Source organism: Shewanella sp. CAL98-MNA-CIBAN-0140 (assembly GCF_040309905.1).
GTDB lineage: Bacteria > Pseudomonadota > Gammaproteobacteria > Enterobacterales > Shewanellaceae > Shewanella > Shewanella psychromarinicola.
The window spans coordinates 1-52,064 of record NZ_JBEOPI010000029.1 but is presented as its reverse complement, the minus strand read 5'-3'; the positions used below and the strand labels follow the sequence as shown (position 1 = coordinate 52,064).

General features: G+C 43.9%; 43 protein-coding genes. 25 read left to right on the top strand and 18 right to left on the bottom strand.

Annotated features, from left to right (window positions below; all coding sequences use genetic code 11):
- Positions 1–387 precede the first annotated feature (387 nt).
- On the bottom strand, positions 388–1,446 hold the full coding sequence (gene ansB, locus AAEY93_RS15065; RefSeq protein ID WP_101033199.1) for an L-asparaginase 2: 1,059 nt from the start codon (positions 1,444–1,446) through the stop codon (positions 388–390).
- A gap of 1,124 nt (positions 1,447–2,570) precedes the next feature.
- Here ansB and aspA point away from each other — a divergent pair.
- From aspA to AAEY93_RS15035, 6 genes are all read left to right on the top strand, one after another.
- Entirely contained in the window at positions 2,571–4,013 is a 1,443-nt protein-coding gene (gene aspA / locus AAEY93_RS15060) for an aspartate ammonia-lyase (protein WP_124012748.1), read from the top strand.
- A gap of 115 nt (positions 4,014–4,128) precedes the next feature.
- Complete coding sequence (locus AAEY93_RS15055; RefSeq protein WP_124012749.1) at positions 4,129–5,430, top strand: anaerobic C4-dicarboxylate transporter; 1,302 nt, start codon at positions 4,129–4,131, stop codon at positions 5,428–5,430.
- Positions 5,431–5,569: 139 nt separating this feature from the next.
- The gene (locus AAEY93_RS15050; protein ID WP_351077971.1) at positions 5,570–6,295 is read left to right on the top strand and encodes a fumarate reductase cytochrome b subunit; all 726 of its coding nucleotides are present in this window, start codon (positions 5,570–5,572) and stop codon (positions 6,293–6,295) included.
- Positions 6,296–6,498: 203 nt separating this feature from the next.
- Positions 6,499–8,508 carry a fumarate reductase flavoprotein subunit gene (locus tag AAEY93_RS15045; protein WP_124012751.1) on the top strand — a complete coding sequence of 670 codons (2,010 nt, stop codon included), beginning with the start codon at positions 6,499–6,501 and terminating at the stop codon, positions 8,506–8,508.
- Positions 8,505–9,230 (top strand): fumarate reductase iron-sulfur subunit, encoded by a 726-nt coding sequence (locus tag AAEY93_RS15040; RefSeq protein ID WP_351077967.1) that lies wholly within the window; start codon positions 8,505–8,507, stop codon positions 9,228–9,230. The genes AAEY93_RS15045 and AAEY93_RS15040 overlap by 4 nt, the downstream gene beginning before the upstream one ends.
- A gap of 244 nt (positions 9,231–9,474) precedes the next feature.
- Entirely contained in the window at positions 9,475–10,527 is a 1,053-nt protein-coding gene (locus AAEY93_RS15035; protein WP_124012753.1) for a porin, read from the top strand.
- A 184-nt stretch (positions 10,528–10,711) separates the two neighbouring features.
- Here AAEY93_RS15035 and AAEY93_RS15030 read toward each other — a convergent pair whose 3' ends face one another.
- From AAEY93_RS15030 to AAEY93_RS15020, 3 genes are all read right to left on the bottom strand, one after another.
- Positions 10,712–10,825 carry a nitronate monooxygenase gene (locus AAEY93_RS15030; protein ID WP_232772100.1) on the bottom strand — a complete coding sequence of 38 codons (114 nt, stop codon included), beginning with the start codon at positions 10,823–10,825 and terminating at the stop codon, positions 10,712–10,714.
- A gap of 87 nt (positions 10,826–10,912) precedes the next feature.
- On the bottom strand, positions 10,913–11,182 hold the full coding sequence (locus tag AAEY93_RS15025) for a hypothetical protein (RefSeq protein WP_124012754.1): 270 nt from the start codon (positions 11,180–11,182) through the stop codon (positions 10,913–10,915).
- A 77-nt stretch (positions 11,183–11,259) separates the two neighbouring features.
- Positions 11,260–11,895, bottom strand: coding sequence for a hypothetical protein (locus tag AAEY93_RS15020; protein ID WP_101033206.1), 636 nt, complete (start codon positions 11,893–11,895; stop codon positions 11,260–11,262).
- Positions 11,896–12,541: 646 nt separating this feature from the next.
- On the opposite strand from AAEY93_RS15020, the gene AAEY93_RS15015 reads away from it, so the two are divergent.
- From AAEY93_RS15015 to AAEY93_RS14970, 10 genes are all read left to right on the top strand, one after another.
- Positions 12,542–12,874 (top strand): hypothetical protein, encoded by a 333-nt coding sequence (locus AAEY93_RS15015; RefSeq protein WP_101033207.1) that lies wholly within the window; start codon positions 12,542–12,544, stop codon positions 12,872–12,874.
- 175 nt (positions 12,875–13,049) lie between these two features.
- A complete protein-coding gene (gene cyoA / locus AAEY93_RS15010) occupies positions 13,050–14,081 on the top strand; it encodes a ubiquinol oxidase subunit II (RefSeq protein WP_124012755.1) in 1,032 nt (343 codons plus the stop codon).
- A gap of 2 nt (positions 14,082–14,083) precedes the next feature.
- Positions 14,084–16,063, top strand: coding sequence for a cytochrome o ubiquinol oxidase subunit I (cyoB, locus tag AAEY93_RS15005; protein WP_101033209.1), 1,980 nt, complete (start codon positions 14,084–14,086; stop codon positions 16,061–16,063).
- A gap of 2 nt (positions 16,064–16,065) precedes the next feature.
- Positions 16,066–16,701 carry a cytochrome o ubiquinol oxidase subunit III gene (cyoC, locus tag AAEY93_RS15000; RefSeq protein WP_351077959.1) on the top strand — a complete coding sequence of 212 codons (636 nt, stop codon included), beginning with the start codon at positions 16,066–16,068 and terminating at the stop codon, positions 16,699–16,701.
- Positions 16,701–17,030, top strand: coding sequence for a cytochrome o ubiquinol oxidase subunit IV (gene cyoD, locus AAEY93_RS14995; protein WP_101033211.1), 330 nt, complete (start codon positions 16,701–16,703; stop codon positions 17,028–17,030). The genes cyoC and cyoD overlap by 1 nt, the downstream gene beginning before the upstream one ends.
- 72 nt (positions 17,031–17,102) lie before the next feature.
- The gene (cyoE, locus tag AAEY93_RS14990) at positions 17,103–18,014 is read left to right on the top strand and encodes a heme o synthase (protein WP_351077955.1); all 912 of its coding nucleotides are present in this window, start codon (positions 17,103–17,105) and stop codon (positions 18,012–18,014) included.
- 197 nt (positions 18,015–18,211) lie between these two features.
- Entirely contained in the window at positions 18,212–19,021 is an 810-nt protein-coding gene (locus AAEY93_RS14985) for a hypothetical protein (protein WP_351077952.1), read from the top strand.
- Between the two features lie 117 nt (positions 19,022–19,138).
- Positions 19,139–19,864 carry an osmolarity response regulator transcription factor OmpR gene (gene ompR / locus AAEY93_RS14980; RefSeq protein ID WP_101033213.1) on the top strand — a complete coding sequence of 242 codons (726 nt, stop codon included), beginning with the start codon at positions 19,139–19,141 and terminating at the stop codon, positions 19,862–19,864.
- A 9-nt stretch (positions 19,865–19,873) separates the two neighbouring features.
- Positions 19,874–21,208 (top strand): two-component system sensor histidine kinase EnvZ, encoded by a 1,335-nt coding sequence (gene envZ, locus AAEY93_RS14975; protein WP_101034768.1) that lies wholly within the window; start codon positions 19,874–19,876, stop codon positions 21,206–21,208.
- 275 nt (positions 21,209–21,483) lie between these two features.
- The gene (locus AAEY93_RS14970) at positions 21,484–23,439 is read left to right on the top strand and encodes a methyl-accepting chemotaxis protein (RefSeq protein ID WP_351077948.1); all 1,956 of its coding nucleotides are present in this window, start codon (positions 21,484–21,486) and stop codon (positions 23,437–23,439) included.
- An 80-nt stretch (positions 23,440–23,519) separates the two neighbouring features.
- Here AAEY93_RS14970 and AAEY93_RS14965 read toward each other — a convergent pair whose 3' ends face one another.
- The 3 genes from AAEY93_RS14965 to AAEY93_RS14955 all read right to left on the bottom strand — a co-directional run bounded on the left by AAEY93_RS14965 (position 23,520) and on the right by AAEY93_RS14955 (position 25,663).
- Positions 23,520–23,993: a peroxiredoxin gene (locus AAEY93_RS14965; RefSeq protein ID WP_101033215.1), complete on the bottom strand. Its 474-nt coding sequence runs from the start codon at positions 23,991–23,993 to the stop codon at positions 23,520–23,522.
- A 34-nt stretch (positions 23,994–24,027) separates the two neighbouring features.
- Positions 24,028–24,540, bottom strand: a complete 513-nt coding sequence (locus AAEY93_RS14960) for a DUF2937 family protein (RefSeq protein WP_101033216.1) — start codon at positions 24,538–24,540, stop codon at positions 24,028–24,030.
- Between the two features lie 226 nt (positions 24,541–24,766).
- Positions 24,767–25,663, bottom strand: coding sequence for a LysR family transcriptional regulator (locus AAEY93_RS14955; protein WP_124012759.1), 897 nt, complete (start codon positions 25,661–25,663; stop codon positions 24,767–24,769).
- A gap of 146 nt (positions 25,664–25,809) precedes the next feature.
- Here AAEY93_RS14955 and AAEY93_RS14950 point away from each other — a divergent pair, with 146 nt between their 5' ends.
- Positions 25,810–26,253: a DoxX family protein gene (locus AAEY93_RS14950; RefSeq protein ID WP_101033218.1), complete on the top strand. Its 444-nt coding sequence runs from the start codon at positions 25,810–25,812 to the stop codon at positions 26,251–26,253.
- A 45-nt stretch (positions 26,254–26,298) separates the two neighbouring features.
- Positions 26,299–26,994 carry a pirin family protein gene (locus tag AAEY93_RS14945; protein WP_124012760.1) on the top strand — a complete coding sequence of 232 codons (696 nt, stop codon included), beginning with the start codon at positions 26,299–26,301 and terminating at the stop codon, positions 26,992–26,994.
- Positions 26,995–27,063: 69 nt separating this feature from the next.
- On the opposite strand, the gene AAEY93_RS14940 is transcribed toward AAEY93_RS14945, so the two are convergent.
- The 3 genes from AAEY93_RS14940 to AAEY93_RS14930 are packed head-to-tail and all read right to left on the bottom strand — an operon-like array spanning position 27,064 to position 29,249.
- Entirely contained in the window at positions 27,064–28,656 is a 1,593-nt protein-coding gene (locus tag AAEY93_RS14940) for a PepSY-associated TM helix domain-containing protein (protein WP_164839414.1), read from the bottom strand.
- Between the two features lie 15 nt (positions 28,657–28,671).
- Entirely contained in the window at positions 28,672–28,929 is a 258-nt protein-coding gene (locus AAEY93_RS14935; protein ID WP_124012762.1) for a hypothetical protein, read from the bottom strand.
- 2 nt (positions 28,930–28,931) lie between these two features.
- Positions 28,932–29,249, bottom strand: coding sequence for a hypothetical protein (locus tag AAEY93_RS14930; RefSeq protein WP_124012763.1), 318 nt, complete (start codon positions 29,247–29,249; stop codon positions 28,932–28,934).
- 731 nt (positions 29,250–29,980) lie between these two features.
- Here AAEY93_RS14930 and AAEY93_RS14925 point away from each other — a divergent pair.
- The 3 genes from AAEY93_RS14925 to AAEY93_RS14915 are packed head-to-tail and all read left to right on the top strand — an operon-like array spanning position 29,981 to position 34,064.
- Positions 29,981–31,279 (top strand): cytochrome c, encoded by a 1,299-nt coding sequence (locus AAEY93_RS14925; RefSeq protein WP_124012764.1) that lies wholly within the window; start codon positions 29,981–29,983, stop codon positions 31,277–31,279.
- Positions 31,280–31,297: 18 nt separating this feature from the next.
- Entirely contained in the window at positions 31,298–31,777 is a 480-nt protein-coding gene (locus AAEY93_RS14920; RefSeq protein ID WP_124012765.1) for a (2Fe-2S)-binding protein, read from the top strand.
- A complete protein-coding gene (locus tag AAEY93_RS14915) occupies positions 31,761–34,064 on the top strand; it encodes a xanthine dehydrogenase family protein molybdopterin-binding subunit (RefSeq protein ID WP_351077937.1) in 2,304 nt (767 codons plus the stop codon). Before AAEY93_RS14920 ends, AAEY93_RS14915 begins: the two co-directional genes overlap by 17 nt.
- 286 nt (positions 34,065–34,350) lie before the next feature.
- Here the strand turns inward: AAEY93_RS14915 and AAEY93_RS14910 are convergent, their stop codons facing one another.
- From AAEY93_RS14910 to argC, 7 genes are all read right to left on the bottom strand, one after another.
- On the bottom strand, positions 34,351–35,496 hold the full coding sequence (locus tag AAEY93_RS14910; RefSeq protein ID WP_101033227.1) for an HlyD family secretion protein: 1,146 nt from the start codon (positions 35,494–35,496) through the stop codon (positions 34,351–34,353).
- Positions 35,497–35,498: 2 nt separating this feature from the next.
- The gene (locus tag AAEY93_RS14905; RefSeq protein ID WP_124012768.1) at positions 35,499–35,882 is read right to left on the bottom strand and encodes a DUF3302 domain-containing protein; all 384 of its coding nucleotides are present in this window, start codon (positions 35,880–35,882) and stop codon (positions 35,499–35,501) included.
- A 741-nt stretch (positions 35,883–36,623) separates the two neighbouring features.
- On the bottom strand, positions 36,624–37,988 hold the full coding sequence (argH, locus tag AAEY93_RS14900; RefSeq protein WP_124012769.1) for an argininosuccinate lyase: 1,365 nt from the start codon (positions 37,986–37,988) through the stop codon (positions 36,624–36,626).
- 142 nt (positions 37,989–38,130) lie between these two features.
- A complete protein-coding gene (locus tag AAEY93_RS14895; RefSeq protein WP_101033230.1) occupies positions 38,131–39,354 on the bottom strand; it encodes an argininosuccinate synthase in 1,224 nt (407 codons plus the stop codon).
- A 75-nt stretch (positions 39,355–39,429) separates the two neighbouring features.
- On the bottom strand, positions 39,430–40,335 hold the full coding sequence (locus AAEY93_RS14890) for an ornithine carbamoyltransferase (protein WP_101033231.1): 906 nt from the start codon (positions 40,333–40,335) through the stop codon (positions 39,430–39,432).
- A 14-nt stretch (positions 40,336–40,349) separates the two neighbouring features.
- Positions 40,350–41,129 (bottom strand): acetylglutamate kinase, encoded by a 780-nt coding sequence (gene argB / locus AAEY93_RS14885; RefSeq protein ID WP_124012770.1) that lies wholly within the window; start codon positions 41,127–41,129, stop codon positions 40,350–40,352.
- Positions 41,130–41,159: 30 nt separating this feature from the next.
- Positions 41,160–42,140, bottom strand: coding sequence for an N-acetyl-gamma-glutamyl-phosphate reductase (gene argC, locus AAEY93_RS14880; protein ID WP_124012771.1), 981 nt, complete (start codon positions 42,138–42,140; stop codon positions 41,160–41,162).
- A gap of 261 nt (positions 42,141–42,401) precedes the next feature.
- Here argC and argE point away from each other — a divergent pair, with 261 nt between their 5' ends.
- From argE to AAEY93_RS14860, 4 genes are all read left to right on the top strand, one after another.
- Positions 42,402–43,553 (top strand): acetylornithine deacetylase, encoded by a 1,152-nt coding sequence (argE, locus tag AAEY93_RS14875; RefSeq protein WP_124012772.1) that lies wholly within the window; start codon positions 42,402–42,404, stop codon positions 43,551–43,553.
- A 152-nt stretch (positions 43,554–43,705) separates the two neighbouring features.
- Complete coding sequence (ppc, locus tag AAEY93_RS14870; RefSeq protein WP_124012773.1) at positions 43,706–46,354, top strand: phosphoenolpyruvate carboxylase; 2,649 nt, start codon at positions 43,706–43,708, stop codon at positions 46,352–46,354.
- Complete coding sequence (locus tag AAEY93_RS14865; RefSeq protein WP_124012774.1) at positions 46,351–46,890, top strand: YceB family lipoprotein; 540 nt, start codon at positions 46,351–46,353, stop codon at positions 46,888–46,890. Before ppc ends, AAEY93_RS14865 begins: the two co-directional genes overlap by 4 nt.
- Before the next feature lie 185 nt (positions 46,891–47,075).
- Positions 47,076–50,135 carry a DUF2339 domain-containing protein gene (locus tag AAEY93_RS14860; RefSeq protein WP_351077978.1) on the top strand — a complete coding sequence of 1,020 codons (3,060 nt, stop codon included), beginning with the start codon at positions 47,076–47,078 and terminating at the stop codon, positions 50,133–50,135.
- A 56-nt stretch (positions 50,136–50,191) separates the two neighbouring features.
- On the opposite strand, the gene AAEY93_RS14855 is transcribed toward AAEY93_RS14860, so the two are convergent.
- Positions 50,192–51,466 (bottom strand): CinA family nicotinamide mononucleotide deamidase-related protein, encoded by a 1,275-nt coding sequence (locus tag AAEY93_RS14855; RefSeq protein WP_124013003.1) that lies wholly within the window; start codon positions 51,464–51,466, stop codon positions 50,192–50,194.
- Positions 51,467–52,064 lie beyond the last annotated feature (598 nt).

The following is a 52,064-nucleotide window of genomic DNA, read 5'->3' as shown; positions in this document are numbered from 1 at the left end:
AGTGTAATTTGTTTCATGGGGCTATGATGATCCCATTTGGGACAAAATCAAGCATTTTCAATGATCACGGGTATATATGCAATACAATTCGATTACATTATCAAGTACAAGCCAAAATCAATATGGTTTTAGACAGCAATATGATTTTAGACAGCAATGAGCCAGAACATGTTCTCTAACCCAAAGCGTTTAGATAGTACAGATCTTTGCCGGTATCCACTCTAGAATGCCCCAAGATAAACTAAACTGCACGGATGTTCTTTGTTCGGCGCCACGACTGTGATGTTGATAAAAATCAAAATGTAGCACATAAAAAAGCCAGTCGGAGTGGCCGCTGGCTTGATAACATAGTCGATGAAATTTAGTGCTAATCACATAAATTAGCGCCTAAAACGTCTGGAACCAACGCTGAATTTGTTGAGGATCTTTGCTTTGGGTTAAAGATAGCATCAACAGAATACGGGCTTTTTGTGGATTAAGATTGCCTGCAGCGATAAAGCCATATTTGTCATCATCTATCTCGGCATCAAGAGTCGTAGCACCCGTTGGTACGCGGCTAGAGCGAACAACTAAAATCCCTTTTTTACTCGCCTGAGCTAACGTGTCGAATATAGAGTGGTACATGTTACCGTTACCCACACCAGCACTCACTATGCCATCAAATCCCGCTTCAACCATAACTTTGGCGGGTAAATCACTGGCATTAGCGTAGTTATAAACGATGCCTACCTTTGGTAGCTTGTCGAGTTTACTGATATCAAAAGGCGTTTGAGTCGTATGTTTACGCTCAGTGTTGCCCATGTATTCAACCTTACTGTTATGAAGGACGCCAAGTGGACCAAAATTAGGCGCGGCAAAGGTGTGCACTCCGGTAGTATTAGTCTTAGTCACATCGCGGGCGTTAAGTACGGTATCGTTCATTACGACTAAAACACCTCGGCCTTTAGATTCAGGGTTAGCAGCGATGGCAACCGCGTTATAAAGATTCATCGGACCATCGGCACTCATCGCGGTTGATGGACGCATTGCACCAACGAGTACGACAGGCTTATCGCTCTTAACAGTTAGATTCAAAAAATAGGCGGTTTCTTCTAAGGTGTCGGTACCGTGGGTAATGACGATGCCGTCGACACTTTTATCGGCCAGTAAAATATTAATCCGCTTGGCTAAAGCTAGCCAAACTTTATCGTTCATGTCCTGTGAACCGATTTTAACCAGTTGCTCACCTTGGATATCGGCAAGTTGTTTCATCTCTGGCACAGCCGCAATTAAACTATTAACCCCCACCTCTCCAGACTGATAAGTAGACTCAGTGGCCGACTGGCCCACCCCAGCAATAGTCCCACCAGTGGCAATAATGTGTACCTGTGGAAGTGCCTGCGCCGCAGAGGAGATAAATAACCCCAAGGTGACTGAAAGCAAGAGCTTACGCATAGAAAATTTCATCTTTGTATCCTTTTATTCATTATAAACGCCCCACAGTTTGCACTATTATTTAAGTATCACTGTGACAGTTCTCACTAAAATAGAATAACAATATTGGAGCAAAAAATTTAATTTATTAATAATTAAATACAAATTAACTTATCTGTTCTTTACTAAAAATTACTAATAACATTCAATATTAACGCTAAGGTAACATAGTAGGATGATTAACCTTATAATACCAATTTAATTAATATTTTCTTTATTAAAAAAATCTAATAGACCGGCATTAAATAACAACATCCGAGTAACACCGTTGATTGGTTAATACTAAAAAATATATATTGATGAATCTATTATTTATTAAACAAACCTAATAGACCTTCATTAAATAACAACATATGAGTAACACCGCTGATTGGTTAATACAAATAAAATATATACTTGTTCATCTATCCTTTATTAAGCAAGCCTAATAAGTTTGTATTAAACAACAACATTCGAGTAACACCGCTGATTATTTATTACTAAAAAATATATTTCGATTAACCTATTATTTATTAAGCAAACCTGATAGGTCAGCATTAAATAACAACGTTTGATAGATTAACACTAAAATATATATATATTGATTAATCTACCCTTTATTATGCAAACCTAATAGACTTGCATTAAATATCAACATTTGAATAACACGATCTATTTATTAAACCTCAAATACATCTTGATTAACCTACTCTTTATTAAAAATATCTAATGGATTAAAATAAAATTCGTTAATTAATAGAGTGTAACTTTATACGGCTATTTATTTAATAAAACTTTGGATAACTATTTCACAAGTTAATAAATAAAATAACAAAATATTATCTAATTTATATCAAGACGTAATAGCTCACACAAACTTATCTAGTTGAGATATTTATCTAACAACTAAAAAAAACCTTCCATTTCTGGCGTTTAAGTGATCTTCATCGATATTGAGCTACCTCTAAAAGAGTAATCTTCAATTCAATAGTTAAGGAGACGATTCTCCTTTATGTTTTCGAAGAGTAATTTTCATGTGTAACTTAAATTTATATACACATCCCCAACTCTAAGGTCGAAAATATATCTTACTATTAACTAGATTTAATAGGACCGAAATGAAAGATACTAATAACGTACGGATCGAAGAAGACTTATTGGGTAATAAAGAAGTTTCCAATGAATTCTATTACGGAATACACACATTACGTGCCATCGAAAACTTTAAACTAAGTAATCAAAAAATTTCCGATGTCCCTGAATTAGTTCGAGGCATGATGCTGACAAAAAAAGCGGCTGCCATGGCTAATAGCGAATTGGGTGTCGTTAACCCCGAAATCGCCGATAAGATTATTGAAGCCTGCGATCTGATCCTCACAACAGGGCGATTCGTCGATCAATTCCCAGTCGATGTTTATCAGGGTGGCGCTGGAACTTCGGTGAACATGAATACCAATGAGGTATTAGCCAACGTAGCATTAGAACTCATGGGGCTAGAAAAAGGCCGTTATGATGTCATCAATCCTAATGACCATGTTAATAAGTGCCAATCCACTAATGATGCTTATCCAACGGGTTTTAGAATTGCAGTGATCAACAGCACTGATACCCTACTAGACGCATTAACCGATCTCATCAGTGCTTTTGATACTAAAACCAAAGAATTTGAGACCGTCTTAAAAATGGGCCGCACTCAGTTACAAGACGCAGTGCCTATGACATTAGGCCAAGAGTTTCATGCCTTTGCTGTCACGCTGCGAGAAGAGATTAAATCCATCAAGCGTTGCCAAGAATTATTACTCGAAGTGAATTTAGGCGCAACGGCCATTGGTACGGGTCTTAATACCCCAGAAGGTTACTCCTCACTGGCCATTAAACGTCTGGCGGAAATAACTGGACGCAACTATGTGCCAGCGGAAGATTTGATTGAAGCGACATCGGATTGTGGCGCCTACGTCATGCTACACAGTGCTATTAAGCGTATGGCTATTAAAATGTCCAAAATCTGTAATGATTTGCGCTTGCTTTCGTCGGGTCCACGTACCGGTCTCAAAGAGATCAATTTACCTGAGTTGCAAGCGGGTTCATCTATCATGCCCGCCAAGGTCAACCCTGTAATCCCAGAGGTCGTTAATCAGGTCGCCTTTAAGGTTGTCGGTAACGATATCACTATTACTATGGCCGCCGAAGCGGGCCAATTACAACTTAACGTAATGGAACCTGTCATTGGTCAGGCGATGTTTGAGTCACTCAGTCTTATGGGGAATGCCTGTGTCACGCTGCGCGAGAAGTGTGTTGAAGGGATCACTGCCAACCCAGAAATCTGTATGAACCATGTGATGAACTCCATCGGTATCGTGACTTACCTTAACCCAATTATCGGCCACCATGAAGGTGACATTATCGGCAAAATTTGCGCCCAAACGGGTAAAAATGTTCGCGAAGTGGTGTTAGAGCGCGGTTTATTAACCGTTGAAGAACTAGATGAAATTCTCTCGGTTGAAAATCTGATGCATCCTAAGTTTCAGGCTAAACGAAATACGAGCAAAACCAAAGTGTAACTCAGTGGGGCTGGGGGATCCTCCTCAGCCCAAACTCGATTATTCAACAATAAGCCTGTGTATAACTGACACTTAGAGATACATTGGCAATTAACAACAAAACAGAGTTAACGCTATGATTATATTAGAAATAATTATTGTACTTGGGTCGATTTACCTAGGTGCAAGAATGGGTAGCATGGGGATCGGCTTTGCTGGCGGTCTCGGGGTACTGATACTGACAATGGGACTTGGACTGACACCGGGGACTATACCGATTGATGTGATCCTAATCATTATGTCGGTAATCACCGCCATTGCAGCCATGCAAGAATCGGGTGGGATGGACTATCTCGTCTCACTAGCAGAGAAGTTATTACGTAAACATCCAAAACAAATCACCTTTCTGGCACCTGTCGTCACTTACTTTATGACACTCTTTGCGGGAACGGGTCACACAGCATTTTCAACCTTACCTGTTATTGCCGAAGTGGCAAAAGAGCAAGGTATACGTCCATCTCGCCCTCTCTCTATTGCAGTTGTAGCATCTCAAGTCGCCATTACCGCCTCACCTATTTCGGCGGCAGTTGTGTTCTTCTCGGGCATCCTAGAACCCTTTGGAGTGGATTATTTAGTACTCCTAGCCATATGTATCCCTTCAACTTTTATCGCCTGTATGGTCGGGGCCGTCATAGCCAATGTAATGGGTAAACCACTCGCGGAAGATCCTGTCTACCAAGATCGTTTGGCCAAAGGATTAATCAAAAAACGCGGTAAAACCCAAATTAATATTAAAGACGGTGCTAAACGTTCAGTAGTGATTTTTTTGACAGCGATTGCGACCGTGATGATTTATGCCACTGCAATTTCGGAAAAAGTGGGATTAATTGTTGATCCTGTTTTGCCTCGCAACTCAGCCATCATGGTGATAATGCTAACTGCAGCTGCAGCTATTACGATTATTTGTAAATTAGACGCAAGCAAAATATCGAATGCTGCCACCTTTAAATCAGGTATGTCTGCCTGTGTCTGTGTGTTGGGCGTTGCGTGGTTAGGCGATACTTTTGTTTCTAATCATATTGATGAAATCAAAGGTTTTGCCGGTACTTTATTGCAAAATCAGCCTTGGTTATTGTCGGTAACCCTATTCTTCGCTTCTATGCTGCTCTATTCACAAGGGGCCACAACTAAAGCGCTGATGCCTGCAGCCTTAGCTATTGGTGTAAGTCCTTTGACTGCTATTGCCTCTTTCGCTGCGGTAAGTGCGTTGTTTGTATTACCTACCTATCCAACACTACTGGCTGCTGTCGAGATGGATGACACCGGTTCGACTCGAATTGGTAAAGCTGTATTTAACCACCCATTCCTGATCCCAGGAGTGGTGACCATTGCTACCAGTGTCGCGTTAGCTTTCTTGTTTGGCGGCATGGTTTTATAGCTCAATTTAAAGCAAAATAATTGACGGGCTAATGCCAACAACTGGATTAACCCGCTTATTTTAATCTGTATCTATAGACTTTGTTTTGGCGTAATGCTTGCGCAATTACATCATGACAAACCTTTTAAGTGGTGAATTAATGTCAACAAAAACGCGTGTTCCAACCGCCATAAATGGCGGACCATTTGGGCAAGCTTGGTCGGCGAGAGCCGACTGTTTACAAAGTTTGACCGGTATTTTACTGGGCGCTTTCTTATTAGTGCATATGCATTTTGAGGCAAGCATTTTATTAGGCAAAGAAACCTTCTTTCATGTCGTGCAGTTACTGGAAGGTAGCATGTTTAGTTCTACGGGGCATGGCTTCCAGATAGTGACACAAATCTTTTCGGTCTTTATTTTAGTGTTAGTTGTCGTTCACGCAGCACTGGCATTACGTCGTTTTCCGGTGCAAATAGGTCAATGGCGGGCACTGCGTGGCTTTATGTCCAATATAAAACATAAAGATACTCGAGCATGGTACTGGCAGATGATCACTGGGTTCGTGTTATTTTTCTTAGTATCCGCGCACCTTGGGACTATGATTTTGAATCCTGAAATTGGTCCACACCTCTCGGCCGAACGAGTCTATGATGGCCACGCTTGGCTCTTATATATCGTCTTCCTTCCGGTCGTATTAGTACATGGCATCATTGGGTTATACCGCGTGATATTAAAATGGGGAATAAGCAGTAACCGTCCCCTCATCCGCAAAATAGCTCAGATTTTGATCATCTATTTACTCTGTTTAGGCTCATTAAGTCTAATTACTTACATCTCTATTGGCAGTGAATTATTACATCCAGTACAGCCATTTATGCCTAAGTAATAGACATGCTAAGGGTGACGCTAAGTGTGATTGCATGGCAACAAACAGCCATAACAAATAACGATATGGGCGCACCCATTCCTTTTCGCAAGGCGAAACTAACACACAGATCATCCTCTAACGGTAGGTGCATCACATCTATCGTAGGGGAGTGCAATGATAAATCCATACATATTATCTAAATTATTAGATAAGGAGCTGATTTGAAACTTATTTATACAGACTCATTAGTTATTGGTGCAGGACTAGCGGGCCTTAGAGTCGCAATTGCCACCAAAGAGCAAGGCCTAGATACACTGGTATTATCGCTCATTCCCGCAAAGCGTTCACATTCAGCGGCAGCTCAAGGCGGAATGCAAGCGAGCCTTGGCAACACAGTTAAAGGTATGGGTGACAACGAAGACATACACTTTCAGGACACGGTAAAAGGTTCTGACTGGAGCTGTGACCAGGATGTGGCACGTATGTTTGCCCACTGCGCACCCAAAGCTATACGTGAAATGACTAACTGGGGAGTGCCTTGGTCTAGAGTTTCTGCTGGTCCGCGCGATGTGATCATGAACGCGAAAAAGGTGACCCTACATGAAGCCAAGGAGGCCCATGGCCTCATCAATGCCCGTGATTTTGGCGGCACCGAAAAATGGCGAACCTGTTATACCGCCGATGGTACAGGTCACTCATTACTGTATGCGGTAGATAACCAAGCGATATCTATGGGTATTCCGGTACACGAACGGATTGAAGCCCTGTCATTGATCCATGACGGTAAGCGTTGCCAAGGAGTAATAGCACGTTGTTTAGTGACGGGTGAGCTGCGCGCCTATGTGGCCAAATCAACCACGATTGCCACTGGCGGTTACGGCAAAATTTATGAAATTTCAACCAATGCCACCATTTGCGAAGGTATCGGTCAAGCGTTAGCACTCGACACAGGTGTCGCGACCTTAGGCAATATGGAAGCGGTACAGTTTCATCCCACGGCAATCGTCCCCGCGGGGATCCTTACCACTGAAGGTTGTCGTGGTGACGGCGGCATATTACGCGATAAAGACGGTCATCGCTTTATGCCAGACTACGAGCCTGAAAAAAAAGAACTCGCCTCCCGAGATGTGGTATCACGCCGCATGACGGAACATATGCGCAAAGGTAAGGGTGACGACAGTCCTTACGGTCCACACCTCTGGCTAGATATTACCATTCTAGGGCGTGAGCATATTGAAACCAATTTGCGCGAAGTAAAAGAAATTTGTGAATATTTTCTCGGAATTGATCCCTGTAAAGAGTGGATCCCTGTTAGACCAACCCAGCATTATTCCATGGGCGGAGTCCGTACCAATGCCACAGGTGAAAGCCCACAACTTAAGGGACTATTCAGTGTCGGAGAAGCCGCATGTTGGGATATGCATGGTTTCAATCGTTTAGGTGGTAATTCTGTTGCAGAAACCGTAGTGGGTGGCATGATCATCGGCCAATATGTAGCGGATTTTTGTCAACAAAATTCCTTAGAAATTGATACTGCTCTCACCCAACAATTTATCGATAAATTACAAAACGAGATCGATAATTTAGTCGATGGTAACGGCACAGAGAATCCCTTCCAATTAAAGAAAGAAATGCAGCGGGTCATGATGGACTATGTCGGTATTTTCCGAAATGGTCCCGAGCTAGAAAAGGCCATCAAAGAGCTTAAAGCATTACTTGTTCGCACAAAAAATCTTGGCCTTAAGTGTAAAAAACGTCATTCAAATCCCGAATTGGTTGAAGCTCTGCGCGTCACCAGAATGTTGCGAGTAGCCTTAACGGTCGCCTGTGGAGCCGCAGCCCGCACAGAAAGCCGAGGAGCCCATTCGAGGGAAGATTACCCACAACGTAATGATAAAGATTGGCTCAACCGAACACTGGCCACTTGGCCAGATGCCGAGTCACTGGAACCCGTATTGCATTACGAAAACCTAGATGTGATGAAAATGGAGTTACCACCGGGATACCGTGGTTACGGCAACGATAACACTATCGCCCATCCGGATACTGAAAAACGGAACCAAGAGATAAGCAAGGTAATCGCAGAGCTAGGCGGCAACCCAGATAGAGAGACGCTGCAACAAGCCCTGATGCCATATACGCTACCTAGCCATCTACAGCCATCCAATGAGCGTCTTAGCGATACTTTAGCGGTCACGCCATCTCAACCAGTAGGAAATAAACCATTATGAGCCGTCAAATCAGCTTTAATATCTTCCGTTTCGATCCGCAAGATGACCAAGACAAGCCAAAGATGGAACGTTATCAGTTGACAGAAACAGATGGTATGACAGTGTTTATCGCATTGAATCAACTGCGCGAACAACAAGATAGCTCGTTACAGTTCGACTTTGTCTGCCGAGCGGGTATTTGTGGTAGTTGCGCCATGGTGATTAATGGCTTGCCAACGCTTGCCTGTCGAACCTTAACGGCGAATTATCCTGACGGTGAAATCACCTTAATGCCCCTGCCCGGCTTCGAACTGATTGGCGACTTGTCCGTAAACACGGGTAAATTTATGCGTGAATTAGCCGAAAGATTAAAGCTATGGCTGCATCCTAAATCCGATGACCAAGACATTCACCGCCTTGAAAATCCAATGGCGCCCGAAGAAGCTGCGCGGATTTATGAGCTGGAGCGCTGTGTCGAATGTGGTGTCTGCGTCTCCGCATGTGCCACAAAACAAATGCGTGAAACCTTTGTAGGCGCGGTAGGTCTGATGAAAATTGCCCGTTTCGAAATGGATAGCAGAGACAACCGCAGCGCGGATGATTTCTACCATGTTATAGGAAATCAAGATGGCGTATTCGGTTGTATGACACTGTTAGGCTGCCAAGATAACTGCCCTAAAGATCTACCTCATATGAAGCAAATTGCCTATTTACGCCGAAAAATGGCCTCGACAATACTCTAACCTTAAGCCCCCTTTAATCAATATCCCGTTGTGGTTTGGCTGGATTGATAAGGGTGACACAACGCCAAAATTGCTGACAGGCCTCCCCATCTGCCAGCAGCCGACATGAGGGGCCTTGGCATTTTAGCTAGGCTCCCCTACTCAAGCACTATCACAAGTGCACATCCTTACTACTTGCAGTGCTGTTGCATCGGCAATAAAACTGATTAACAGAGTGCTCGTAGTTGTTATGTAAGGAACACAAATGAAACAGTTCAAACTAACATCAGCAGTGCTGATGTTAAGCTTTGCCGCGCCGACTTTCGCAGTCCAATCCAATAACAACACAGAGACTAACGACGAGTTACGAACTGAATTACAACAAATTCAACACAGACTCGCCATGCTCGAAGCGCAAGAAAGTCAGGCATCTACTCCCTCAAATACTCAGTTTACTGTTTATGGTACTTTACGTCCCACGTTCGGTCTTACCCACACCAATTCAGACGATGTGTGGGATGTTAACGATGCCAGCTCACGGATTGGTTTTGCGACAGAGCAACAATTAGGCGACGGCCTAACGGCCTTTGCTAAAGGTGAGTTTAAGGTCGATATAAAGAATGACGGCGACTTTGGCGATGCACGAAAAGCCTATGTAGGAATAAAGGGATCTTTGGGCCGAGTTGCTATTGGTAAGCAAGCTGTCACACAGGAAATTATTTCCAACCCCGTTGATATTTTTAATCGTTCAGGCACACCCATCGCCTATGACAGTGCGGGTCCATTTAGACTGAATAATCTAGTGACCTATCGCAAACAATTCGGCGATATATTATTTTCAGCTGATGCCCAATTCGATGGTAACAAAGGCAGTGGCGGAAGTGATTTTGTCAACGCCGGTGTCCGTTACAAAAGCGACCTAATCTATATTGCCGCGGCGTTTTACAACAAGGAATTAGAAGACGATAAAGATGAAAACACGCTAGGTGTAACCATCGCAAAAAGCTTCGAATCTCTTTACCTAGCGGCAGCTTATCAAAACATAGAAAAAGACAACGTCGATGGTTCAACGCTGGATGTAGTCGCAAGCTACTTCATCAATGAAACCTATAAAATTAAACTGGGAGTGTCGAAATTCGATGATGGTGGCAACGATATCAGCTCTGGGAACTATAATGCATATAACACGACACTCGAATGGCATAAAACACCGAAATTTAGAACCTTTATCGAGTATCAAGTAAAAGATTATGAATACCGTGAAACCAATGACCAGATAATGGTCGGTATGCGCTACAACTTCGATTACACGTTTTAAGCAGCGCTAAACCAACAACAATTAATGTCATTACACACTCATGCCTGAATCATTGTTGTTGGTTTATCTCTTGAACAAATAAAATACCGACCGTTATCGGTACAGTAATCAGTCCTTTAAACGTACGCTGATTTTTTGTCTCATTGGTATATCTTGAATATAATTAAGTGTCAATAAACCCCATCTACTGAATATACTGTGCTTTTTGTAAATGGGTTGCTGTGGCGATGGTATAAATACCGGCTTGCTTTAGGGCGCTAATTTTTTCACATGATGGCAAGCCAAAATGAAAACTCATCACCGCAGGACGTTCATTAAGCTACATCTTGAACATGGCTTCATCGTCGACAAAACTGTTATCAATTTCGTCAATTTGGGTTGGCGTTTATGCACTGCACACTACAAATAAGTCAGCAAGATGATGTAACCAAGCATGTTCTTTTATTGCATCACGCTGCGCCGGTGCATGACAAAATACATTCACATTAAACGGCGCATTGGTAAGCAAGCGTGTTTCACTAATCGACTGTTGAGCTTGCGCTACTGAACTCGCACCAATCCCCAATGATCCAAGGCCGCGGCATTCGATACAGCGGCGGCCAATTGCGCCGTGGATACACCCGCCATTGGCGCTTGGATAATAGGGTAATATCAAAGCGTGCAGTGAAAGAATTAAGTCTACTCACAATAACGCCTCAAATTTTAAACATAACATTAAGCCTAAGGTAAGTATTACTGCTCTGTTTGATCCATAGATTTGGGGTTCGGGATTAAACCAATGAACCTCGCTAAACTTAGAAGCGTCATAAAAAGCCCAATCATTGCCTGGCCAATAACAAGAGTGTAAGCCAGTACGCCAAGAGGAGTGACGTTATAAAACCCAAAACTAGTCATAACAACAAAGCTAGTATATATCGCCCCTAAAATGCTTTCTTGAGATCCTGCAACGGTAAAACCAAACATATCCTGAAAAAATATGTATTGAGCTGCAAACCAGAATATAATTTCAAAGTAATTCTGAATAAGAAGAATTATCATACGACGATAACCGTGTAATGCGTATGAACCTCCCGATTTGATCGCTCGATACTCGTCAAATAACAGCACATTTATTTGATAAATAACCACTTCGAACACTCGCAATAGCGCATAAATCGCGATACAAAAACTAATTATATCGTTTTTAATATATAGGACGGCTGGAACTGACGCGATTGAAAGAAACACATGAGAAAGAGCCCAAACCTCTGAGAAAAAGCCCGTTTTCGCTTTAGGAAACATCCATCGAACAAAATTAAAGAACGATATTTTGCCCAAATATCGAAATACCACTTCCCAAAAGTTAACAATAAATGAACTTTGCATCATTACCCTAACGTCCCTAATTTATAATATTTGTATAGTCCCCATGGGCATTTACTTCAATAGAACAGAAAAAACGCGCATGGCTAATCATCTGATTTAGTGAATATTATCAGATTTTTTCCCACTACACTCTAAACCTAATCACCCACAGTTCAGATAAGTATTGGCCAGAATCGCATACAGAATAAATACGCCAATATTAAGCCGCCATTCAACGCTATTATCCTTGTTGATCTGAATAGATAATGCACAGATAAACTAGCTTACTAACATCAAATAGAGCGCTTTGGTGGTGAAAGTAATCACAAAACAATACCGCTATCATCACACTAACCCGCCCAAGTTAGGTGCGGCCGGTCACACTTTTGTGGTTATTGCGACCTCAAATCATGACCGCTTGGTTAATTTTGTAAACGAATAGTGTAAACATTGTTCTAGTTAAGATTTATTTAATAATCCCACGGCTCCCCTACCGTAATTTACTTTCAATTAATAGTCCCTTGTTGTTACTCTGCAGCTAATGAAATTGCCAGTTGGATCTGTTGATTTAACTACCCACTCCTTTGAGCTCGGTTGAAAACGTTTCTTGAAACTAACCCTTTGCCAATTCCTTGTTAAACCGCTTAATCGCATCGCAAGGTTGTCCAAATTGAGTAAAACACATTTAACCTTGTGTTTCGGATTACTGTTGCTGCAACCTTTAGCTGATTCTTTTTCTCTGTCGATGGGGCACTTCATCGATATTACTGAATTTATTGCCATTGCGGATACCGTATTAGCTGAAGTCCTGGGCGTAAGTTTACTGGGCTTATTAATATTTAATCCATTGGTGATCGAGCAATTTTGGCGTTTATTTCATCTCAACTCTACATTTTGTCATCTTCTTGCACTTAGCAATGGGTTAAGTGCCTTGTCGGTTATTGTCCCAAAACCCCTTGAATATACGGCTCACGGTTGCCGCGCTCCTCCTCTATCAGCTTAAGTTTTCACTCAACATACATCATTCGCTCAATACCGCCTTAAAACGCAAGCCAAATCACTCGCTACTGATTTAGTTAAGCTTTTTGACGCCGCTATTGGCGTGTGACGATTATTCTGCAACTGCCGATCCCCCCATTGGTAGCGTAGTAAGCTTTTAAGGTTAGAGGAATCTTCCTTTGTTAATTCGACATTTAAGTAAACCAGCACTGGCAGCATTAGCTTTTATGCTAGCCGGTTGTGAAGGCGGCGTACTGGATCCCAAAGGTCAAGTAGGCATGGATGAGAAACATCTCATTATTGTGGCGACTTTACTGATGCTGATTGTGGTTATTCCGGTAATTTTCATGACGTTATATTTTGCATGGAAATACCGCGATGGCCGCGACCAAGAAATCTATGCGCCCAAATGGGCACACTCAACCACCATTGAAATCGTGGTGTGGGTCATACCGATTATTATCGTGGTCATTCTTGGTGTTATCACTTGGAATTCGACTCACGATTTAGACCCTTATAAGCCTCTCGATCATCCCGCTAAGCCGGTGACGGTTGAAGTGGTGTCACTAGACTGGAAATGGTTGTTTATCTATCCAGAATATGGCATTGCATCAGTTAATGAATTGGCCTTTCCTGCCAATGTGCCAGTTAATTTCAACATCACTTCAGACACGGCAATGAACTCATTTTTCATTCCGCAGTTGGGCAGCCAAATTTACTCAATGGCCGGTATGGCGACCAAGCTACATCTTATCGCGAATGAACCTGGCACTTTCAATGGTATTTCAGCTAACTACAGTGGTGCAGGGTTTTCTGGGATGAAGTTTAAGGCCATTGCGACGCCAACCATTGGCGATTTTGATGCCTGGGTGGCTAAGGTAAAACAGCAAGGTAGCAGCTTGAATGTTGAGCAGTACAAGCTACTGGCTAAAAAGAGCGAAAATAATCCCGTTCAATATTATGGCTCTGTGCAACATGGCATATTTAACCACATCGTTATGCAGTACATGCACCCAGATTCGAATATGAAACCAATGGACACCATGGAAGAAATGAACGACATGGAATCGATGTCGAGTAGGGATCATGCCAAGCATATGCAAGACATGGAACACATTACTGACACGGACGTTGAACATCATTCTGGACATTCATCCTCTACACACTCAACCACAGAGCATTCATCGACTGCTTCTGGGGAGGCGGAATAATCATGCCATTTTTTGGAAAATTAACACTCGAGTCAATTCCATATCACGAACCGATTATTATGGTGACCCTTGCGGCTGTCGCCATTATTGGAATCGTTATTGCGGCCTTAATCACTAAGCATCAAAAATGGGGCGTGCTTTGGCACGACTGGTTAACCTCGGTTGACCATAAGCGCCTTGGTATTATGTATATCGTGCTAGCGATGGTGATGCTGGTCCGGGGTTTCTCTGACGCACTTATGATGCGAACCCAGCAAGCACTGGCTACCAATGGCGCGGCGGGTTATTTGCCTCCTGAGCATTATGACCAAATCTTCACCGCCCATGGCGTGATCATGATTATCTTTATGGCGATGCCATTTATGATTGGTCTGATGAACTTGGTCGTGCCGTTGCAAATTGGTGCTCGCGATGTGGCGTTCCCTTTCTTAAATAACCTAAGCTTTTGGCTCACCGCATCTGGGGCGATATTAATCAATATCTCACTTGGATTAGGTGAGTTTGCCAAAACCGGTTGGGTAGCCTATCCCCCCTTGTCAGAGCTGGCGTACAGTCCGGGGGTGGGGGTCGATTATTATATCTGGGCCTTGCAAATATCCGGGATAGGGACAACCTTAACCGGGGTGAACTTTATCGCCACCGTGTTAAAAATGCGTGCGCCTGGCATGAAGCTAATGCAGATGCCCATTTTTACTTGGGCCTGTACTTGGGCGAACGTGCTAATTGTTGCGTCGTTCCCAATTTTAACCGCTGTTTTAGGTTTATTAACCTTAGACCGTTATTTAGATTTCCACTTCTTTACCAATGATGGTGGCGGTAACGCCATGATGTACATCAACCTGTTTTGGGCTTGGGGTCATCCTGAAGTATACATTTTGGTATTACCGGCCTTCGGTATTTTCTCTGAAGTGCTTTCAACCTTCACCTCGAAGCGCTTATTTGGTTACACCTCAATGGTGTGGGCAACGGGTGCGATTTCTGTGCTTGGCTTTATCGTGTGGTTACACCATTTCTTTACCATGGGGTCGAGCGCTAACGTTAATGCCTTCTTTGGGGTGATGACCATGGTGATTGCGGTGCCGACGGGGGTAAAACTGTTTAACTGGTTATTTACCATTTATCGCGGCCGTTTACGCTTTACCGTCCCAGTATTGTGGTCTTTAGGCTTTATGGTGACCTTCACCATAGGCGGCATGACCGGAGTACTGTTAGCATTACCTGGCGCAGATTATGTATTGCATAACAGCTTATTTTTAATCGCTCATTTCCATAACACCATTATTGGTGGCGCGGTATTTGGTTACATGGCTGGTTTTGCCTATTGGTTTCCTAAAGCCATGGGCTTCCACCTCAATGAACGTTTAGGCAGGGCATCATTCTGGTGCTGGCAAATTGGTTTCTATGTCGCATTTATGCCGCTATATGTGCTTGGTTTTATGGGTATGACTCGTCGTATCAATCACACTGATAACCCGGCATGGAACTTGTGGATTTACTTTGCGGTAGTAGGCGCGTTTATCATCCTCGCGGGCATCATTTTACAGTTTGTACAATTGTATGTCAGCTTCCGAGACCGTGAGCAAAACTTAGATACTACTGGCGATCCATGGAATGGCCATACGCTTGAGTGGTCAACTTCTTCACCACCGCAGTTCTATAACTTTGCCCAGTTACCCCAAGTAACTGACATTGATGCATTCACCGATATGAAAGAAAAAGGTGAAGCGTATCAACGCCAGAAAACATACCAACCTATTCATATGCCCAGAAACACTGCCAGCGGCATCTTGATGGCGGCGGCCATTACCTCGGTGGGGTTTGCCGCAATTTGGCATATTTGGTGGTTAGCTATGGTTGGGTTTGCGGGTACCTTTGTGCTGTTCTTGATCCGTGCTTACAACAACGACATTGACTACTACGTGCAACCAGACCAAGTCGCGCAGATTGAAAATGCACACTTAGATAACGTAGCAAGGGGCTGATAATGAGTATTGCTATCCAAGCAGATTTACACCTGGCTCACTCTGCTGAGCACCATGTTGAACATCATGACGAACATCATGATACAAGCGGCAACACCTTATTCGGTTTTTGGATTTATCTGATGACCGACTGTATTTTGTTCGCATCCGTTTTTGCAACTTATGCTGTTTTGTACATGAACACCGATGGTGGTGTGTCCGGTAAAGATATTTTCGAATTAGATTTCGTGCTTATGGAAACCGCCGCCCTGTTGATCAGTAGTATTACTTATGGCTTTGCCATGATTTGCGCTAAACACCAAAAGAAAGTCGCCACATTAGTGTGGTTGCTGATCACCTTCGCCCTAGGGTGTGCGTTTATTGCTATGGAAGTGTCCGAATTCAGTCACCTGATTGAACACGGTAATGGCCCAGATCGCAGCGCCTTTTTATCGGCATTTTTTGCGTTAGTGGGCATGCATGGTTTGCATGTCACTGCTGGTTTAATTTGGATGCTGATCATGATGGTCGAAGTGCTAACAACAGGTTTAGGTCATCGCAGTATTACCCGCCTAAGCTGCTTAAGCTTATTTTGGCACTTTTTAGACATCGTTTGGGTGTGTGTGTTTACCGTCGTTTATTTGTTAGGAGTCTTGTGATGAGTCATGCACATTCAAGCCACACCGAAGGTGATTTTGCCGCTAGCGTTAAGTCTTATATCGTCGGCTTTGTGTTATCGGTGATTTTAACTGCTATTCCATTTTGGTCAGTGATGACCCAACACTTTAACCATGCAACCACCTTATGGATTGTGGTTGTCATGGCCATAGTGCAAATCGTGGTGCATTTAAAATACTTCCTCCATTTAGATTTTTCTAAAGAAGGTAAGCTTAATACATTTTCGTTCTTATTCACTGCGTTGATTATTATCATGGTGGTGGGTTTATCTGTGTGGATTATCACCGCAGCTAACGAATTGATGATGTAAACAGCGCAATGTCAAAGCACTGCAACCAAAGTATGCAACCAGACAGCTATCATCAATAATCAAGGTCCATCTATGTCAGCACAATTAACCTCACGCTTACGAGGATATGTTCAGGTTACTAAGCCTGGCATCATCATGGGCAATTTAATTTCTGTCGCCGGCGGGTTTTTACTCGCCGCTCAAGGTAGCGTTGATTGGACCTTGATGCTTGCCACTATGATAGGACTGTCATTGGTGGTGGCGTCGGGTTGCGCTATCAATAACTGTATTGATCGTGATATCGACGCCAAAATGCAGCGAACGCGCAACCGAGTCACCGTCACAGGTGAAATATCGGTGCAAGCGGTATTGAGCTTTGGCATTGGTCTGGGGATCATTGGCTTTACCATGCTGGCAATATTCACCAACAGCTTAGCGGTATTGTTTGCCGCTATCGGCTATGTGGTTTATGTCGGCGTATACAGCCTATACATGAAGCGCAACTCGGTTTACGGCACTTTAGTGGGCAGTTTCTCCGGTGCGGTGCCACCGGTTGTCGGTTATTGTGCGGTCACCGGACAAATGGACACAGGCGCCATTATTTTGCTGCTAATGTTCAGCTTATGGCAAATGCCGCATTCATACGCGATTGCAATTTTTCGTTTTGACGACTATGCCGCAGCCAATATTCCGGTGTTACCTGTGGCTGAGGGCATGGCTAAAGCAAAATTACATATTGTGCTCTACATTGCCGTGTTTGCAGTAGTGAGTGCGCTGTTACCTTTGGCAGGTTACACAGGTATCGCCTTTATGGCTGTCACTTGCGCCACGAGTTTATGGTGGTTAACTATGGCGTTAAAAGGCTATCGTCGCAACATCAACCTACAGTCTTGGGCTAGGCAGGTATTTGGCTTTTCCATTATCACCATTACCGCGTTAAGCGTGACCATGGCATTGGACTTTCAAGTGGTTGCTCAACCTACACTACTAATATTGGCGCCTTAATAAGGCAGCATTATCAAACAAGCCCATGGCCTCTTGGTCAGTGGGCTTTTTTTATTTGATTAATCAGCATTTTTTACTACGATTGAGTACTAGAATTGAGCACTACAATTGAGCACTACAATTGAGTACGACTCAAAAATACCGCCCGCGGTTCTAAAAATAATACTGAACTGCACAGGCAAACATAAAGGGATCTTATGTTTATCATGTCGCGCACCAGCCAGCGCAAAACACTTGCACTTAACACCATAAAAAACATTGTCCTGCTGTTAGCATTCGGGTGCAGTGTACTCACGGTCAACTCACTGCAGGCGACCCCATCACCTCGGCCTACAGCCACAGACAGCATTTTTGGTAATTGGATAATCGATACTCCAGAACAAATAACACTATTACAGTTAAATCGCGACCACAGTTACTTATACATGGAATTTAACTTAACTAAACCGCAAAACAGCGTCGCAGAATGGGGGCAAATAGACATCCAGCCACTAGGAGTGCGCTTTATCCCAAGCTATAGCAATAATCAGCAACAAGGCCTCGTTGCTTATCAAATTAACCATCTAAAACTGCAAATAATGCTCACGCCACAACGGCAACAGTTAGCATTCACTATCGACACTAATGCCGACAGTGTTGCCGATGAACAATATCAATATCATATCTACCCGAGTCAATCCGTTTATGGCGTATGGCATGAGCTGTCAAGGTTTATGCTGAGTAGCTTAGTGCTACTCGATAATGGTTACTACGCTGTGGTGCAAATCAACTTACACCAAGACCCGCAAATTAATCCTCATTACACACATTTACAATGGGGACGCTTTGAACGTCAACAAAACCAACTGTTCATCGAGCCTATTTTTGATAACCCTCCACAACAAAGCGTTAGCCAATTCGACACCATGACAAGCGTTTTTTATCACCTTACTCGTCAACAATTGGCGCTATCGTTTGCGGTTGAAGATGACAATGTAAATGCCCATCAACGCCGATTTAGACGATAAACCGTCATTTACAGCTATTTAGTTACAATTTCTGCCACAATCAGCTATTCAAATTCAAGCGATTACACTTCATACTGGACCATAGCTGGTATCAATTTAGTGTTAAAAGGATATTTCATGGGCCAAGAAACCTCGAAGATTCTCGTCGTCGATGACGATATGAGATTACGTTCATTATTAGAGCGTTACTTGATAGAGCAAGGCTTCCAAGTTCGTAGTGCAGCCAATGCCGAACAAATGGATAGATTACTTGAGCGCGAAAACTTTCATCTTTTAGTACTCGATCTGATGCTACCCGGTGAAGACGGTTTATCAATTTGTCGCCGTTTACGCCAGCAAGAGAACCCTATTCCGATTGTGATGCTGACCGCAAAAGGCGATGAAGTCGACCGTATTATCGGCCTCGAGCTCGGCGCAGACGATTACTTACCTAAGCCGTTTAACCCGCGCGAACTACTCGCGCGTATTAGAGCCGTAATGCGGCGTCAAATTGCCGAAGTCCCTGGTGCGCCAGCGCAGCAAGAAGAAGTGATTGCCTTTGGTGAATTTTCACTAAACCTTGCCACCCGCGAAATGTTTCATGGCGATGAGAGTATTGCCCTCACCAGTGGTGAATTTGCGGTATTAAAAGTGCTGGTTAACCATCCTCGTGAACCCTTGTCTCGTGACAAGTTAATGAACCTTGCCAGAGGTCGTGATTATTCCGCTCTTGAGCGTTCAATTGATGTTCAGGTATCACGCCTACGTCGTTTAATTGAAAAAGATGCCGCCAACCCTCGCTATATTCAAACTGTGTGGGGCCTTGGCTACGTATTTGTACCCGACGGCACCACGCGTAAGTAAGCCATGAAACTGAAGTTAAAATGGTGGCAACGCTTTTTACCCCGAAGCGCTTTTAGTCAGACGGTATTGTTGATTGGCAGCTTATTGCTGATTAATCAATTAGTGTCTTACTGGTCTGTCGCCGTTTACTTTATCAAACCCAGTTACGAGCAAATCAACCAACTGATTGCCCGCCAAATCAATATTTTATTTGTTGATGGTGTCGATGTTGGCCGTGAACACCTCACCATGGTTGATGCCTTAAATGCCAAAGTTCGTGACGATGGCATGACGGTTTACAACCTCAAACAAGCTCAAGACGCTGGACTAAATCAAGCCACTTATTACAGTTTTCTATCTGAGCAAATGTCGGTGTATTTGGGCGGCGAAGCCGAAGTGCGTTTTTCGCAGGGTGACAAACTCGATGTATGGATTAAGCCACCGCAAGCACCTTCTTTGTGGATAAAAGTGCCGCTGACCAGCATTAACGAATCTGATCTATCGCCGTTGACCTTATATTTATTAGTGATTGGCGCGCTCAGTGTCGCCGGTGGCTGGTTGTTTGCCCGCCGGCAAAACCGGCCGTTAAAAAGACTTCAAAAAGCGGCATTTGCCGTATCAAAGGGCGATTTCCCGCCGATGCTGCCGTTAAGTGGTTCAACCGAAATTGTTGAAGTAACCCATGCTTTTAACCAAATGGCCAACAGCATGAAGCAACTTGAACAAGACCGTGCCTTATTGATGGCTGGTATTTCACACGACTTGCGTACACCCTTAACTCGTATTCGGTTAGCGTCTGAAATGATGGTCGACGATGACCAGTATTTAAAAGAAGGCATCGTCACCGACATTGAAGACATGGATGCAATTATTAACCAATTTATTGCTTACATTCGTAACGACCAGGAAGGCGTGCGCGAGCCAGATCAAATTAACCGCCTAATACAAGAAATTAGCCAACAAGAATCGCACCGTGAAGAGACGATAGAATTGTCGTTAGCAGACTGTCCCGACATCGCGATGGATAGTGTGGCCATTAAACGGGTGTTGAGTAATTTAGTTGAGAATGCCTTTCGATATGGTAATGGCTGGATAAAAATAAGCTCGTACCATCAAGGTAATGCAGTCTGTTTTAGCGTTGAAGATAATGGCCCAGGCATTGATGAAACTAAAGTTGAGGCACTGTTTCAACCCTTTACCCAAGGCGATTCAGCCCGTGGCAGTGTTGGCTCTGGTTTAGGCTTAGCCATTATTAAACGCATTATTGACCGTCATCATGGCAAGGTAAAACTGTCTAACCGTCCCCAAGGTGGATTAAAAGCACAAGTATGGCTGCCGTTAATCAGCAAACGCCGATACAGCTAAACTTACATAATTCAGCTATCACGACGCTGCTATTTCAATGTCTTGATGAAGACGCAGCTATTCCAATGTCTTGATGAAGGTGTCGTGCTGAAAATGTCGCGCTGAAAATGTCGCGATCAATGTGCGTGAACTCAAAAATAAATCACAAAACAATGTAGTGACTCAATTTAAACGGTTTTACGGCTCCCTCGAAATCAATAATCATCCCACACGATAAACGGTAACATTAGTGCCATAAAATACTCATAATGGTCTTTATCTGAAGTCTGGGTAGCATGAAAATATTAACATTATCACTTAGTGCATCAGCGTTATTATTACTCCTTGCAGCCTTATTAGCCGCAACCGTGTTGTGGAGTAACCAACAACGCCAAGTGAGCGAGCAGCTCAATCAAAACTTACAGCGGATCCAACATACGTTTCAGTACGATGTGCGCAATAACATCAACAATTACCTACGAACAGGACAAAGCAACTACCTAGAACAGGCGCGCGCCGACATCACCAGTATCACCGTCAGCATCACCCAATTACACCAAGCGCATCCACAATTAGGCAGCGCCTCGCTGATCGAGTTAATGGCCCAATTAATTGGCGACTTAGACACTAAATACCGCGCCGCGGGTAAATTGGCAGGTAACCCGCGTCAATTACTGGCCTTTGCTGAGTCAGAGATGCTCGATTACAATCGCAACTTAAGCCGTTATGCTCAATCCGCCCGCCAAGGCAACAACATCGCACAGCAATACCTAGCCCTCAGCCTTGAATTACCCAGCTTGGTTTACCCATTATCGCAGCAAACTCAGACCCTACTGATAGACCAAGATACCAGCGTGACCAACAGTGTTAACTTCTCCATTAGTGCGCTTAATACCTGGCACGATAAACTACAAAGTCTACCCTTATTAAGGATTTACCGCACCGAAGCAGTGGATGAGTTTGCCTTAGGTGATGATGAACCCGAACGCATTGAAGTTGGCGAAACGCCACGTGCTGAATTACTTAGTTTGACCCAACGCTACAGCAAAGAAGTCGCCAATACCAAGCAGATGATCGCCGACAACCAAACGGTGCAAACCGCACTGATTAACGCCACCAGCCAAGTCGAGCAGCAATTAGTGACCCTAGCAAATAGGCAAACTCAAACAGACCAACAATTAAAGCTCAACTTACAATGGTTGCTGTATGGCATGGTGACCTTGCTAGCGTTGTTTTCGGTGAGTTACTTCATCTTGCAGCAACGCCGAGTGGTCACCCCGTTACGACGCTTAAATCGCGCGTTCTCGATGTTAAGCGAGTCTAACCAACGTGAACCGTTACCGGTAACAAGCCAATGTGAAACCGGCCAGATTGCGGCACACTTTAACCGACTGCTGCAACGATTTGAACAAGATGATGAACAGCAAAAACACAATATGATCCAGGTTTCACAGTCATTAAGCCAATTAGTGACCCGAATTGGTTCGTTATCAAACAGCACCCAACAAACACAAACAGTCGTACAGCAAGCACAGGGGCAAACTGCTGATTTAATTGCATTAGCCAATAAAGTAAACCGGTCGTCTAGTGCGCTAACAGCAAGCGCACAACAGACCATGAATGACATGCTGGCCAGTCAACAAGAGGCACAAGGCGTATTAACTGCTACAGAACATACATTGACCAAAGTGGATCAATGTAACCACTCGCTAACCCAGCTAAGCACCTCGGTCAGTGATGCGGCTAAAATTGTCGATGTGATAGGTAATATTGCCGATCAAACTAACTTACTGGCACTCAATGCCGCCATCGAAGCCGCAAGAGCCGGTGAACAAGGACGCGGGTTTGCTGTTGTGGCCGATGAAGTTCGCAACTTATCCCACCGTACCCAGTTATCGCTCAAGGACATCATGGCAATATTAACCCAGTTAACGACATCGAATGCCGCGCTGAGTCACAGTGTAAATGACATTAGCGAGGCTTCAGAACAGCAAAAAAGCCGGGCCCAAAGCTTGTTAACCTTTGCTCAGCAAGTACAACAACAGGCCAGCGCCATGGCAAAGAGTGCCTGTCAAGGGAGTGAACACGCAAACCAACAAGTGCATCATCTTGACGAGTTTGTGGTTGCCATGGACAGTTTACTGCTGCGAGCAAAACACGCCTTTGAACAAAGCGAAACCATTGCATTAGAAGTCAGCAACAGCGTCAACAATATAGAACAAAACTTAGGCATTGCCGCTGGGAAGGCTTAAACGTCTATCACGTTCGAATATAAAAATGGGCGCCACATTGGGCGCCCATTTTTTATCTCTAATAACCTATTATGTATAGATTATAGTGCCGCCATCACAGCTTCTGCGGTGCTGACTTCAAATGACTTACCTTGTTCAACATTAAGTAAAGTCACTACACCATTGTCGATCACCATGGCATAACGTTGTGAACGAACACCACCAAAACCTGCGGTATCCATTTCTAAGCCTAATGCTTTAGTAAAGCTGGCATCACCGTCTGAAAGCATCATCAATTCAGATGCATTTTGTGCTTCGCCCCAGGCTTTCATGACGAATGCATCGTTAACCGCAACACAAGCAATTAAGTCAACGCCTTTGGCTTTAAATTCGTCTGCCAATACCACAAAGCCAGGTAAATGGGCTTCTGAACAGGTTGGTGTAAATGCACCAGGCACGGCAAACAACACCACTTTTTTACCGGCAAATAACTCAGTCACATCGTGGTTAACCATACCGTCTTTAGTCAGTTGGCTTAATGTAGCTTTTGGTAGCGATTGTCCTTTAGCGATCATAATTATTTCCTTAATTATTAGTTAAAACGATAGGTTATCTTGGCGCCAATACCTTACGGCAGCCCAGAAATAGAATAGATAATACGGATTCACATAAAATCGAGATCAACAGCCCCAATAACATACCAATCGCAATGGCTTCTGGTTTTAACAAAATCACATGGGAATAGTTTTGCCACACCTCAGCTTGAATGTCTTTTTTTGGCGTAAGGATCACTTGTTGATAGGGACTGTAACTGTGTTGACGAAACCGTGTTAATGCATCGGTTAATGACACATAACGTTGATAAATAGACTCGATACTTTCACCGCCAGCACTAAATACTGGATCATTATTTTGTCGATAATGGCGGATCAGTTTATTGATATCCCCACCAAAAAAGCGGTCCGCATCGTGCTGAAACTCAGCCAAACTTAGCTTAGCTTCAAGCTGGTGCGCCTCGAGTCGCTGGCCGTATTGGTCAACAAAACCGGGAACTTGAATACCAATCAATACGCCACAAACAAACAGCACTAAGCGAAGGTAATCCATTAAATGTTTTATCATGATGTCATCGGTTGCGATAAAGATAAATTCAGAAAGGTCACAATATCACCAATTAGTTAACTAAGCATCTTGTATAAATGGATGTTAATTTAACGTGCAGCCGCTGAGGATTTGTAATCCAACATTCACCAATGATGGCATCACAAGCAACGGCTTAATGTCGACACCATCATCGTATCAACACGCTCAAGGGCATCGTCATACGCCCATGAGCAATACAAATAAGTTAACTCAATCCCCAATTCACTTTAGGTAGGTGTTCAACAAACCAGTCAAAGGCGCGCCCTTGATGATCTTTATGCCAAGCAATATACACACTTTGATTGGGCCTTGGGATTGAACATGGCTTTTCAATTAGTTGACCACTATCAAGGTATGATTGCACCATATGCCGCGGTAAAAACCCAATGCCCAACCCTTGCACTTGCGCCGCAATTTTAGCTTCCATGGTATTAAGGCGGATCATCTGCTTACTTTTAAAGATACCGTTATCGCGAATAGGCAAAAGCTGTGAAGTATCGGCCACCACCAGCGCCGAATAATGTGTCAATCTGTCGGCATCCAACATGCCATCCACAAACGCCAGCGGATGATGCGGCGCTACGGCAAACACAAATTCAACTTCACCCATTTTATGGGTTTGAAATACTCCTCTTGGTAGCTCGCCTGACGCGCCAATGACAATATCGGCGCGGCGACTGTGCAGTGCATCCCAACCGCCACCAACCGCTTCAACATCTAAGGTAATATCAACACTGTGCTCTAGTTGATTAAACTGCTCGATCAAATTAAACAATGGTCTCTGATAAATAATGGTATCGCGCGATAAGCGAATTTCATTTTCCCAGCCAGACTCGAGTTGCTGTACCGAATCAATTAACCGATTTGTCGCCAATAAAATTTCTCGCCCATGCTCGAGCACTAACTTACCTGCAGGGGTTAATTGCGCTCGCTGTTTTGAGCGGTCAAACAAGGCCGCACCCATTTCCTCTTCAAGTTTTTTGATGGTATAGGTCAAGGCCGACGGCACTCGATATAAAGATGCCGCTGCGGCAGCAAAACTGCCCTTACGCTCAATGGCATCTAAGGCGCGTAATGCATCAATAGTAATCGGGTTTTGCATGACCTTCTCCATATTCAAAAAAATTGAACTATTACCTCAGTTTATTCCGATTTTTTATTCAATCAAGTACCAATATACTCATCATCAATCAGTGAGACAGGCTCACTTCAAACACACAATGTTTAACCTTATTGAGGATACATACCATGAAAGCACTCGCTAAAAACATCACCCACTCTACTGCAGGTTTCAGCACATTAGCATTACGCTTACCTATTGGGATTATTTTTATGGCTCACGGCGGGCAAAAAATATTTGGTTGGTTTGGTGGTTATGGCCTTGAAGGCACTGGACAATGGATGGCATCAATTGGCATTGAGCCTGGCGTATTAATGGCCTTCTTAGCCGGCAGCGCTGAATTGGTTGGTGGATTATTTATTCTATTGGGTTTACTGACTCGCCCATCAGCGGTGGTGTTGGCTTTTACTATGATTATCGCCATTGTCAGTGTGCATTTAACCAACGGTTTATTTATGGCTAACAATGGTTATGAATTTGCATTAGCACTGTTAGCTGCCAGTGTGTCACTTGCGCTGTCTGGCTCAGGTAAAGTCGCAATCGATAACACCATTGCCACTAAATTAGCTTAAATAAATATCGGCTTAGTCTTTTTAATGGCTCTTTAGGAGAAAGTTATGATCTCATTACGTCATGCAAATCAACGCGGTAAAGCCAACTTTGGCTGGCTGGACAGCAAGCACAGTTTCTCATTTGGTAGCTATTACGATCCACAGCATATGGGGGTTTCAGCGCTGCGAGTCATCAATGATGACCGCGTTACGCCCGGAGCAGGGTTTGCGACTCATGGCCATCGTGATATGGAAATTATCAGCTATGTCCTTGAGGGCTCTATCGTCCATAAAGACAGTGAAGGTAATGTGGAAGTATTGCCTGCGGGTGAGTTTCAATTAATGTCTGCTGGCAGCGGTATTACCCACAGTGAATACAATGCATCAAACACTGAACCACTGAAGTTTTTACAAATTTGGATCCAGCCTAATACCTTAGGCAATACACCGAGATACCAGCAAAAAAACTTTGGTCAAACATTGGGCTTGACCACGATTGCCACACCAACAGGTGAAAACGGTACTTTGCAGATCAAGCAAAATGCGACATTGTCACAACTGATTTTGGCGCCTAAATCTAAAATAACCTATCAGATTGCGACTGACCGTAAAGTGTATGTTCATCAAGTCGCTGGCGAACTGAGCATTGAAGATCAACCGCTGAGTGCAGGTGATGGCGCAAAACTCACTGACATGTCCACAGTGACCTTTATTAACCCATCAGACACTCAGTCAACGGCACTCGTTTTTGATTTACCCTAAATGAGTTCAGTGAATGATTAGCCTGCGGTCGTTTCCCTGCAGGCTAAATCACATCAATCTAACGTTAGTTTATTGTCCACTGGTGGGCGTACTATTTTCAGGCATCGATGACAATGAATGGCGGTACCCGCCTAACTGACATGCGGTCCATAAACACACTGCCGTAACCAACATCATCCCAATCTGTACCCCGATTACCCCATGATAACCAGTTTGCCATAACGCCATTATTTGCTCAGAGAACATCAGCCAATCTGCAGCAATGGTGACCACTAATATGCCACTGGTCAGTAGCAATAACTGACTAATATGCCGCTTAGTATCATTCACCTTAATGCTATACAAGATCACCGCTACTAACGATGCCACAAAACAACCAACCAGCCATTCGCTTCGCCCTGGCAAGGTTGCTGGCAATAGTCTTTCACACAAAAAGCCAACGGCTGTCGCCACAATAATGCCGCCGCAACCACCAATCGTCATCGCGGTCACAATAGCAATACTGCGCGGCGAAGACTGACGCTGAGCACGGCGTTTATTAATCCACAGCATATTGCCCGCGACAATCATGGCGCTGATGGCCATTGCCAATATAAAGTACAAAATGCGGATATCTACCCCGGCAAAGTTACTAAAATGCAATGTCACTAATACATCTCTACCTTGGCGGAATACATTGTAATTATCGACATTAACCTTATTCATCACACTGCTATCTTGGACGCGATAAGTCACTTCATCACGTTGGGCAAAATTAGCCGTGTCGGTTCCACGCACTTGCACCAGAGCATTATCGGCGCCGTAATGATGGAAAATAATATTGCGTAATTCAAAATTCGATTGCTGTTTAGTTTGTTCAATTAAGGTAAACGCATTGCTCATATCCAGTGATTTTTCACTGCGCGGTTCGCTGATACGGTTAAAGCCAGCATCATTAAATAATGCTTGTCGATCGCCCTGGTAAATAAACACCACAAAAGCCAGCTGGAACACTATGGCCAAGTTAAGGATCAAGCCGCTTAGTGCATACATCAAGGTAAAGGGCAGTGTCATCACCCCTGCTACGGTATGAAGATCGAGCAGTTTATCGCGACGCTGTTTATCGACCCGATACAAAAAGAACTGTTTTAGCAATTTGCGGGCGTGAATAAAAATCCCCGACACTAATGCAAATAAAAAGATCAGTGTCACCATACCAATCAGATAACTGCCACCGGGCAGATCGAGGTTGTAATGCAAGCGATAAATAAATTGCGATAGATAAAAGTCATCTTTGCCAGCAACAGTTTGACCGTTTTTAGGATCAACCAATATCGCCATGGATTGAGGCGCTGATTGTGGAGCGTCTCCCACTATATCAAAGTAAAAAATATAATAAGGTACTAGCTGGGTCGGCATATTTATCCGAAAACGGCCATTATAATCAAGCGGATATTCAGCCAACTTTTGCTCAACTAATGTCGCTAGTGGTATGTCTGCTTGGCTGTTATCGACAGGATGATGCGGGGTGATGGCCCATTGCGTTATTTCGTCGTGAAATAAGGTTACGGCGCCGGCCCAAAATACCAAAAATAATAACGGTGAAATAATTAACCCAAGCCAACTGTGGGCTTCGATAAGGTTTTTAATGACTTTGTGCTGTACGGGAGAATCAGATTTCATTGAGGTATTCATGACTTAGGTTTGAGAAAAAAATAACAATGCATTGATAAGGCTACTGGCCACAAGCCATTTTGCACACACCAAGCTGGCGGCCTTTGCGCTATTACGGCTATAACAAAATGCCATCACCATAACCCACATACAAAAACCCAGCATAAGCCCGACAAAGAGTTTTACATCGACATCCACAGGTAAGATCCGAAATACCATGAGCATTAAACTGATTGCCAATAATAATCCCCAAAAAAATGCCGAAAATGACTTAGGCCACATGATTATTTAACCCCAACCAGCACGATACTGACAAATAGCGCAAAGCCTAACGAGCTCACCCAAATACTGCGACCTTTATAATGCGACGCCACCAGCACCAGTAATATCCACATGGTCATCATACAAATCAGCACCACTAAACTGGCCACTAATACACTGTAAGAATGGCTAAATCCCCACAAAGCGAACAACACCGCTATACCGCATAAACTCCAAGACAGTAATTTAGGCAAAGGAAAACTGATAAGCTGCTGTTTATCAGATGCCAAATAGGCAAACAAACAACCAAGCCATAAAGAAGATACACTGACAAGTTCCATTTGATAAGGTCTCAAGATAATTAATGCAAATGATAATGATTTGTATTAATTATCCCGAATGTGCTCGGGTAATACAAGTAGATTGTCAATAAACCTTAAAAACAATCCTCAATCAGTGATCTGATAACGCAGTAACGACCTCTGGTGGCATAATTATTACTGCAAAAAATGATCACTTGTGCAAATAATCGCTGTAAAAAATAACCACCCAGGAAAATAACGACGACATTAACGCTCGCTATGACGATGAAACCGGCAGGCCACAGATAAGTGAATCGCCGAGTAACGTCGCCGCATACCTTAAAGCAATCGTATTAACGGTAAATATGCTCATTTTGGCTTATTTATCCCATCTATTAACCCTAATTGAGGTTAAATAGTTTTTTTAGTCAGCGTCTCCAACGGCCGGTCAATGCAGTTTGGCCGCTGACATTACTGATAGATCCCTAAGATTACCGCAACATAGCGTCAACCTATAAACCGGTTAGTTAACAGCAGATTAACTAAAGCTCATTATTTCTCAATCCACGTGTCACTCATCACATTGCTGATGTATTATGTGATGCTAAGACATAAACAGATAAGTTAATATCATTGCTGGACAAAGGGTCTTCCCTTGCTTAGGATTAATATTTGACCAATCACAATAATAATACAACGTCGAACAGGGAACGTGAGATGAGATATTCCCTTCTTAATACCATTTTTTATTTAAAATAAGGCAATGTAATATGCTAAAACGCATCGTTTACGGCGTATGTGGCGCAGCTATTGTTGGACTCGGCTTATTCAGTTTATACGCTTGGAATCCTGCAATTGACCCCGTCATACCCGCTCAAACAGATTATTCGCCACAGGTTATCGAACAAGGCAAAACCCTCGCCGCAGCAGGTTATTGCAGTACTTGTCACACCCCGCCCGGTGGTACGGCTTATGCCGGTAACTATGAAATGCACACTGATTTTGGCACCATTTATTCAAGTAACATTACCCCAGATGTCGAAACAGGTATTGGTAACTGGTCAGAAGCGGCTTTTAGTCGCGCTATGCGCACTGGTGTAAGTCGTGATGGACATCATTTATTACCGGCGTTCCCTTATGAGCACTTTAATAAAATGACCGACGATGACATTAGTGCTATTTATGCTTACATCATGACGTCAGTCCCAGCCGTCAGCCAAGTCAAAAAAGACAACGGTATTCCATTCCCGCTCAATATCCGATGGTTTCAAGCCGGTTGGAAACTGCTGTTTGCAGACACTCAACCTTTTGAGGTTAACAGCCAGCAATCTGCCAAATGGAACCGTGGCGCTTATTTAGCTCAAGGTATTGCTCACTGTGGTGCATGTCATACTCCGCGTAATGCACTGGGCGGCGAAAAATATGCACAAATGTACCAAGGCGCAGCCATTGATGGCTGGATAGCACCGTCATTAACCTCAACAAGTACTTCACCGATCCCTTGGCGTTCGCAAGACTTTTACGAATACCTCACCACAGGTAACTCGCCTTATCACGGCAGTGCGGCAGGCCCAATGGCGCCGGTGATGCACAAAGGATTATCTGCGCTCCCCAGCAGCGATCTTCAGGCCATTAGCGGTTATTTTGCCGATCTTGCCGGCACGAACAAAACTGACCAGTCACAAACGAGCAGCACTTTACAGGCGGCAATAACGGCGCAGCATCAACAACCGGATCTACGGATTGATGAAGGCGCGCGTTTGTATGCTTCTGCTTGTCAAGCATGCCACTACAATAGCGACCAATTAGTTAAAGGCCGTCCATTGATTACTATCGGTTCGGCGACCCATCTTGATGCTCCAACTAACCTGATTAACGTAATACTCGATGGCGTACGTAACGATCAAGGGATCCGCGGCGTGGTAATGCCAGGATTCCGAGATGCGCTGAGCGATAAAGATATTAGCGCAATAGCAGCCTATTTGCGTCAAACCGCTGGGGAAAGTACCTGGCCGAAATTACAACAACAAGTGGGCGAGATCCGCAATCAACCCCGATTTGAGCACTAATTCACTGGAGAAGTGACAATGGCAAAATTTATTTTAAACGGCAAGCCGATGACTGCCGATGTAGAGAGTGATACGCCTCTACTGTGGGTAATTCGCGATGAACTCAACATGACCGGCACCAAGTTTGGTTGCGGCATTGGCACTTGTGGTGCCTGCACAGTCCATGTTGGCGGCCGAGCAACACGGTCATGCATTACCCCAATATCGTCAGTTGAAGGGGCCGAAATCACTACGATTGAAGGTCTTTCAGAACAAGGCGACCATCCATTGCAAATTTCTTGGCAAAAGCTGCAAGTGCCACAATGTGGTTACTGCCAGTCGGGCCAAATTATGCAAGCGGCGGCATTATTAAAAGATATTCCAAAGCCTTCAGACAAAGACATTGACGCTGTGATGGGCGGAAATTTATGCCGCTGTATGACCTACGTTCGTATTCGTAGCGCCATTCATGAAGCCGCAAACGCAACCAAGGAGAGCAACGATGAGCAGACTGCCTAAACGTGGATCGGTTGGCATGAGCCGCCGCGGTTTTTTAATTGCCATGACAGCTGTCGGTGTCAGTTTTGGTTTTCCTCGTCACTTGATGGCGGCAATGGATCCTGCCAGCCCAGACGGTAAAGTACTCCCGAGTGAAGGCGATATTTACGAACCTTCATTGTGGTATTCAATCGACACCGCAGGCAAAATTAAAGTCAACATTATGCGCTCAGAAATGGGCCAACATGTCGGCACCGCTATTGCGCGTATTCTTGCTGATGAGCTAGAAGCGTCATGGGATGATATTGAAATTATCCATGTCGACAGTGATCCACGCTGGGGTTACATGGTCACTGGTGGTAGTTGGTCTATTTCGCAAAGTTGGCCGGTATATCGTCAAGCAGGCGCCGCCGGCCGTACTGCGTTAATTGAAGCTGCCGCTAAAAAATGGGGCCTTGCGCCACAAGACTGTAAAGCCAGTAATGGGAAAATTATCTCAAGTAAAGGCGAGCTGTCTTATGGTGAGTTAGTCACCATGGGCTTAACGCGTGAGTTTACTGAAGAAGAACTGAAAGCCCTGCCGCTTAAACCCAATGCAGACCTAAAACTGGTCGGGCAGCAAGTGACGTCTCTTGATATCGCCAATAAAACCAACGGTAAAACGATATTTGGTATCGACGCTAAAGTCGATGGCATGGTATACGCCAACCCGATTTTACCTCCGACCCGTTATGGATCTAAAGTGGTTAAGTTTGATGACTCAGCCGCAAAAGCAGTAAAGGGTTATCAGCAAACAATCGTGCTAGACGATGCCAGTGGCAGCGTACCTGGTTGGTTAATGGTAATCGCCAGCAGCTTTAATGCGGCGCAAAAGGCCTCAAAACTGGTTAAGGTTACATGGGATGCGGGTGAAACGGCAAACGTGTCTGAAGCAGATATTATTGCCCATGGTAAAACACTGCTTGGCGATCAAACCAAAGGCAGTATTTTAGACACTGGCAATAGTAACACTGAGCCCGTTTTTGCCAGCGCCAGCAGCACTATTGCCGAAGAATATATCACCAGCACGGTATTGCATGCACAAATGGAACCCCTTAATGCCTTGGTATTTAAAAACCCAGACGGTGTATGGGAAGTGCATTCAGGTACTCAATGGCAGTCACTTACGCTACCCGTACTAGCCACAGCATTAGGCGAAGATGAAGCTAACATTGTTATTCGTAGCTACATGTTAGGTGGCGGCTTTGGCCGTAGACTTAACGGCGATTATACTATTCCGGCCGCATTAACCTCTAAGGCATTAGGCGGGAAACCGGTTAAAATGGTGCTAACGCGCCCACAAGACATGCTATTTGATAGCGCGCGATCAGCTTCAGTACAGCAGCTAAAAATGGCCTTTGACGATAAAAAAATCGTTACCGCCATGGAACATCACGCCACTGCAGGTTGGCCAACCCAAGCATTAGTCCCTGGCTTTATGCCAAAAGGCACCAATGGCGAACCTTATGATCCGTTTTCAATTGCAGGCGCAGACCATTGGTACAGCGTTGGCGCCCAAAAAGTACGGGCAGTATCAAACGATCTTGCCATGGCAACCTTCAGACCGGGTTGGTTACGTTCTGTCGGACCCGGTTGGACTAATTGGGCCGTTGAAAGCTTTATGGATGAAGCCGCCCATCATGCAGGTAAAGATCCATTGCAGTTCCGTTTAGACATGCTGATCGCCGAAGGCCGCAATGCCGGTAGTACGCCGGTTGCCGAAGGCGGCGCTGCGCGCCAAGCCGTAGTATTGAAAAAAGCCGCCGAGATGATTGGTTGGGGCACACCTCAAGCCAAAGATACCGCGCTTGGAATAGCATCAACCTTTGGTCAAGAACGTGATATGCCAACATGGGTATCGTGCGCGGTACAGGTCCATGTCGACAAAAGCAACGGTATTGTCAATGTGCAAAAGCTTTATATCGCCATCGATGCCGGTATTATTGTTGATCCAAATGGCGCAGAAGCGCAGTGTCAAGGTGCAGCATTATGGGGATTATCCATGGCGTTATACGAAGGTACTGAACTGCTTAATGGTCAGTATAAAGATTCAAACTTCAATACCTATACCCCGCTGCGCTTAGGTCAAACTCCTGAAGTTAAAATTGAGTTTATCCCAGGCAAAATGCCACCTTCTGGATTAGGTGAGCCAGCAGTAACCCCTGTAGCCCCAGCTATTGCCAATGCAATCTACAATGCAGTCGGTGTACGTTTACGTAAAATCCCGATGAAGCCTAGCGAGTTGAAAAGTGCACTCACTAAAGTGTAATAGCTTACTACACCGCTAACAAAAAGCCCGATACCTTGTATCGGGCTTTTTCATACCAATTTTCATATCATTAACACAAATCAAAGCATTAAGATTACGGCCTCCATCAGCAACAGCACACTAACTGACGGAGACTGCTCAATGAAAGATCGCTTTAGTCGCGCAGATAAAGCGCTGTATTGCGCCAAACGAGGCGGGCGAAACCAAATACAACAAGCACAGACTCGATAATCCCGATCATTTATGTGTCATAGTCATCCGTCACAAATGCCTCCATACAACAAGGCTAATGGCCTTCGGCAAATAAATAATTGAGCCAGCCCTGCATTCTTAACAATACCTTTCGCATGACCGCAACATGGCTAAAATGATCGGTATAAATAGCCACTTGTCCCGCAACCCCCGCAGGCAATGATTGCCTTATTGCGTTATCTTCTAGCTCAATCAACACCACGACTCGGCCGCGGTGAAACAACTTATTTGATGACTGTAAATTACCACTAAATTGGATCTCACCTTCTGCCATTGCGGGCAGTATTTTGGCAACTTTGCCTTTAAACACTTGCCCTGGCATGGCATCAATTATCACCTCAGCCTCATCACCTTCTTTAAGGCGTAACAGTGAGTTTTGCCAAAAAGCACCGGCAAAATATCGGGTTTCATCCGGAATAAAGGTTAATGCAGGACGTAATGGTAAAGGCACTGCCATAACACCTTTTCGCAGCGCCAACTGCGTCACAACACCATTTGCCGGCGCCCTAACGACTGTTTGTTGTAAGTCATACTCGGCCTTGGCGAGTTCAGCTTGAAGGCCCGCCACTTTGGTATTAACCCCGTCAATATTTGACTCATAGGCCAAACGAGTCCGCAGTTCCTCTGCTAAGGCGCCATCAAGTTGCGCTAATGAGGCAATGTATAACTGGCGGCGGTTGTCGAGTTCAAGCTCAGTAAAGGGTGAATTACGCCCGGCTTTTTTACGACCGTCGTCATAACGACGATAAGCGGATCCGCTACGATCTTTATCTGCAGTGGCTTGTTCAACTCTGGCAGTTGCAACCTGAAATGCGGCTTCAAGCTGCGGCACTTGCAGCTCAGCTTCTTTTAGCGCTGCTTGTTTTTGCTTAACCATTGCAAGGTAAGGTGTAGGGTCAATTTTAAATAACACCTCACCTTCTTTCACTGGCGTGTTCGGCTTAACATTGACTTCGATAACCAATCCTTTAACTGCGGGCACAATCGGAATAGTGACGAAATACTCGCGAGCAAATTTCGAATAGGGGTGGTTGTAATTCATTAAAATTAATAAAGTACCAATTAACACAATTCCGCCGAGAATGGCCGTCGGCACGGTCCATTTAGTTAACGGAATTTTAAATACTTTAAAAACTGCGATGCAAAATGCGGTATAAGTCAGTATGAGTAGTAAGTCCATGCTTATGCCTCTTGTGAATGTTCATCTGAAACGGGAGGAGTCGAGACGACAGAACGTTGCTCTAATAGCGACAAACGATCTGTTAGTACTGTGACATGATTCATTAGCTCTTTAACTTCACCCTCAAGTATCAATTCTCGCTTTCTCGAATCACTAAACCCCCAGCCTCTATCTTCACGATATAACGTGGCCCAAATCCATAAAAATGGCCAAATGGCATGCAAAGTAAATAAGCTTACCCAACCGGCAATATGCAGTGCATCTTGTTGTGGATGATTACGTTTTTTCGCAATCTCGTAGGGAATATCATGAATCGCAATAATGCCGTAAAAAATAAATATCACTACAAAAAATATAATCCCTAGCGCAAAATAATCTAAAAACATAACGTCTCCCTGTTACCTTGATTAAATATAAGTCATTTCAATCAGTATAGAACCGATTAAAAAAAGAACCTGTTGATGTTAAAAATATCCATAAAAAACCCTCTATTATGCGTCAACACAATAACGGGCTATTTATGTAAACATCAGGACAAATCAAGTCGGTATTAATCACCTACCATTGTTGCAAAAACTCAAGTCGCGACATATCTTACTCATCCGGTTGCCATGGTTCATCAGACAAGGACTCAACCGTAAAGTCACCTAACGCCGTAGGCTCTTCACTGTGACATAATGAGTTCATTGGCTAAGTAATGCAGGACGGCGCTCTAATACAATGTGCCTAGCACATAGGGCCTTTGCGTTGGGCTAATGCACCTTTATACACTTTAAGATCCATCAACACTGACCTTCCCCCTGCAAGCTCACGGTGTAACGTTGCACTAACGCCATTAACCCGTCACCCTTTCACTTCAAACGTAATGAATAGGATCTGAAAAACTAAAGCGATATTTAGGCCGCATAATGCTGGCGCGGGCGCCATAGTGTAATAACACAGACTGGAAATATAGGCATTAGGATTGAGCAAGTAACTATCATCAACCGACAGCAGCATTGAATAAGAGGACAAGGTTCACTCGCTAGCGTAACCCTCGGCCATGAGTGATTAACACAAAAAAGCCCTGCCGACTTATGTCCACAGGGCTTTTATAGGCAGTCGTCCAGCGTCGAACGATGCAAAGATTAAGCTTTTTTAGCCGCTATCGCTGCTTGAACTTGGTTAATAGCAGTGCCACCTAATACGTCACGTTTTTCTAAACAGGCTTCAATAGTCAAGTTAGGATACACGTCATCGCTGATCACCTTGGCAAACGGCTGTAACTCAGCCACGGTGAGATCTTCAATCGGCTTTTGCTGAGCAATAGCAAATACCACCACTTCACCCACCACGTGATGTGCTTCACGGAACGGCATACCTTTAGCCACAAGGTAATCAGCTAGTTCTGTTGCATTAGCATAGCCTTGTTGTGCGGCCACCAGCGCTTGTGGACGGTTCACTTTTAAGCCGGACAACACTAAAGCCGCCATATCTAAACAAATAGCCCAGCTGTCGACCACATCAAACAAGCCTTCTTTGTCTTCTTGCATATCTTTGTTATACGCCAATGGCAGGGCTTTCATGGTGGTCAAAATGCCCATTAAACTGCCATAAACACGGCCTGTTTTACCACGAATAAGCTCTAATGCATCGGGATTTTTCTTTTGTGGCATCAATGACGAGCCAGAGGTCACTTCGTCAGCCAATGAGATAAAATTAGCTTCGCCAGAGTTGAAGAAAATTAAGTCTTCGGCCATGCGGCTTAAATGCATCATGCTGATTGATGCTGCGCTGCATAATTCAACCACATGGTCGCGATCTGACACACTGTCTAAGCTGTTTAAGGTTGGGCGAGCAAAGTTTAACGCTGATGCGAGCGCATGACGATCAATCGGATAGGCGGTACCCGCTAACGCACCTGAACCTAATGGGCAGGTATCGGCACGATTAAGCGCATCTTGCAGGCGGCTAATATCACGCTCATACATTTCCACATAGGCTAACGCCCAATGACCAAAGGTGATCGGCTGTGCACGCTGTAAATGGGTGTAACCCGGCATAACCGCATCAACTTCACGTTCAGCAAGGGCAACTAACTCTGCATGCAATGTACCTAAACGTACCAGCAAAGCTGCACCTTCTTTTTTACACCATAGCTTTAAATCAGTCGCGACTTGGTCATTACGAGAACGACCTGTATGCAGTTTTTTTCCTAAGTCACCGACTTTGGCAATCAACTTTTGTTCAACAAAGCTGTGAATATCTTCCGCGCCGTTGCTGATAATGGCCTGTGGATCATTACCCACTTCCACCAGCAGTTCATTTAAAGCCGCTTTTAAGTCGATACATTCTTTAGCCGTAATAATCCCGACACTGGCAATAGCGTCTGCCCATGCGATAGAGCCGACAACATCTTGTTCAAATAAGCGGTAATCCACTGGCAGTGAGTCATTAAATAATTTGAAAAGTGCACTGGTTTCGCCCTGAAATCTTCCGCCCCATAATGCCATTTCGGTATCCTCTTTTTCGATATTACAATTCAATGATGTCGGTGTAGTTGATATCAACTTTGTTATAATCACTTTTTTAAAAATGAGCAAAAGTGATTATAAGAAAGGCGCTTTGCAGCGCCTTATATTGTTTGCTTACTGTCTATTTAGCGTTTAGCGCGCGAATACGGCTTGGTAACGAATATAAACGAATAAAGCCTTCAGCGTGTTTTTGATCGTACACGTCATCTTCACCAAAGGTGGCAAAAGATTCTGAATACAAGCTGTTTGGCGAACGTTTTTTAACAGCCGTTGCTTGGCCTTTGTAAAGCTTAATGACCACATCACCGTTAACCGATTCGGCTAATGATTCAGATGCAGCAATAAGTGATTTACATAATGGTGTAAACCAACGACCGTCATACACTAGGTGTGACATTTGGGCGGCAATTTGCTCGCGCCACGTACGGCTGGTTTTGTCCAAGACTAATTCTTCAATGGCACGAAGACCGGCAAACATTACCGTTCCACCTGGGGTTTCGTAACAGCCACGTGATTTCATCCCTACAAGACGGTTTTCGGTAATGTCGATACGACCTACACCGTGTTTACCTGCGATGTCGTTTAACGTCATTAATGCAGCATATGGCGATAAAGCTTCATCGTTTACATGAGTAATACGGCCATGTTTAACGCCTAACGACACATATTCTGGCTCGTTTGGCGCATCTTCTGGGGCAACGGTTAACGTCCATACGCCTTTTGATGGCTCGTTCCACGGATCTTCTAACTCGCCACCTTCGTGGGAAATATGCCATGCGTTTGCATCACGGCTATAAATTTTAGTCGCTGAAGCTGCGGTTTTAATATTACGCTCTGCGAGGTAATCCAGTAAGTCTTCGCGGCTACGCATTTCCCACTCACGCCAAGGCGCAATCACTTTTAAGTCTGGTGCTAATGCCGCAAAACAACCTTCAAAGCGTACCTGGTCATTGCCTTTGCCGGTACAGCCATGGCATACCGCGTCAGCGCCAACTTTACGGGCCACTTCAACTTGCGCTTTGGCAATGATTGGACGCGCCATTGAAGTGCCGAGTAAATAGGTACCTTCGTAAATAGCACCCGTTGCGATAGTGGGGTAAATGTAATCTGCCACCAACTCTTCTTTTAAGTCAACGATATAACATTCGCTGGCACCTGAGGCTAACGCCTTTTCAGTTAAGCCCACTAACTCTTCTTCACCTTGGCCTACGTCGGCACAGAATGCGACGATTTCGCAGTTATCATAGGTTTCTTTTAGCCACGGGATAATGGCTGAGGTGTCTAACCCACCAGAATACGCCAATACCACTTTTTTAACGCCGGTTTTTTTCACTGCATTAGACATGTTTATTTCCTAAAATCGATTACGTATATAGTTAATTTAATAACGCCAACGGCACTATTGACTTATATAATGAGACTAACTTAATAAGGTGACTAATACTGCATTTTGCGCATGCATACGGTTTTCTGCTTGATGTAAAACCAATGAACCTTCACCGTCCATCACCTCGTCGGTCACTTCCACGCCGCGATGCGCAGGCAAGCAGTGCATAAAGAATTTAGCCCCAGCTTTAGCCATTAACGCACGGTTGACTTGATACGGTGCAAAACGGGCTTTTATATCCGCCAGCGGTGTTTCATCACCCATTGAAATCCACGTATCCGTATAAATAGCATCGTGGCCTTCTATGGCATTAATGTCAGCACTTAAGGTCAATTTGCCACCATTTTTTTGTGCTAAAGCTTGTGCTTCGCTGACGATTGATGCGTCAGGGAACGCGCCCTCAGGGCAAATCACTGTCATCGTTAGGCCCAAAATAGCCGCACCGTAAATGAGTGAGTGTGTCACATTGTTACCATCGCCCACATAAGCCAGTTTAGCTTGGCTCACATCATCAAACTGCTCGGCTAACGTTAAAAAGTCAGCAAGTGCTTGGCACGGATGGTACAAGTCTGACAAGGCATTAATAACAGGTACGCTGCCATGTTCAGCTAATTGCTCAATCGTGGTATGCGAGTAGGTTCTAGCCACAATAGCATCGGCCCAACATGAAATGTTAGTGGCAAAGTCAGCAACCGATTCGCGTTGGCCCAAGGCACCATTTTGTTGATCTAAGTATAAGCAATGACCACCTAATTTATTAATGCCAATATCAAAACTGACTCGGGTACGCAATGATGGTTTTTCAAATAGCATCACAACGCTTTTACCATCTAAGGCGCGACGGTACTCAGCAGGGGTGTTCTTAATTTTTTTAGCCAGTTCAATGATGGCTAAAAGCTGAGATTGAGTTAACTCTTTTATCGACAATAGGTGCTGCATAGACTACTACTCCATTAAGGTTGTATTTGAGTCCCGACGGACCCACCTTTGACTAAGGTTTTTAACTGTTCAGCATCACGCCACGAAGCAATCTGCACGGGTTTCCCCATCCATTGCGCGACTTCTAATGCGGCTTCCACTTTAACTTTCATGCCTTTTTCAATCACCCCTTGGGCGACTAAGTATTCAATTTCACTTTTATTTAAGCAGTTAATTAACTGGCCTTTACCGTCTAATACGCCCGACACATCTGACAATAAAACTAAGGTGCCATTAACCAATTTAGCTAACGCAGTTGCCGCTTGGTCAGCATTAACGTTTAACATTTTACCTTGGCTAGAAATGGCAATGGAGCTACAAATTGGCATCCAACCTTGGCCTAAAATAAAGTTTAAATAGGTGGCGTCTTTTGGCTCAACTTCACCAACGAGGCCTAAACGCTCATCTTTAATTTTGGCACTTACCGTGTTGCCATCGCCTAGGCTCATGCCCACACTCACAATACCCGCTTTAGCAGCCGCGGCTTGTAGAATTTTGTTCGATGTGCCCGCTAATGCACCAACCACAATAGGAATTTGGTCTTCTGGCGTGACACGTAAACCATCGAGCTTAATGGTTTCTTTACCATTAGCGGCTAACTGTTCGTCAACTAGGCAACCACCGCCATGGACTAATATGACTTGCTGACCTGCAGCAAGCATTTCTGCTGCGGCTGTCATTAAACGCGCAATACCCATTTCGCACTGGAGTAATGCACCACCCACTTTTAATACTAATACAGATTTTGTCGCCATGATTCTTATTCCTTTACTAATGCGATCCGATTACACACCGAAATGGATTTTAATGCACTGTAGCCCTTGGCTCGCAGCACCTTTCATTAAATTATCAATCGCACTGGCGACCACTAAATAACCGCTATTGGCATCATATTTCCAACCTAAATGACAATTTGGTGTATTGACGACATCATCCACTTTAGGAAATTGATTATGCTTTACCGTCACGATGGGTGCGTTGTCATACACGCTATACGCTTTGATCACATCGGCTTCGGTGGTACCTGGTTTTAGTTGTACGGTTATCGTCGCTAAAATACCACGCTTAAAGTTACCTAAATGCGGCGTAAAGATCACTTCTTGGCCTAAATGTATGGCAATTTCAGGCTGGTGTCTGTGGCCTAACACACCGTATGGCGTTAAGCTGACTTCGCAAAAATTAGTGTGCAGTTGCGCTTTACGACCCGCACCAGTGACACCACTAACGGCATTAATCACCGGATACATCGAGGTTAATAATGACTTTAATGGTTTTAATGCAGTGAGCGACGCTGTGGGGTAACAACCTGGCACAGCAATCATTCTGGTTTGTTTAATCTGCTCGCTATGCCACTCTGCTAGACCATATACCGCCTGAGCTAATACGTCAGGATGAGTATGCTCAAAGCCGTACCATTTAGGATACTGTGCCACATCAGCAAAACGATATGCACCGCTTAAGTCGAACACTGCAAGACCTTGGTGGTAAAACCATGCGGCAAGCTCTAGGCTCACTGAATGCTCAGTCGCTAATACCACGGCATCGGCTTCGGCAACGATTCGCTTTTTAGCCTCATCGGATAGCGGCGAAAGCGTGTAAGCCATGTGGCTATATGTAGGGTATAAGTCGGCTAATTTACGACCTTTATCTACACTATTTTCCGACACATACAACCCTTGAACGCTGAGATTGCAGTCTGCGTTAATCAACGAGGTGATTTGTGCACCTGTGTAACCACTGGCGCCAATAATTGCGATGCTTTTCATAAGTTTGTTTTCTTTTTGATAGTGATAGAAAGTGTCAGCATAGACTATGTAGACGGGATCCGTCTAATTTCGGACTATCGTCGCAGGACGTTCGCGTTGATTATTGATATAGTGGATTTAGCAGCGAGAAAGCACATATTTATTTTCATTTTTATCGTTCTATTTATGGTGTCGGTTAATGCTGTTTGCTAGACTACCACACAATATTAATTATGCAATATATGTGAATAAGTATTTTAAATATTATTTTTAGGATAACCCATGAGCACACTCCCAAATCTAAAAAGTTGTTTTACACAGCTGATTGCAGCGCCATCAGTCAGTGCAATCGAAGCTGAAGACGATATGAGTAACCATGCAGTTATCAACTTGTTGCAAAACTGGTTTAGCGAGCTTGGTTTTGAATGTGAAACGCCTACAGTAGAAGATTCACGTAACAAGCAAAATCTTATTGCTAGAATAGGTTCTGGCAGCGGCGGGTTATTATTAGCAGGCCATACCGATACCGTACCATTTGACGAAGGCCTCTGGAGCCAGAGCCCATTTGAGATGGTTGAAAAAGATAATCGCTGGTATGGTTTAGGCACCTGTGACATGAAAGGCTTTTTTGCACTAGTGCTTGAAGCATTAAAAGACATGCCACTGGACCAATTTAAACGCCCGTTGACTATTTTTGCCAGCGCGGATGAAGAGACCACCATGAGCGGTGCCAAAGCGTTCGCCGATTCCAAAGCAGTGGCCCCTGATTATGCGGTTATTGGTGAACCCACCAGCTTAAAACCTGTCTATATGCATAAAGGTCACTTAGCTCAAGGGATCCGTGTGATTGGTCGCAGTGGCCATTCATCAGATCCAGCGCGCGGCCTCAATGCCATTGAAGTTATGCATAAAGTTATTAGTCAGCTAATGACACTAAAACAGCACCTAAGTGAAAATTATCGCGAAGATGCATTTACAGTGCCTTACCCAACAATGAACTTTGGCCATATTCATGGTGGTGATGCTGCCAACCGTATTTGTGGCTGCTGCGATTTACACTTAGATATTCGCCCATTACCTGGCATGGAGTTAGCTGAACTCGAATTAATGGTATTGAACTACTTATCCGATATCAGTAAGGAGTATCCTGGTAGCATTAGTGTCAGTACTTTGTACCCAGGTGCAGAATCGTTTGCTGGAAAAGCAGATAATCCGTGGACCAAATTGGTGGCAGAGTTATCTGGACATGATGCCGAAGTGGTGAACTATTCAACCGAGGCCCCCTATATTAATAAACTGGGCTGCCAAACCTTAGTATTGGGCCCAGGGAGTATTAACCAAGCTCATCAGCCAGACGAATTTATTGGCTTAGAATACCTAACGCCCACGGTCGAGTTAATTAAGAAAATGATTTATCACGCATGTATGAAGTAATCGTCTCGGTTAGGTTTTTTTAATCATATAAATGTAATATTTTTACGAAATAAAATTACTAAACACACCACCCGTGTATTGACCGATATTGATACGCTGGGTATTGTAATGGTTGAGTATTGACAAAGTAGTTCTTTTTTTGGGGAGTTAGTATGACAGAGCAAACGGCAGATATGTATGCGTCACTTCGATCAAATGTAGGAAATTTAGGTCAGATATTAGGTGAAACGATGCAAAACCATTTAGGTGGTGCATTTTTAGAAAAAGTAGAACAAATTCGTATTTTAGCCAAGAAATCTCGCCAGGGTGACGAAGCCTCTCGCGAGCAAATGCTCGCATTATTAACGGCTTTACCTGACGAAGAACTGGTGCCTTTCGCTAAAGCCTTCAACCAATTTTTAAATTTAGCCAATATCGCAGAACAATTTCATACCATTAGCCGCAATTGCGACGAGCTCGTGTGCGTGCCCGATCCAGTAGAGCAGTTACTCGGACACATGCTGGATACCGATTTAGACAAAAAAGATGTCATTGAGTGCTTAAAAGATTTAGACATCGATTTAGTATTAACCGCGCATCCAACAGAAATTTCACGTCGTACGTTAATTCAAAAGTACGCTGGGGTAGTTGATTGCTTAACCGAGCAAGAGAACAAACAGCTAACGGAGCGCGAACGCAGACAAAGCACCCTGCGTCTTCGTCAACTTATTGCCCAAATTTGGCATACCAACGAAATCCGCAGCGAACGCCCTACACCCGTTGATGAAGCTCGCTGGGGGTTAAGCACTATCGAAACCTCATTGTGGCAGGCTATCCCTGATTTTTTGCGTCAACTCAATGATCAAGTTGAACAAAAAACCGGACAACAGCTGCCTATCGATGTATGTCCAGTCAGATTTTCAAGTTGGATGGGCGGCGATCGTGATGGCAACCCATTTGTGACTTCAATCGTTACCCAAGAGGTACTCGACCGTAATCGCCATGCTGCAGCAAGACTGTACTTAAAAGATATTGTAACCTTGCTTGGCGAACTTTCGATGGATCAAGCTAATGCTGAATTATCAGCGTTAACCGACAACAGCAAAGAACCGTACCGCGATGTATTACGCCAATTGCGTGGTCAATTACGTAACACCATCGATTACCTTAATGCCCGACTTGAAGGCAAAAAACCAGACATAGATACCAGCGAGCTGATTTGGCACAAAACTGATTTACTGCAACCACTAGAGCTACTTTACAAAAGCTTATCCGATTGCGGTATGAAGTTGATCGCCAATGGACTATTACTCGACATCCTGCGCCGTTTAGCGTGTTTTGGTATTCACATGCTACGCCTAGATATTCGTCAAGATGCATCACGCCACAGTGACGTAATAGCTGAACTTACCCGTTATTTGGGCATGGGCGACTACAATCATTGGGACGAAAATGAAAAACAAGCCTTTTTACTGCGCGAATTAACCAGTAAACGTCCGCTCATTCCAGTAAACTGGCAACCTAGCGATGACGTCGCAGAAGTCATCAGAACCTGTGCTTTAGTCGCACAACAGCCAGTAAATGCATTAGGGTCATACGTGATATCAATGGCCAGCAAACCGTCTGATGTATTGGCCGTATTATTACTACTAAAAGAAGCCGGTTGCACTAACCCGATGCATGTAGTGCCGTTATTTGAAACCTTAGCCGATTTAGAGAGTGCAGCTGATTGCATGACTTCGCTACTGAACATTGATTGGTATCGAGGTTATACCAAAGGTATGCAAGAAGTCATGATTGGTTATTCTGACTCCGCTAAAGATGCCGGCGTAATGGCAGCGGCTTGGGCACAATACCGTGCACAAGAACAATTAGTTGCGGTGTGTAAAAAAGCCGACGTTAAATTAATGTTGTTCCATGGTCGTGGCGGTTCAATCGGTCGTGGCGGCGGACCGGCTCATAAAGCGATTTTATCGCAGCCACCAGGCTCGGTTGATGGCCGTATCCGCGTGACAGAACAAGGCGAAATGATCCGTTTTAAGTTTGGTTTACCTAAATTGGCAGTCCAAAGCTTAGCCCTATATACCTCAGCGGTGATGGAAGCGACATTATTACCGCCTCCTGAGCCTAAAAAAGCGTGGCGAGATTGCATGCAACGCATTGCTGAAGAGTCGGTGTTGCATTATCGCGGTATTGTTCGTGAGGAACCTGACTTTGTTGCGTATTTTAGAGCCGCCACACCAGAAGTTGAATTAGGAAAACTGCCATTAGGCAGTCGCCCAGCTAAACGAAAAGTCGACGGTGGTATTGAAAGCTTACGCGCCATTCCATGGATTTTCGCGTGGTCACAGAATCGCTTAATGTTACCGGCTTGGCTTGGCGCTGGCGAAGCATTACAAGATGCGGCAGATCGCGGCGAGCTTGAACTATTACGCGAGATGGAACAACAATGGCCATTCTTTGAAACCCGTATTTCGATGCTAGAAATGGTGTACACCAAAGCAGAGCCTAACTTGGCGAAATACTATGAGCTGTGTTTAGTTAAGCCAGAACTACATCATTTAGGTGTCAAACTACGTCAACGTCTGCAACTGGGCATTGACGCGGTATTGTCATTAACCCAAGCAACAGAGTTAATGTCACATACACCTTGGAGTCGTGAATCTGTTAAACTGCGCAACCCTTACATAGACCCTCTTAACTTTTTACAAACCGAGCTATTAGCCCGTACACGTAGAGAAGTTGAGCCGTCGGAGCATGTTCAGCTAGCATTAATGCTGACCATTGCCGGCGTAGCAGCAGGAATGAGAAACACTGGATGATACCCTTGATCAAAACCTTTGGGCTTGGACTGTTATTGTTACTGACTGGCTGTGCCAGTCAGTACAGCATCACCGAGTCGGAAATAGAGCAATACCTTAATAAAGACATGCACTTTGAAGTCAAGCAAGGCAACAAGTTAATTGGTGTCTCAGTGAAGCTCAATGACATGCAAGTGGTATTAGGCGCTAAACCCGATACCATGGCAGTCACGGCAGCAACGATTATTACTGTAAATAATCCGTTACTACCCATTCATGCCAAGCTGAAGACTACATTTGAAGCGGTGCCTTGGTATGACACTAATACCAAAAGCGTTTATCTGCGTCAGTTAGACTTAGTGAGGGTTGAGTCAGAACCCGCTGATATTGAGCGTTACATCAGCCAAGTTACCCCACAATTAATGGGTTTTTTACGTAATTACCTTGAAAACCAGCCAGTGTATACCTTAGACACTCGCGACAGTAATCAAGCATTAATGGCGAAAATGACTAAAGAAATTGCGGTGCAACAAGGTAAACTTGTAGTGAAATTTTAATGTTATTATCACAGTAATAGAAAGCACCTTAGGGTGCTTTTTTATTGCTTCAAACTTACCTACATGCACATAGTCTAGAAAGGCTGAACTTCTCAAGTCTCAGAAAACGGTGCATTTCCTAATCAATCAGAACCACGTACAATAACTTGGCAATATTGGAGTGCATAATAATCATGGGATAAATGATGCCGTTAATGGATGACGTAGCAAAACTAAAAGCACAGCTGGCGGAGCTGTCTTCACAGCAAGGCGCTCAACAAGCTGACTTAACTCGACAACTCGATCAGTTTAGCCAACAACTTGATGCATTAGCCCTGCAAGTGCAGGCGCAAAATAATAATGAACAACCAATAGCGTTGTCTGATGAAAACATACATGCACCTGTGCCTAAGAGTCGACCAAACGATTCGAGCGGCAGTATCGTTGCCGATACACCTCAATACTCGTCTGCTGCTTGGGAGCGCCAATCGTTAGACACAAGTCATTCAGCGTCAACATCATCCATATCAGCACAACAAACTTCGGTAGTAACAAAGTCACCAGCCAGACAAAGCGCCTTAAGTGCAATGGTCGCTCAATTAGCTGAAGCCATCGGCGAGTTGAGTACTTCGGCGTTTTCACCCTTATCTGGGTTAACCGAACAAGCAAAAGAATTCTACCAACATTACCAAACTAAAGGATTAGGCCCAGTCTTTTTAATGACCGTTGCCGGCATTATCACGCTTACATTAGGCTTTGGCTATTTACTGCAGTTTTCAATTAATAATTGGTTTTCTGAGTTAGGTAAGGCCTTACTGGGCCTAGGTGTCGCCAATAGCATTATCGCTGGCGGCGTATTCATTCGTCAGAAACGTCCTGGCATGCAGGACTTTGGCTCTGGGCTTGTTGGCCTAGGACTTATTCTCAACTATATGTGTCTGTATTTTCTTGGGCCATATTTTAATCTTATTAGTGATATAGCCTGCTTTAGCTTGTTATTGCTTAATACGATATTGGGTTATGGCTTATCATTAAAACTCGACACCAAAGTGGTCGCAATTGTCGCCTTGCTTGGCGGTTCGCTGGCGCCGCTGATGTTACTTGATGGCGGCCAAACACCGTTATTATATTTACCCTACTTAATGCTTATCGGTATCTGCTCTATGGTACAAAGCCATAAGTTAGCCTGGCCGATGTTAATTGAAGTAACCGCACTGCTTCATATTGCCTGTATCCAAATACTCAGTTTATTTATTCCATTACCGTTTTCAATAATCGATTGGCAAACCGGCTTAGCATTGCTGATGATCAATGGCTTATTTTACCTCTATAGCATTGGCAGTTTGTTATTTATCATAAAATCGACGTTAACACCAAGGCTGCTAGCGGTTCCAATCGCACTCATGGTTTTTACTCTCTACACCCTAACGGAGTGGAGTGTATTTGCTGGTGAGCTATTTGCACTTAATGCTTTCCTTTGTGCACTATTGTATTGGGTGATTAAACGCGACAAGGATATTGGCGCTCTTTCTTTGGCCTTTGCGGGGAGTTTTGCAGGCTTTGCGGCTCTATTTTTACTCAGCGCTGAACTGATAGGTTTAGTATTGCTGCTAGAAGGTTTATTGTTATTGTGGATTGGCTGCAAACATCTGTTTAGCCCCATTCGAGCAGAAGCTTATGTATTACTAATGGTAGGTATAATCAGCAGCTTTATTCATGTTTTCGATGTGCTAGCTCAATCTCATTACAATGATGAAGGCATATTGGGTTATCAGGGTCTACTGACTCTATTGATGATCCTGACCTGCGCGATGACCTATTTAGCGCAAAAACTACTATCTCGACATAAAGCTGACTTAGTGAAATTCGAACACCTTGCGGTGCGATTTATTCATGAGTTACTTGGGGTACTTTATTCGGTCACGATACTACTCATCAGCTTTTTTATCACTGATGAATATTGGCTCAATACATTGCCACTTATTGGTTTATTACTTTTATACATGAGCGCTAAGCACACCTTACGTTTTAGTGAAGTATTAGCCTGGCTATGGCAACTGCCTTTATTAGGTGTAATCATTTTTGCCATGCTGGACGCCAATAGTCTTAGCTTTTCAGACCAAGCCCTGAATGCCAAGTTAGCCCGTATCGAACTGTTTGTGGGATTATTACTGGCCTATTATTGGTACCAAAAATACTATGCTGCTGCCAAGTTAATCCGCTTTGCTTACTATGTTCAGTTAGCTTGTTACTTAGCCTTACCGTTACTGTTATTACCCAAAATAGTTCGTAGCTACCCTGATTACATTGCTATTTATTTGTGGTTCAGTTGTATTGTGAGTGTTGGTTTAGCGTATTTTGTTAACCACAAAAGTCTTCGTTATGAAGCGCAAATACTCACAGTAATGGCAACCATAATCACCGCCGCTATGTGTCTGGCAGAGCAATGGCAAGGGCTTGTTGCATTAGTTTTAGGTTTACTCTTTGTTGGATTTATTACTTTACGCTATTTGCAATTCCCCACAAAATGGCAGCAAATTACCACCCTACAATGGCACCTTGGACCGTATTACATCGCCTTGGTGATGGCAGTATTAAGCCAAACGTTAACTAACTTACTGCATCCTTCATGGGCAATTACCGCATTAATAGTGTGTGGTTATTTCTGCATTATTACCGAAAGAAGCAATCGTGTCGGTCAACGTTTAAAGCAAGCCTTAGCGCCGAGTTATAGCTTGGCGTACTCTGCAATCTTTATCTGTGCCATTTTACCTATCGTGTTTCACAGTGAAGCACAGTTAACGTTAAACATTGATAGTTTGCTGACTAATTTAGCAGAGTTTGGAGTGCTCGTTTTATTAGGTCGATATTTACTAACAGCCAGATTAGGCATTAGGGCACACAGAAAAATTATCTCTTATATCGCGCTTAAGTGGGCTTGGCATGCTTTATTGGTGATAAGTTACCTATTATGGAGTTATCAATTCAACCTGAGTATTGCTGCGCCAATGAGTGCTGTGCTGCTGGTTGTGCATGCCTGTGTGGTGATGTTTATAAGCTTACGACCTAAGCAAGCAAGCCTAGTCAGGCTCGCTGCACTGCTATTCGCTTTGGCTTGTATAAAGGTGATATTTGTCGATATGGCGTCCTTTGAACTCATTCAAAAAATCGTCGCCTTTATTCTGATTGGGGTTATTTTACTGACAGTCGCTTACTTTTATCAAAAAGCTAAAAACAGCCAACCGTTGAACGAAGTTGAACCCTAGTCATTAAATCAAGCTTGCCTACCCTTTGTTTACGGGTAAGCAAACTTGTTATGCGACTATTTGGCGAAACGAGTTATAGCAGGATAATCGACTATTACAGCTTCTTCGAGTAACGCGCGGCGAAGCATATCGTAAGCAATCGCGGTACTCATACTGCGAACAAGCTGACGAGAACGCTTTGGTAATTTCACCATTTGGCTATACACGCTATGCTTTGTCGCAAGCGCTATTGCAACAGTCCCTACGGGTTTGTCATCAGAACCACCCTCAGGACCAGCAATACCGCTAGTGGCTAAAGCAAAGTCACTGTCTAAAATACCTCTTACACCTTGCGCCATAGCTTCAACAGTAGGAATGGAAACCGCACCATGATCGTCTAGTATCTGTGGATTAACACCCAATACCTTCACTTTAGACTCATTACTGTAAGTTACTAATCCATGGTGTAAATAAGAAGAGCTGCCAGCAAAGTCAATCAACTGACTGGTGATCATTCCGCCAGTACAAGACTCTGCCACACTTAAGCTCAAGCCTGACTGAAATAAACGATGATGAATTTCGGCTGCTAATGTAGGACGATTCTCCGCAACAACGGCACTTCCTAACAGAGTTTTTACCTGTTTAGTGACATCATCCAAATAGCGCATAGCCTTCTCACCACGGGCAAATATCTTAATTTCAATGTGCGGCATTGAAGAACGATACCCTAACTCGATACCCGCGGGTAATGTAAGTTCCGATAAAGTGTCTGCCAATGATGACTCACCATGACCAATCGTAAGTAACTTTTCTAGAGCCGATTTTTCAGCGACCCCATACTCTTTGGTGATAAAGGGAATAAACTGCTCAGTAATCATGTGTTTTAGCTCAAATGGCACACCTGGGGTAAAGAATAACCACGCATTATTCAATTTAACCCTAAAGCCGCAAGCAGTGCCAACGGGGTTATCGACCATAATCGCCGAGGCCGGTAACCAAGCTTGCTTTAAATTGCTTTTGGCCATCACTCGATTATTACGGGTAAACCAGTCTTCTAAATGTTCACGCCATTGCACATTCTCGACAAGATCTTCGCCCTTAGCCTTAGCCATCGCTAATGCTGACATATCGTCGCTGGTAGGCCCCAAACCACCATTAACAATGATCACATCAGCATGCTTGCTACGCTCTTGGAATACGGCAACAAGATCAGCTAAACGATCGCCAACTGTCACTCTGTGCTGCATTTCAATACCCATTTCCATCATGGTATTAGCAACCCAAGCAGCATTGGTATCTACTATCTGGCCTGATAACACTTCTTCGCCTGTGCAAATCATTTCTAACTTCATCATTATTCCTTATCACATCCAATTGGCACTAACTTAGGTGACCAATATGTGAATGGCAAGAAAATAGACCGAATTATAGAAAATTAGATCATAAGTAGATGAATGAATTACAACAATTCAACAGAAATTGCTCAAAATAATTAAATGAGATCACACAAATACTCTAGAGCAGATTTGAGCGAATAGAGACAAAAACACAGATTCTGTTGTGACTTACAATCCCCTAAGTGAATGATAATAGTGCAATCTATAGATATTATTGGTCTGCAAGGTTAGTATTTTTATATGTTGAGGATCCGTTGTACGAGGCAAAGTGGGAGCTGATAGTAATGAGAATAACCCCGTATGCTTTCGGCGCACCAGACAGGCAGTTTTAGTGTGATCAGCCACTAAATTCGTCAATGATGGGAGTGAATGTCCAATAATAGAGGAAATATTGTTGGCTCAATTGAACAGCGAAGTTCACGCAGACAAAATGTCGTCGAGACTATAGATGATCGATAATGATCGCTCTATGACTTGTATTTCACCAAATTTCAGATACAAAAAAGCCTCGTCATATGACGAGGCTTAGATGTAATTGGCGGAGTGGACGGGA

What these genes read in the sequence shown, in the direction of transcription:
- ansB (WP_101033199.1), bottom strand. Translation starts at nt 1,446, where the DNA reads ATGAAATTTTCTATGCGTAAGCTCTTGCTTTCAGTCACCTTGGGGTTA.
- aspA (WP_124012748.1), top strand. Translation starts at nt 2,571, where the DNA reads ATGAAAGATACTAATAACGTACGGATCGAAGAAGACTTATTGGGTAAT.
- AAEY93_RS15055 (WP_124012749.1), top strand. Translation starts at nt 4,129, where the DNA reads ATGATTATATTAGAAATAATTATTGTACTTGGGTCGATTTACCTAGGT.
- AAEY93_RS15050 (WP_351077971.1), top strand. Translation starts at nt 5,570, where the DNA reads ATGTCAACAAAAACGCGTGTTCCAACCGCCATAAATGGCGGACCATTT.
- AAEY93_RS15040 (WP_351077967.1), top strand. Translation starts at nt 8,505, where the DNA reads ATGAGCCGTCAAATCAGCTTTAATATCTTCCGTTTCGATCCGCAAGAT.
- AAEY93_RS15035 (WP_124012753.1), top strand. Translation starts at nt 9,475, where the DNA reads ATGAAACAGTTCAAACTAACATCAGCAGTGCTGATGTTAAGCTTTGCC.
- AAEY93_RS15030 (WP_232772100.1), bottom strand. Translation starts at nt 10,825, where the DNA reads ATGAGTTTTCATTTTGGCTTGCCATCATGTGAAAAAATTAGCGCCCTA.
- AAEY93_RS15020 (WP_101033206.1), bottom strand. Translation starts at nt 11,895, where the DNA reads ATGATGCAAAGTTCATTTATTGTTAACTTTTGGGAAGTGGTATTTCGA.
- cyoB (WP_101033209.1), top strand. Translation starts at nt 14,084, where the DNA reads ATGCCATTTTTTGGAAAATTAACACTCGAGTCAATTCCATATCACGAA.
- cyoC (WP_351077959.1), top strand. Translation starts at nt 16,066, where the DNA reads ATGAGTATTGCTATCCAAGCAGATTTACACCTGGCTCACTCTGCTGAG.
- cyoD (WP_101033211.1), top strand. Translation starts at nt 16,701, where the DNA reads ATGAGTCATGCACATTCAAGCCACACCGAAGGTGATTTTGCCGCTAGC.
- cyoE (WP_351077955.1), top strand. Translation starts at nt 17,103, where the DNA reads ATGTCAGCACAATTAACCTCACGCTTACGAGGATATGTTCAGGTTACT.
- AAEY93_RS14985 (WP_351077952.1), top strand. Translation starts at nt 18,212, where the DNA reads ATGTTTATCATGTCGCGCACCAGCCAGCGCAAAACACTTGCACTTAAC.
- ompR (WP_101033213.1), top strand. Translation starts at nt 19,139, where the DNA reads ATGGGCCAAGAAACCTCGAAGATTCTCGTCGTCGATGACGATATGAGA.
- AAEY93_RS14970 (WP_351077948.1), top strand. Translation starts at nt 21,484, where the DNA reads ATGAAAATATTAACATTATCACTTAGTGCATCAGCGTTATTATTACTC.
- AAEY93_RS14965 (WP_101033215.1), bottom strand. Translation starts at nt 23,993, where the DNA reads ATGATCGCTAAAGGACAATCGCTACCAAAAGCTACATTAAGCCAACTG.
- AAEY93_RS14960 (WP_101033216.1), bottom strand. Translation starts at nt 24,540, where the DNA reads ATGATAAAACATTTAATGGATTACCTTCGCTTAGTGCTGTTTGTTTGT.
- AAEY93_RS14955 (WP_124012759.1), bottom strand. Translation starts at nt 25,663, where the DNA reads ATGCAAAACCCGATTACTATTGATGCATTACGCGCCTTAGATGCCATT.
- AAEY93_RS14950 (WP_101033218.1), top strand. Translation starts at nt 25,810, where the DNA reads ATGAAAGCACTCGCTAAAAACATCACCCACTCTACTGCAGGTTTCAGC.
- AAEY93_RS14945 (WP_124012760.1), top strand. Translation starts at nt 26,299, where the DNA reads ATGATCTCATTACGTCATGCAAATCAACGCGGTAAAGCCAACTTTGGC.
- AAEY93_RS14940 (WP_164839414.1), bottom strand. Translation starts at nt 28,656, where the DNA reads ATGAAATCTGATTCTCCCGTACAGCACAAAGTCATTAAAAACCTTATC.
- AAEY93_RS14935 (WP_124012762.1), bottom strand. Translation starts at nt 28,929, where the DNA reads ATGTGGCCTAAGTCATTTTCGGCATTTTTTTGGGGATTATTATTGGCA.
- AAEY93_RS14930 (WP_124012763.1), bottom strand. Translation starts at nt 29,249, where the DNA reads ATGGAACTTGTCAGTGTATCTTCTTTATGGCTTGGTTGTTTGTTTGCC.
- AAEY93_RS14925 (WP_124012764.1), top strand. Translation starts at nt 29,981, where the DNA reads ATGCTAAAACGCATCGTTTACGGCGTATGTGGCGCAGCTATTGTTGGA.
- AAEY93_RS14920 (WP_124012765.1), top strand. Translation starts at nt 31,298, where the DNA reads ATGGCAAAATTTATTTTAAACGGCAAGCCGATGACTGCCGATGTAGAG.
- AAEY93_RS14915 (WP_351077937.1), top strand. Translation starts at nt 31,761, where the DNA reads ATGAGCAGACTGCCTAAACGTGGATCGGTTGGCATGAGCCGCCGCGGT.
- AAEY93_RS14910 (WP_101033227.1), bottom strand. Translation starts at nt 35,496, where the DNA reads ATGGACTTACTACTCATACTGACTTATACCGCATTTTGCATCGCAGTT.
- AAEY93_RS14905 (WP_124012768.1), bottom strand. Translation starts at nt 35,882, where the DNA reads ATGTTTTTAGATTATTTTGCGCTAGGGATTATATTTTTTGTAGTGATA.
- argH (WP_124012769.1), bottom strand. Translation starts at nt 37,988, where the DNA reads ATGGCATTATGGGGCGGAAGATTTCAGGGCGAAACCAGTGCACTTTTC.
- AAEY93_RS14895 (WP_101033230.1), bottom strand. Translation starts at nt 39,354, where the DNA reads ATGTCTAATGCAGTGAAAAAAACCGGCGTTAAAAAAGTGGTATTGGCG.
- AAEY93_RS14890 (WP_101033231.1), bottom strand. Translation starts at nt 40,335, where the DNA reads ATGCAGCACCTATTGTCGATAAAAGAGTTAACTCAATCTCAGCTTTTA.
- argB (WP_124012770.1), bottom strand. Translation starts at nt 41,129, where the DNA reads ATGGCGACAAAATCTGTATTAGTATTAAAAGTGGGTGGTGCATTACTC.
- argC (WP_124012771.1), bottom strand. Translation starts at nt 42,140, where the DNA reads ATGAAAAGCATCGCAATTATTGGCGCCAGTGGTTACACAGGTGCACAA.
- argE (WP_124012772.1), top strand. Translation starts at nt 42,402, where the DNA reads ATGAGCACACTCCCAAATCTAAAAAGTTGTTTTACACAGCTGATTGCA.
- ppc (WP_124012773.1), top strand. Translation starts at nt 43,706, where the DNA reads ATGACAGAGCAAACGGCAGATATGTATGCGTCACTTCGATCAAATGTA.
- AAEY93_RS14865 (WP_124012774.1), top strand. Translation starts at nt 46,351, where the DNA reads ATGATACCCTTGATCAAAACCTTTGGGCTTGGACTGTTATTGTTACTG.
- AAEY93_RS14860 (WP_351077978.1), top strand. Translation starts at nt 47,076, where the DNA reads ATGCCGTTAATGGATGACGTAGCAAAACTAAAAGCACAGCTGGCGGAG.
- AAEY93_RS14855 (WP_124013003.1), bottom strand. Translation starts at nt 51,466, where the DNA reads ATGAAGTTAGAAATGATTTGCACAGGCGAAGAAGTGTTATCAGGCCAG.